Source organism: Bradyrhizobium sp. MI1.3 (assembly GCF_055811695.1).
In genome coordinates, this window is the sequence record NZ_JBVVPQ010000060.1 from 1 (window position 1) to 46,981 (window position 46,981).

Here is a 46,981-nt window from a genome sequence, read left to right on the forward strand (position 1 = left end):
CACCTCCCGCAGAACAAAAGCGGAAAGTGTAACCCATGTGTCCGGTACGAACTGTCACCTATGTCTCGGGTCGCTCAGCCCACTACTGTGGAGGCGCTGTTCTCTTACCGGAGGGCAGCTTAACTCCCGGCCTCGCACCTTGATAGCCCGCCAGAAGCCGCCGTTCTCGCGCGGTCCACGCACGTCCATGCGTCCACGTGAAATTCACGATTCCGACGGAGCCGCAGCCGGTCGCTCTCGTCGAACGACAGGTTGAGTAGGTGGCGACGCGGTCGAACTGGCGCGCTTTTTCGAAATACTGGCCTCTGATAGATTGTCTGCCGAGTCATCGATTGCCTCCTCCGAAATCCGAAGGGACTCGCGATGAAGGCGTTCAATACGAGGCTGCACCGGCGCAAACTGCCGAACATCGTGGCATTTCGGCATTGGTGTCTTCGGAACCGCGACCGAACGGCAAACAATGCCGCACAAACGCGCGAAAATGATCCGATAACGCCCATTGGAAGCTGGAGCATGTCTCAGTCGGTCCACGTTCACGCCTTTCGCGATCTTCTGGACGACAGGGGCGTCGTTGACGATCCAGGGCGGATCGCGGCCTACACAACGGATCAGCGCCAGCTCTTCACGGGCTCGACGTTTGCCGTGCTGAAGCCGGCGACGACAAAGCAGGTCGCCGACATTGTACGGCTGGCGGCGCACCACGGTATCGGAATTGTTCCACAAGGCGGCAACACCAGCTATTGCGGCGGCGCGACGCCGGATGCCTCCGGGCGCCAGATTGTCGTGAGCCTCGAGCGGATGGACCGGATCCGCGAAATCGATCCCGTCTCCATGAGCATCTCTGTCGATGCCGGCGTCATCCTGAAGAACATACAGGACGCCGCGGCGGCTGCCGGACTTCTGTTGCCGCTCAGCCTCGGCGCGGAAGGCAGTTGCAGGATCGGCGGCAACATCGGCACGAACGCGGGCGGGCTGTCGGTCGTCAGGTACGGGATGACGCGCGATCTGCTGCTCGGAATCGAGGCGGTGCTGCCGGACGGGACGGTGGTGTCCGACATGCGCAAGCTGCGGAAGAACAATACCGGCTATGACGTCAAACAGTGCTTCGTCGGAAGCGAGGGGACTCTCGGCATCGTCACCGGCGCAGTGTTGCGTCTCGCGCCCTTGCCGACCCGCCGCGCTACTGCCTGGCTGAAGCTCGCGAGCGGCGCCCCGCTCGCTGAGCTTCTCGCCCTGGTCCGTCGCGAGTCCGCGGATCTGCTGACCACTTTCGAATTCATGGCGGCCCGATCCATCGCGCTCGCAACCGCAGCAATGACCGACCCCCCCTCGCTTGGAGCGGGCCCAGCAGGCGCCGTCCTCGTCGAGTTCGCCTCTTCCTCACGTCATCTCGATCTCGACGAACTGATGGAAGCCGTTCTGGCCGAGGCGATAGAGTCCGGATGGATCGAGGACGCATTGCTGGCGCAGAGCGGATCGCAGCGGACCGCGATGTGGCGGCTCCGCGAGACCATCCCCGAGGGCGAGAAATGCCGGAACGGATCGGTCAAGCACGACATCTCGGTGCCGCTTTCGTCTATTCAACACTTTCTGGATTTGGCCGGTTCGCAGGTGCGATCGTATGACGCCGACCTTGAGCTGTCCGTCTATGGCCATGTCGGCGACGGTAATCTGCACTATAACGTGCTCGTTCCTCCCGATGTCGACCGACTGGAGTTCACCGAGCGGATCGAAGGCAGCCTGTCGCTGCAACTCTACGACACGGCCGCGGCGCTCGGCGGCACGTTCAGCGCGGAGCACGGCGTCGGTCGTTTCAAAAAGCACCTTCTGGAGCGATACGGCGATGTTGGGCGTATCGCGGCGATGCGCCGGATCAAGACCGCCTTTGATCCGGCTGATATCATGAACGCCGGCGCAATCGTTCGTCCGCTGGGCGAGACGTCTGCCTCTTGAATCATCGGCGGCGCGCTGGCGATCTTTCGTCGCGGGTCGAACGGTGCATCGTCGGCTGGGGTACCTCGATTGCCCAAATCGCCTTGTCCTTAAAGAAAGAGCCACTCCGAAGGAGTGGCTCAGGTTGGGGAGGAATTCCTGATGCCGTCGCGTGAGCAGCTTGAGGTTTCTTCGTAGAACCTGACGAACTCGACCAACTCCTACCGTTTTGCGTCCATAAGCCGGCGGACTTGACGGCGCGGAAACATGGAGTCCCGCTCACTCGTCTGCCGGAACCTTGGCTTCGCTCGGTACGCGTCAGCCTGACTTCCGGCTCGATCTTCAGATGGCGGAGATGTTCAGCTTCGAGCCGTCGGTCAGACGCGACAGCCGGAACGGTGCGGGATCGACGCAAGGCGTGTCGTTGACGAGAAGCTGTGCGGCCAGATAGCCGAGCCCCGGGCCCAAACCGAAGCCGTGACCCGAGCAGCCCGCCGCGAGGACGAGGCCTTCCACCCCGTCCACCTTCGACACGACAGGCACTGCATCAGGCGTGCAATCGACGAAGCCGCCCCAGGCGCTATCGATCTTGATTTCGCCGAGTTGGGGGAAGGTTTTCCGGACACTCTTCACCACTTGGTTCACCAGCCATTTCAAGGGCGGAGGATCCAGCACGCGATTCTGCTCGAAGATCCGATCGTTGGTCAGCAACGCCGCCATTGAATCCGGCCCCGAAACGAACGATTGGCCGACACCAATCCTGACGTTCTTCAGGCGACGCAAGAACTGCGGCATGAATTCCCGGCTGTACCTGATCGCCTGGGGCGTGATTTCGAGGTTCGCCTTGCCGCTGATCGCAAGCGTATAGCTGCCGTCCAGTCGGCGCGTGATCGTGCAGTAGGGTGTTGAGACCGCCTCGCCGATGTTGATTGTCGGGGTAGAACGCAGCGCGGTCTGCCGGATGCTCGCTTGGGGGAAACTGATTCCGAGCGGCCGAAGGAAGCGCGAGGACCAGGCGCCGGCGGCGCACAGCACCGCGCTGGTTCTGATATAGCCCTTCTCCGTGTGCACGCCTGCAATCTTGCCATTGGCCAAGTCGAGCGCCCGCGCGGCGCATCCCTGGTGGATCGTGGCGCCCAGAGTTCTGGCCCCCTCGGCGATAGCCGGCGCGGCCAGCGCAGGTTCGGCCTTGCCGTCCCGCTCCGAATAGGTCCCACCGACCCATTTGCCGCGCGCTTCGGGGACGCGCTCGGCCACCTCCGCCCGGCTCAGCACCCGGGTGTCGACGTCGTACTCCCTGGCGAGCTCGCGCCACTTTTCCCAGCCCGCGAGCACAGCCTCGTCGTGGGTCGCATAGACGAGACCGCAGCGCCGAAATCCTAGGTCCCGATTGATATCGCGCGTGAGCTCGTCCCACAGCCGCATGGAGAGCACCGAGAGCGGCAGTTCGCGCCGGTCGCGGTTCTGCTGGCGGCACCAACCCCAGTTTCGGCTCGATTGTTCACAGGCGACGTGGCCCTTCTCGAGCAGCGCCACAGAGAGGCCACGCTTCGCCAGGTAATAGGCGGCCGTAGAGCCGAGGATGCCGCCGCCGACGATGACGACGTCGGCCTCGACCGGGAGACGCTCATCGCTGTGAATGCGCTCGACTTGGGGCGACATGTTCCAACGAACCTCAGCTGCCAAGAATGCGGAAGCAAAGTTCCGATCAGCCCTTCATCGCATCGTGCGCGCGATAGAATGTGCTGAAATCACCTAGAACTTCGCAAGATGTTCGGGTTTTTGAGCGCTTGTGCGATACGAGCTGCTCAAGCGCGATCGTCCCAGTTCGGCGCAATGGCGACGCGACCTGCTTGTCCACGGAGACCGGACCGCTTTTCGATGCCCCAGCAAAATGGACCCAGACCGTCGCGATTGGGTCGGCGACACCGGGACGAGTGATGTCCTGAACCACGAGCGTCGGGCGTTTGTTCCGATCGCAGGCAGACGGTCTAGCCTTCGAGGTCGTGAGCGGTGCCGGCATCCATGGATGTGCCGGGTTCGAGCAGCACGACCTCGCAGATGTCGTCCAGCGCGACAGGGCAATGCTCTACCCCATGCGGGACCACGATGAACTCGCCTTGCTCGATGATCTCGTCCCGATCACGGAACTTCATCAGCAGGCGGCCCTTGTGCACGAGGAAGAGTTCGTCACCGCTCCTGTGAAAGCGCCAGGCGAACTCGCCCGCGAACTTGGCGAGCTTGATCTGCATGTCGTTAATCTGACCCGCGATCTTCGAAGACCAAGTCTCCTTGAGCTGCCCGAACGAGTTGGCCAGGTTCCTCTTGTGGAGTGGGGAGAGATGTCGGTTCAGGGAGGCCACGTCACGAATGATGGCCCCAAGCTGGCGAGCGACGTCCTTGTCGTCGGCCGGATACTTGCCGTCCAACGCGGCCGTGCCGATAGTGAAGCCGGCGGCTCCTGCGTCCTTCAGGATGGCGATCCGCTCAGGCGTATCAATCGAGCCGGCCACATAGACGGGCTTGGGCACCGCCGCGCACACCGCTTTGATGAGGGCCGGGACGTCTTCCTTGGAGCGATAGGCGAGCAGGTCGAGGCCATACACGCCCTCCCGCAGGGCGAGCGCCTTGGCGCTCTCAACGATCTCCTCGATGCTCCCTTCGAGCACGCTCGGGTGACCGGTAATGCGACCCGGGAAGGGGCAGTATTGAATGCCGGTGCCAGCAAGGATCGGCAGCACGTCGTCAAGACGTGTGCCGCCGAGCAAGACGTCGACGCCGATTTCAACCGCCGCTTTCGCCGAAACGATCTCACTTTGCCGGTCGAGTGAGACGACTTCGAGATAGGAGGTGGCGCCGTCTGCCTTGATGACCTGGTTGAGAACTTTGAGTCGATCGATCGGCAGGCCGATGTCCTTGAAACCGATGTGGCGAACGCCAAGGCTGAGGGCGGTCTTGAGTTGTTCAGAGGCGTCCTCGACGGTGCGATCGTTGCGCGTGAGCATGAAGATGAAGCGAAGGCCCATTAGACTACCCCTTCTTTGGTCTTAATTTGCGCGGCGACGAGCCTTCGCGCGTAAGTCAGGGCGGTCTCGAGACTGCCGGTGTCGGCGATGCCTCGGCCTGCAATGTCGAATGCCGTGCCGTGATCAGGGCTTGTACGGACGAACGGCAGGCCGAGCGTGATGTTCACACCCTTTTCGAGGCCGAGATATTTCACCGGGATCAGGCCCTGATCGTGATATTGGGCCACGACCACATCGAAGCGGCCCTTGCGGGCCTGCATGTAGACAGTGTCCCCGGGCCAGGGGCCACTGGCGTCGACGCCCTCGGCGCGGGCTGCTTCGATCGCAGGCCGTATGATCTGGATTTCTTCGTCGCCGAAGAGACCACCTTCGCCGGCATGGGGGTTGAGCCCTGCGACCGCAATGCGCGGCGCCGCGATCCCGAGGGCCTTGCCGCCCTCATTTGCGAGCCGGATCGCTGACATCTGGGCATCGAAATCCGCTTGGTCGATGGCCTTGCGCAGCGACGTGTGGATGGTGACGAGAACCGTGCGGATATCGTCGTTCGCCAGCATCATCGCAACGCGCTTCGCACCACCATAGTCGGCGAGGATTTCGGTGTGCCCGGGATAGCGAATGCCCGCGTTTGCCATCGCTTCCTTGTTGATCGGTGCGGTGACGATGCCGCTGACCTTGCCGGCCTTGGCTGCCGCGACGGCGGCGACGATGGCATCGAAGGAAGCTTGGCCGGACATGGCGCTGACGCTCCCGAGCGGAGGCGGCGCGATGATTTGCGTCGCCTCGACAACCTCAATGGACCGCGGCTCAGAGCGCGCCTCTTCAGGTCCGGCGATACGCCTGACCGTCAGCTCGAGGCCCAGACGGTGGACGATATTCTCCATCACGACGTAGCTGCCGAATACGACCGTGCCTTCGCCGGCTTTGGCCAATGTCTTCGCCACGATCTCCGGGCCGATGCCGGAGGCATCGCCCATTGTGATGGCGAGGGGAGCGGATTGGGTCATGATACAACCAGTTCTGATACCGAGGTGCCGAGGCGGAGCTGCGTGATCGCACGACGCAGCGTATCGTCGTCGCCAAAGCCGCCTGCCTTCATGGCGATCAGTAGCTCTCGTCCATCTCCGAGGGACGTGCGGCCAAGCGGAAAGCCCGGCTCGAGCTCTTGCAGGATCTCGAACTCATAAATGTCCAGGCCATCCAGGATCGCCTCCATGGTGTCCCCGCCTGTGGCGATCACCATGTCGAAACGCTCGTCGGCCAACCGTCGAGCCGCAGTTTGGGCAATGTCGTGCAGGACGGATCCGGGATCATTCATCCGTTCGATCGGAGCCCGCAGCAGAGCGATTCCAGGCTCCATTGCAATGCAGTCGGCCTGACGATGGCTGCGCGGATTGGCGCTGCCGATAGCAACAAGAATGTCGCCACAAACCGTGACGGTCACGTTCGACGCCACCGCAAGCGGCGCAAGACGCTTCGCCAGAGCAAGGGCCATGCCCGGAGAGCCCACCCATAGGATCGACTCCGGATCCGGCAGGGCGGCAACTTGTTTGTCGAGATCGGCCTGTGTCGCAGCATCAAGGATGACGACGCTTCCAATGGAGGCCGGAACGAGCTCAGCCAGCCGAGAATGTCGCGCAGGATGGACGGGGTCGCGACCGTATTCGGTCTCCGCGACAGGAATGCCGCCCACAAGCTGAATGCCGCTGACGGTTGTACGCCCAGCGCCGGGGAACGCCGGTGCAAAGACCAGCATCTTGCGGCCGCTTGCCACGAAGGCCGCTTCCATCTCGGCCGTCACATGCCCGCGAAGAGTCGAGTCCACGGTCTTGTAGAGGACATCCCGTGAAGCGAGCTGCTCGGCAAGTTCCGACACCCGCTGTGCCGCTTGCGAAGCTGGTACCGATCGCGATCCGCTATCGACGGCGATGATCTTTGCATCCTCTAGCGGCCTCCGACGTCGGCCGACAACGGCTCGCAGGCACCGCTCGACAAACGGACCGGCCCCATCGGCGGCGCTGGTCAGGTCATCGGCCAGAATACCGATTGTGTATTCGCCATTGGTTCGCATGGATCAATTATGCCAAGCTAATCCAGCATGAAAAGCGATAGTTTTTGCGCTACATCAGTGATATCAGGTCACCAATGAGGCGATCAGAAATACCTTCGTTGGACGACTTACGTGCGTTCGAGACCACTGCGCGGCTGGGGTCGGTTCGGCTTGCCGCGAACAGCCTTGCCTTGACCCATGGGGCTGTGAGCCGCCGTATCACCAAACTCTCGGAAGACCTTGGCTTCAAACTCTTTGAAAAAAGCGGACGTGGCTTGCGCCTCACGGCTTCTGGAGAAGTGCTCAACCTCACCCTCGGCCGTTTCTTCACCGAGCTGGCGACAACCGTTGAGAGCTTGCGTGCTGCCAACGCACAGCAGAATTCCCTCGTTCTCTCATGCGAGCCTTCAGTCGCTATGCGCTGGCTTATTCCACGGCTTGCAAACTTTCAGGCCGTCCATCCTAACATCGCTCTACATCTCTCAGTCGCCGGCGGCCCCGTCGAGTTTCGCCGCGATCGGATCGATCTTGCTATACGTCGGCTCGACTTTGCGTTCCCAGAGGCGTGGCACGTCCGGCGCCTTTTTCCTGAAAGGGTAGGACCGGTCATGAGCCCTCAGCTCGCGCCGGTGTTTGCCTCAGGAAACTACATCGCCCTAGGTTCGAAGACTCGGGCGGACGCTTGGTCGCGGTGGCTTTCCACCCACCCGTCGGTGCGGCGCCCCACGGAGATACGCTTCTACGATCACCACTTCCTCATCGTTGAAGCAGCATTGGCCGGATTGGGCGTTGCCCTCAGCCCGCGGGTCCTTGCAACGGACGACGTAGATAGAGGGCGGCTCATCGCACCTGCCGGTTTCGATCCTGACGAAAGCCACTATGGCCTTATCTGGGCGGGAGAAACTGAACTGTCTGGGAAAGCGAACTATCTTGCTTCATGGCTGCAGGAACAGTGCAATCTGATCTAATGATTTAACTTCGCGCTCCTCAAGGGCTCGGCGCTACCTTGCATGCAGCATCTTAGTTTTGAACGGCTCGCCCTAGAGGTAGCGTTTCATTGATAAAATCCGAGAACGGCTTTGGTCTCGAGATATTCTTCCATGCCTTCGCAGCCGTATTCCCTGCCGTTCCCGGAACGCTTGTATCCGCCAAAAGGTGCGTTCGGATCCCAGTCGGGATAGTTGAGATGGACCTGACCGGACTGGATCTGCCCAGCCACTTTCCTCGCGGTGTCCATATCAGTGCCCTGCACATGCGCGCCGAGGCCGTAGACCGTGTCGTTGGCGATCTCGATCGCCTCGTCAACCGAATCGTATGGAATGATAGACAACACCGGGCCGAAGATCTCCTCCTGAGCTATCCTCATGTCGCGACGGACGTTCGAGAAGATCGTCGGCCGCGCATAGAGGCCGATCTGAAGGTCGTCGGGCCGCCCCGGCCCGCCAATGACAAGCTTGGCGCGTTCCTCCAGGCCGACGTCGATCATAGTCTGGACGCGCTCGAACTGCGGCCGGTTGGCGATCGGACCATGGGTCGTGCATTCCGAAAGCGGATCGCCGACCACTATTTCGGAAGCAGCCGCCGCAGCGAGAGCCTCAACCTCCGCCATCTGCGAGCGGGACACAAGCATGCGCGTCGGCGCGCTGCAGGATTGGCCGAGATTGCGGAAAGCGGCGCCGACGCCGAGTGGAACGGCCCGGCTCAGCTCGGCATCCGGCAGAATGATATTTGGCGACTTGCCACCGAGTTCCTGGGCGACGCGCTTGACGGTGGGCGCAGCCGCCTGCGCAACGAGAACTCCGGCACGGGTCGAGCCGGTGATCGAGACCATGTCGACCTGCGGATGCGACGCCAGACCGGTGCCCACGACGGGACCGGTCCCATTGACGAGGTTGAATACGCCGGGCGGACAACCGGCATCGTCCATCACCTCGGCGAACAGCAAGGCGCTCAGGGGCGACAATTCGCTTGGCTTCAACACCACCGTGCAGCCCGCCGCGAGCGCCGGACCGACCTTGGCTGTGATCTGGTAGAGAGGCCAATTCCAAGGGGTGATGAGACCACAGACGCCGATCGCCTCGCGCATGAGGGCGGTGCTGCCGCGCGGGCTGATGAAAGAATAGGTCGCGAGATTGTCACGCGCGACGCGGATATGTTCGGCGGCCAGCGGCACCTGGGCGCGGCGCGCATAGGTGATAGCGGCCCCCATCTCGCTCGTGATCGCCTGCGCGAACAGCTCGAGCCGCTCCAGGAGCAAACCATGGATCCGGTCGAGCAGCGCTGCACGCTCCGGAGCCGGCTTGCAAGACCAGCCCGCGAAGGCTCGTCTGGCCGCGGCGACCGCGTATTCCACGTCCTCGTCGTTTCCGAGCGCGACTTCGGCGATTGGCTGCTCGGCCGCCGGGTTGACGACGACCGCCATCGCCGATCCGCTGGGCTTGCGCCATTCTCCGTCGATGTAGAATTTGCCGAGGAAGCCGGCTTCCGTCAGGTGTCGAACGGCCGAGGTCATTGGAAGCGATCCTTGATCCGGTAATAGGCGCCGACCAGCGGAAGCTGGGCATGCGCAAATCGCCGCCCGATTCTGTTTCAGGTTTACCAGCCGCGCATCCGCGGCCACTGAGCTTCGATTGCGTCACTTCCCGCCGAGATGACATTGTACAGTTCGTGCTGTGACGCCATCGCGCAGGCATGATTGGGCAGAATCCTGACCTTCGCGCCGATCGGGATATGCGGGAGGGCTGCAGCCGATCCGGACCTGACGGCGAGGATGCCGTGCTCCTGGCTCGCCTGCGCGACGATCAGGTTCGGATAGAGTTGGCCGGACAGATCGCAGACGAGACCGAAACCTTGGTCAACCCGCTGCGCCGCGGTGCCGCGATCGCGTGACAGTGCCATCCAGCCCGCATCGACCAAGATCCATCCCTTCTCCGGCTTCGTGCCGATGATGGTGGCGAGAACCGAGATCGCGATGTCGTCGGTCGTGCAAACACCGACGCCGTGCATCACCAGATCGAAGAACATGTAGACGCCGGCCCGCATCTCCGTGACACCGGTCAGGTCATCGGCGAAATGGGCGGTCGGCGTCAACCGACACTCACGACCGGGCATTCATGCCCCGCCGCCCGCAATGTCTCCGCGGCCGCCACGGCCACGGCCCTTTCGTTCTCTGCTGCCGCGACGAGAGCATCGGACGTGTAAAGGCTGTAGGATTCGCCGGCATGGGTGAGAATGCCGGCGAGCGTGACGCCGGCCTCGGCCAGGGCCGCCGCGACGGCGATGAGTTTGGGATCGGTGGCGGTCAGCCCCCCGCGATGGCCGTCGCAGTCGATCTCGATGAAGGCGGAGGGCGTCACGCCGGCGGCGTGCGCGGCCGTGCCCAACATCGCCGCCTGTTCAGGGGAATCGAGCAGCACCTTAAGGTCAACGCCGGCTTTGCGGAGACGGATCGCCCTTTCAGCGGTGTGCGGTGCCACGCCGACGGCATATGTCACGTCACGGAAACCGTACTGCGCGAAGTACTCAGCCTCCGCCAAGGTGGAGACGGTGATCGGCCCGGGCCCGGAGGGATAGGCGCGCCGGGCGACCTCAATGGATTTCGCGGTTTTCATATGGGGGCGCAGCACGACGCCAGCCGCGGCCATACGAGAGGACAGACGGGCGAGATTGCGATCCAGCCGGTCTTTGTCGAGCAGGAGGGCCGGCGTCGCCAACGCGCCGACCGTCGCGGCTATTTCGCATGGCGCGGCGTTGTGGACATCGATCCCGCGCATATCCCAGCGTTGCATCTCAAGGTCTCCTAGCCGAACGACTGGTTGGCGACCGCGAACCTGCGCGCTGGCCCGGTCGATGGCGTCTGCGCCCCCAGGACCATGGTGGTGGCGTCGCTGACCTGCTGCAGCCCGATGCTTTCGAGCCAGTCCCCGAGCTGCGAGGAGGCAGAGGTGTCGATCCGGACGAAGACACTCCCGAGGGGCGCGAGCGCGGCCTCGATCAATGCGCGCGCATCAGTCGGGCTCTCGGCAACCACAGGGCCGATGACATGCCCGCGGCCGAAGAGACGGGAAATGGCGTAGCCGCGGGGCGTGCCGTCACGCAAGAGGACGTAGCCGTCGCCGACCTCGATCAGCCGGTTCAGCATCTCGCGCCTCGTCCAGCCGGAGGCCTCGTGATCGAGCTCCACGATCGCCCCGAAGTCCGATGGAACCATCAATCTGACGTTTGCGAGCGGCGGCGTGTCGCGGCGCTGGCGAGGAACGCCATGATGCTGGTGCAGCATGCCGATGCTCGCGAAGCCGCGGCGTGCGTAAAGCGCAAGGCCCTCTGCCGTCGAATTCAGCGTGATGATCCGTGGTCGTGCCGCCGCGAGCAGCGCGTCCATCAGCCGGGCCCCGTAACCCCGTCCCTGAACGGCTTTCGAGACGATGATCATTCCGGCGGAAGCATGGGTGTCGCCGTAAGGCCACCACAGCGCGGTCCCTACCACAGCACCCGCACTCGTCACCACGAAACCGCGGCCAAGCTGCAGCGCAAATTCCCAATCCTTGAGCAGATACGGCCAAGACATCTCCTGCGAGAGCTTCAGCGCACCTTTCAGGTGCGCTCTCGCGAAAGGGATCAGGGCCACGTCTTCGTTCGCGCGATCTCCGGCCTGGGTAGCTGCGGTTGCCATGATGCGTCGACGTCTCTCGCTTGGGTTACCGGACTAATCGTCAGTGCCTGACACGGCGAGGTCCGTCTGACGATGTTCACACGAATTGCAGCGTACCTTGGCTCCGACAGCATTACGCGATCAGACTGACGCAAAGTTCGGCAGGGTATTGCATTGATGATACGGTAGAAGAGACAATCTGCTGTCAGCGGCTCGTGCGCCAAGGTCAGCTTCGCGCCAAGACCCGCCGAACCCGTGAGGGCCGACCGCAACTTTACTCGCGTCCGCTGACACCGGTCGCCATCCTCAGGCGTGCTTGCAACGTCGCGGTCGCTTTTGCGTTGCGAACCTCGTCGCATGACAACTCCGTAGATATGGCCGAGGCTGAAACACTCCTCGATCCGAAACCGACCCTTCGGCACGTCGCACCCTGCACGACGTCGGCGATGTAGTTCTTCACGGCCCGTCCATCCGGGGGAAGGACTTTGACTCGCCTCGGCAGCCCTTCTAGTCCATCGAACCGTTGCGGACGATCTGGCTGCCGGCCTAACGCTTCCTTGATCGTCGAAGCGAATTTGATTGGCTGTGCAGTTTCGAGCACAAGCATCGGCGTCTCGGGGTTCGCATGCATGCGCCCGACCGTCACACCATCCGCAGTGTGAGGATCGATCATTGTGTTGTAGCGGTCCCACGTGTCACGGATCGTCGCCAGTCGATCGGCATGGGTGCTCCTGCCGCTGCGGAATCCAAAACGCGCCGCCGCCGTTACGAAGCTGGGATCACCGCTGAGGTCGAACGAACCGCATTTCCGAAGTTGGTTCTCAAACAGCGATTTCGTCCGACTGGCGTTGCGACCGAGTAAATCGAAGATGAACCGCTCGAGATTTGATGCCTTGGAAATATCCATGGAAGGGCTCGATGTTTCAAGCGTGTCAGCTCGGCTTCTGGCGCGATAAACGCCGGTGCGGAAAAACTCGTCGAGCACGTCGTTTTCGTTGGTCGCAAGGACGAGACGGGATATTGGAAGTCCCATCATGCGCGCAACATGACCAGCGCAGATGTTTCCGAAGTTTCCTGAAGGCACGGAAAAGTCAACGCCTGCTGACCTCCCTTCGGAGACTTGAAAATAGCCGGAGAAGTAATAGACGACCTGCGCGACCAGTCGGGCCCAGTTGATCGAATTCACTGCACCTATCTTATATCGTCGTTTGAATTCCAGATCGCTGGACACACATTTGACGATGTCTTGGCAATCGTCGAACACGCCATCTATGGCGATGTTGTGGATGTTGGCGTCCTGCAGGCTGAACATCTGAGCTTGCTGAAAGGAGCTCATCCGTCCGAGGGGCGACATCATGAAGATCCGCACCCCCTTCTTGCCGCGCATTGCGTATTCCGCAGCGCTCCCGGTGTCGCCACTGGTGGCCCCAAGAATGTTCAATTCGTCGTGCCGGCGTGCCAGTTCGTACTCGAGCAGATTGCCGAGCAACTGCATGGCCATGTCCTTGAACGCCAGCGTAGGACCGTTCGACAATTCCTGGAGGTAAAGCCGCGTCTCCAGCTTTCGAAGCAAAACGATGCTCGAGGCTCCAAATATCTCGGGCGTGTAGGTCTTTTCGCAGATTGCCTTCAGGTCAGCGGGCGGAATATCGCTGACGTAGAGCGACAGGACCTCGAAGGCGAGGCTGGGATAGGACAAGGAACGCCATGCATCCAATGTAGCGGCGTCCACACGCGGGTAGGTCTCAGGTACGTACAGCCCGCCGTCCTCGGCGAGGCCTTCAAGCAATGTCTCGCAGAACTGTCTGCGACCTGAATGTCCGCGCGTGGATACGTAGTGCATCGATGCTCTTCTTTCGAGAGGCGGCAGTGCCGCCAGCTCCATGACCCGGGTTGTACCTTTGAGAATGCCCGATGGAGCTTCCAGCCGTCAGCGGCGGTCGCGCCACAGCGCGAAATGATCCTGCATCCGATATCCCCAGATCATGGCGGGCATGAACCAGGGATCGCCACGATAGAGCGGGATGGAGTCCGGCGGACGGAAGTCAAAGGCGGTGCGCGCCCGTTCGTGGTTTCCCATCAGCTTGTGGGCCGCGTGCATCCCGATCCAAGGCGCCCAGACGACGCCTGAACCGCAGAAGCCAGTGGCATAAACCACACCGTCCTCTTCGAAGATGCGCGGGAGCATGTCGCGATTCATCGCCACATTGCCGAACCAGCTGTGCGAAAGGCGAACATTCTCGAGTTCGGGGAAAAGGTTCACCAGCCCCTTGCGCAGCAGGAGCTTTGGAGCCACCGGGTTACCGACACGAGAGCTGTCGCGCCCCCCTAACAGGATACGTTTGCCGTCGGGCGATGGGCGGTAATAGAACCCGATCTGGCGGTTCTCGGTCATCATCATGCGTTTGGGCATCAGCCGCGCCATGACGTCAGGTGCGAGCTCCTCGGTTGCAATGATCCGGCTGCGAACCGGGACCAGCCTGCGGCGCAGGAAGGGAACGGCGCTATCAGTATAGCCATTCGTGCAAACCAGAACCTGACGCGCCTGCACCGAACCGGCCGAGGTCACGATGCGGAATCCGGAGCCGTCCCTCTCAATTGAGATGACGGGCGTGTCCGCATGAACCGCGACGCCCGAAGCGAGCGCCACGCGAAGCAGTTCAGCGTGAAACTTCGCCGGTTGTAGCCCACCGATATCCATCCGGACTGTTCCACCCCGGTAGACATCGGTGCCGATGTAACTGCGCTGCTCGGCATAGGGTACGGCGTGAGACTCGATCCGCAGCCTCTTCGCTAATACTTCCGCGCTACGCGCCATCGTGTCGTACTGCTCATATCCGAACGCGCCCTTGAACTGCCCGACCAGTCGGAAATCACAGGCGAGCCCTTCAGTCTTGATGAAATCGTAAAGGAATTCGCGGGCGATCTTGCCTTCGGCCTCGATTGCCAACGCCTTGTCTTCGCCGAAGCGTCGGGAGATCGCCGCGTAATCCGGCCGTATGCTTGCGCTGGTTATTCCACCGTTGCGCGTCGAGGCGCCCTCGCCCGGAGTCATCGCGTCAAAGGCCGCAACCGAGCGTCCCTCGCGCGCCAGCACCAGCCCGGCCGAAAGAGAGGCATAGCCAGCGCCCACGATCAGTACGTCAAGTTTCTTGGGAAGAGTCTGTTGAGGCAGCGACCTAAGTGGTGCGGCTTCCCACCAATAGGGCGTGTCCTTCTCTGCGGCTCTGGGCTCGTGCATGTCGCTGACTTCTCGGGTGTTAAAGGTGGCCTTGGATTACTGACAAGACGGATTCTGATCAGCCAACGCGGTGCTTGCGACGTCTACGCTATCAGGAGGTTCTGCCGGATAGCCTTCAACGCTGTCCGCTGCCTGCCACCTGGGCTCAAGCCGTCAAATGTGGTCATCTCTAACGTCAAGCGCATCGCGCAACCCGTCGCCGATGAAGTTGAAGCTGGTCACTGCGATCGTAATCGCCGCGCCTGGAATGATGGCAAGCCAGGGAGCGCTGGCCAGATATTGCTGGGCGCCGTTGAGCAGATTGCCCCAGCTGGGCAGCGGTGGTTGGATGCCGTAACCGAGGAAACTGATATAGGCCTCCAGAAGAATCGCACGGGCGACGGTGAGGCTTGCGGCCACAATGATCGGACCGGTGGCATTGGGCAGAATTTCGCGAAGCATGATATGCCTGCCGCTCAGACCGACCATGCGCGCGGCCTGGACAAACTCGCGCTCGCGCAGCGAACGGACCTCGGCTTCGACGATCCTGGCAACCTCCATCCAGCTCGTGACAGCGATGATGACAGTGATCATCATCGGACTGGGCCGGAGCGTCGCCGCCAACGCCAGCACGAGGAAAATCGAGGGGAAGGAAAGAAAGCCATCCACCGTGCGCATCAGCGCCGCTCCGATCCAGCCGCCGCGATAGCCTGCGGTCACGCCAACGAGCGTTCCGATCAGCGTTGACAACAACATCGCGGAGAATCCCACCAGCAGTGAGACGCGCCCAGCCATCAACAGCCGCACAGCCAAGTCTCGCCCCAACGGGTCAGTGCCGAAATAATGATGACCACTCAACGGAGGAGCGAAACGGGCGCGCATATCAATGTGGAGCGAGTCGTAAGGCAAGGCATAGGGGCCCAAGACGCACGCCAACACGAGCAGGGCGATCATCGCGAATCCGAGCAGCGCCAGGTGGTGGCGCATGAAGCGGCGCACCCCGCGGCTGTGCCACCAGCGAATTGGAGGGAGGTGGGCGGCGATGTCAGTCATAATTGGGACTCCTGTTGACGGCACGAGCCTGCGTCTTCAGCTGAGACGAATGCGCGGATCGACGAGTGCGACAAGGATGTCTGCGACGAGATTGCCAAGCACGACAAGGATGGCTGAGAATATCAACAGCCCCATGACCATCGGATAATCACTGTAGCCGAGGCTGTCGAGAAACAGCCGCCCCATTCCCGGCCAGGTAAAGATGGTCTCAGTGACCAACGCGCCGGTCAGAATGCTCGGCAACTGCACCCCAGCCAGCGTGATCATCGGCAACAGCGCGTTGCCGACGACATGCTTCAGCAGGATGCGGCGCTCACTCAGGCCCTTGGCGCGAGCCGTCTTGACGAAATCCTGGCTCAGCGCATCGAGAGTCGCCGTGCGCATGTAGCGGCTCCAGACCGCGACATGGACCAGAGACAGCACCAAGCTTGGCAAGATCAGGTGATGCAAGTAATCCAGCACCGATCCGTCGCCGATCGTGTACATGTTCCCTGCAGGCACCCAACCGAGCTTCAACGTGAAGATATAGATGCCGACGAGGCCGAACCAGAAGGTCGGGACCGACAGCGCGACCATGGCGCCGATCGTCGCGCAATAATCGAACAGGGAATAGCGGTGGGTGGCACCGCGGATCCCGATCCAGGAACCAATGGCAATGGCCAGTGCCGTGGAGGTGCCCATGAGCAGCAACGTCGCGAAGAGGTGACGCCCAATCACCGCCAGCACCGGCGTGCCGTCGCGGAAAGAGTGTCCCCAGTCGCCTTGAACCAGCCGCCAAGCCCAATCAAAATACTGAATCCACAGCGGCCGGTTCAGCCCGAGCTGCTCTGCCAGTCGCTCAATGTCCTTCTGAGTCATGCCGGGATCCAGCCCGAACTGCGCGAGAGGACCGCCCGGCATGAAGTTGAGCACCGTGAAGCCGATGATCGAGACGATCACCAACAGCACGATGCTCTGCGAAAAACGATTGAGCAGGAACCCGGGCATTCGAGTCTCCATATTAACTTGACAGCGGCTAGTCGGTCGCCGCCCTGCGCCTATCCGGGCCCCGGGCGGCGATACGTCAACTCGCCCAAGACCAAGCCAGCGCGTTCCAGGATTCAGTGCGCGTGTTGACGTTCGGCGCGACCCCGGAAATGCCTTTCTTGTTACCCTGGACCGCATTGATCTGGTACAGCGGAAGGAAGGGCAGGTCGCGACGAACAAGCTCTTGTACCCGACGGTAGATCGTGCGCCGCGCGTCCGGATCGAAGCTGCGAACCCCTTGATCGAGCAAGGCATCGACCTCTAGATTTGAATACTGCGCATTATTCGAACCACGCCCGCCCTTCGTTCTAATCGAACGCGAGTGCAAGCGATTGGTCACGTCCGGGTCAGCACCGATCAGATACGTGCTACCGACGATCACGGAATCGAATTGCGATTGCTGCCAGAACTCGCCCCACATCACGGCGGCGGGCAAGTTCGATATCTTCATCTCGACGCCCAACTGAGAAAATGTCTGCTGCAAGAACTGCTGCACCTGCTCGCGAAGCGGATCGCCTGAAGTGGTCGAGCTGGCAAAGGACAGGCGGACGCCGCTTTTGGCCCGAATGCCATCCCGCCCGGGCATCCAGCCGGCTTGGTCGAGGATCTGGCGCGCGCGGTCCAGATTGTATGCGTGCGCTGGAAGATTGGGGTTATAGTAGATGGCCTGCCTCGGCATGAAGGTCTCCGTCGGAGTCGGCACGCCGTAATAGAGCCCCTGGATAATCGATTCCTTGTCGATGGCTGCATAGAGCGCCTCACGGACTGCAAGCTCCCTGAACTGTGGACGCTCCAGATTCAGGTAAAAGGACTCGAATGAGGCCTTTGGGACCAGTGTCACAACTCGGTTCGCCAGCGCCTTGGCTTCCTCGTAATGGTCAGCTGTGATGTACGGCTGCCCCATCAGGTCCACGTCGCCGCTCTTGAACTGAGTGTAGAGGACGGTGAGGTCGGGAATGTATTTGAAGATCAGCTTCTCGATGTGAGGGCCTTCTCCGAAATATTCGGAGTTAGCCACGAGCTCGAGATGATCGCCTGCGACCCGCTGGCCCCACTTGAACGCGCCGGTGCCAACAGGCGCCTGGTTGAAGGCAGCGTTGTTTGGATTGGCCTCCTTCTCGAGGATGTGCTTGGGCACGATGAAGGTTTCGGTGAGGAACGACAGATAAGGCGCAAAAACCTGTTCCATTCGCCACGAGATCTCCGTGGGCGAGATCACCGTGATGTCGCGCACGAGGGCATGGCCGGCGGTGCGCCAACTCCGGAAGTCCGGGTTGGTGATCAGTTCGAGGGTGAACTTCACATCCTCGGCCGTGAAGGGTTTGCCGTCGTGCCAGCGGACATCATCACGCAAACGAAGGTGCCATTTGAGACCGTCCTCCGAAATGCCGCCGTTCTTCTGGTTCGGTACTTCGACGGCAAGGTTGGGCTGAATCTCGCCTTTTGGGTCGATCCGGAACAGCGCGTCAAAAACCGAGAAATGGACACCATCATCGACTTCAATGTGTACCATCAGCGGATTGAAGACTGTCGGCTCTTGTCCAAGTCCGACGACGATGCGACCGCTCGGTTTGGCGGGAGCCTTCTGAGCGAAGGCGGGCGTACCCAACAGGCCTGGTGCAGCGAGGCCGGCAGCCCCGGCCACCATCAATCGAAGTGCATTGCGCCGTGAATAGCTCGAGTCAAAATAAGCTTCCGTCATGACCTCTCCTCGTTCTTGGCTGTGTCCCGCCGGTGTTCATTGACTCCCGCGAGCGCGCGAGCGCCCCTTGGCTGCTCGCCGGGGATGGCAGCGACGAGCTCGCGCGTGTAGGCGGATTTCGGGTCCAGGAAGATCTGCGACGGCGGTCCGCGTTCGATGATCTGTCCTCGATGCATAACCGCAATTTCATCGCAGATCTGGCTGGCGACGCGCAGATCATGCGTGATGAAGATCATCGAGACGCCAGTCTCCCGCTGAATCTGGTCCAGCAGCTTCAGGATCTGGGCCTGGATTGACACGTCAAGCGCGGAGACGGCTTCGTCGGCGATCAGCAATTTTGGTTTGAACATCAGCGCCCGGGCGATGCCGACGCGCTGGCGCTGCCCGCCGGAGAATTCGTGCGGATAGCGTTCAAAGGCGCCTGAATCCAGGCCCACATGGGACAGAAGCTCACGCGCCCGCTCACCAGCCTCTCTGTGCGGCACGCCGTGCGCGACCGGCCCTACTGTGAGAATTTGCCCGACCGTCGAGCGCGGGTTGAGCGACGCAAAAGGATCCTGGAAGATCATCTGGATTTTTGGCCGCAGCGGCCGAAACTCGGCCTCGGTAAGCCCGGCGACGTCGCGGCCTTCGAACAGAATCGAGCCACCGTCGCTCTCCATGAGCTTGATCAGCAGCCGGCCGAGCGACGATTTGCCCGAACCGCTTTCTCCGACAACGCCTAGCGTGCGGCCCTGCGTGAGATCGAACGAGACACCATTGACCGCAGTCACGATGCGCTGCGTGCGGAAAAGCGCACTGCCGCTGCGATAGGTCTTGACCAGACACTCGACCTTCAGGATTGACGCCCTGTCGGCGGCTTCCAACGGATTGCGGTCCTTGCCGGTCAGGTGCGGCACGGCCGCGATCAGGCGGCGCGTATAGAGGTGACTGGGCGACTTGAGCACTTGCTCGGCACTGCCTTGCTCGACGCAATGGCCCTTCTCCATCACCACAACGGAATCGGCAATCTCCGCCACGACTCCAAAGTCATGGGTGATGAACATCACGCTCATTCCCTTGCGGCGCTGAATGTCGCGGATCAGTTTGAGGATCTGCGCCTGCGTCGTCACGTCGAGTGCGGTCGTCGGCTCGTCCGCAATCAGGATCGCGGGCTCAAGAGCCAGGGCCATGGCGATCATCACCCGCTGCCGTTGCCCGCCCGAAAGCCGGAATGGATACTGGTGATACATGAGTTGCGGATCGGGAAGACCGACTTCAACCAACAAGTCTATGGCGCGGCTGCGACGGGATTTCGCGGTCCCAACGTCGTGCGCTGCCATCACTTCCTCGATCTGCGCGCCCACGGTCATCAGCGGATTGAGCGCTGAGAGCGGATCTTGAAAGATCATCGAGACGACGCGGCCGCGAAGGTTGCGGAGCTTATCGGGCGAAATGGCTACGATGTTGGTCCCATTCAGGTCGATCGAACCCGAGGTAACACGTATCGCCTTGGGCAGAAGCCCCATGATCGCATTGGCTGTGACCGACTTGCCCGATCCGGACTCTCCAATGATGCACAGTATCTGACCACGCTTCAGATCAAAGGAGACGTTCTCGACGGCGTGAGCCCGCTCCATCCCGGCCGGCAAGCTCACGGTCAGGTCACGCACCGAGAGTGCCACATCTTCCGAAGCTACAGCCTGAGAGGCAGAGGCCATTTGAACAGTCTCCCCTTTCAACGGCGTTGGGTCGTTCTGCTGCGGATTGGCTCTTCGGCCATTGTTGCCGCCGCGACGATCGGACAGGTCGAAAATTCGCCGCTCATTTTGCCATTCCCTGTTCGGAGAGTGCGACATGATTCAAAGCTTGGTGCTCAACAGCAAAAAAAGCTGTCGCTCAAGCCAAAACATCGGACGAGCGGCCAACTCGATCACTGAATCGAAGTTCTTGGAGCTAACAGTCCCATCCAGCTTGATTGCTCTTGTGGAGGTCTGTTCCTGGACAAGGCTCATCCAGCTTCCCTTTAGAACTTCTGCCATTGATCGACATTGACGCGGCATTCGCGAGTTTGACTGCTTCAATCACCCCAGAGTCGCCGAAACGCGCCGTATGGGCAGCAGGAAGTTCTGAAAACGAAGTGCCATCTGGCATTTCAGTCTGCGCCGCCAAACGTCGGAGATCAATTACCGAACCGGACTAGATTGAGATTGCCGCCGCGACGAGAGAACTCTCAGGCGGCCTGTCTTTTACGCACAAGCGCACTATCGTTGTGCACGGCACGGCCGCACGCGCTCAAAGCTTGATGCCCTGGTGCTTTGGCGAATGAGGTGGGCGCCAGCGACGTGTTCTCACAATAATAGCTTGAACAGAAGTCGGCAAACCGCAGAATATTCCGTCTAATCACAAATTCCCGCAGAGCACCTGCCGCGAATGCTCAGCTACGATAGGTCAAACGCCGGGAGTCCTCGCTTCATGAGTGCGCCGCTCATCCATATTGAATCAAGCCCGTCTCTGCCTCAAGAGGCTGACGTCGTCGTCATTGGCGGCGGCGTGGTGGGCGTGTTCACGGCGTACTATCTCGCCCGCCGCGGCGTTAAGGTCGCCTTGCTCGAAAAGGGGCGTGTCGCCGCCGAGCAGTCCAGTCGCAATTGGGGATGGTGTCGTCAACAGAATCGCGACGCGCGCGAGCTACCGATTGCCACCAAGAGTCTCGATCTTTGGGAGACAGTAGCACAGGAGACCGGGGAAGACACGGGGTTCCGCCGCTGCGGGCTTCTCTATCTGTCGAATGACGAAAATGAGCTGACCGGCTGGGCGAAGTGGCGCGATTTTGCAAAGACGGTCGGCGTTACGACACAGATGTTGAGCACGAACGAAGCGAGCGAGAGAGGCAAAGCGACGGGCCGCAAATGGAAAGGCGGCGTATTCTCTCCAACCGACGGAACGGCAGACCCTTCGAAGGCTGTGCCCGTGGTCGCGCGTGCGATCATGACGGCTGGCGGCACGGTGCACCAGCACTGCGCCGCTCGCGGCATAGAGCTCCGTGCCGGCCGGGTGAGCGGCGTAGTGACCGAAACAGGCACAATCCGGACCAACACGGTGGTCATGGCAGGAGGGGCCTGGGCCTCTTCGTTCTGCAACCAGCTCGGCATTCGCTTCCCGCAGGCGTCCGTGCGCCAGTCCATTCTCGCCGTGGCTCCTGGCGCAGCCGGCCTGCCTGATGCCCTGCACACCGCACTCGTGTCGCTTACGCGACGTAGCAACGGCGGATACACTGCGGCGATCGGCGGGCGTGCGCGCGTCGATCCAACGCCGCAGCAATTCAGGTTCGCTCGCGAATTCGTGCCTATGTTCGCGCGACGCTGGCGCAGTCTCGCCCCTGGAGCATTCGAGGGCATGCGCCAAGGTCATGAATCCTTGGCGAAGTGGGCGCTCGATGAGACGACCCCGATGGAGCTGAACCGGACACTTAGTCCCCGTCCCGACATGCGGCAGATTCGGCTGACACATCAACGAGCTTGCGAATTGCTGCCTGAACTCCGTCGCGTCGCAATCTCCAATGTCTGGGCCGGTTATATTGACAGCACACCGGATGGCGTTCCCGCAATCGGTGAGGTGGGGGCGATTCCAGGCTTTATCCTTGCGGCAGGGTTCAGCGGCCACGGTTTCGGGATTGGCCCCGGCGCGGGGCACCTAATCGCCGACATCATTACGGGTACTGCGCCGATCGTCGACCCGCGTCCATACAGGCCGGAGCGGCTGAAAACGGGTGCCTGGGGCAAGGTCGCCGAGTTCTGAAAAGCAATCTCGCCGCCCGGTGGGAAAGGAAGCTGGTTGGTGCTATGACAGTGCGTATGACGCTGAAGCCTCAAAGCCTTGACGCCGCTATGGCTCCCATCTCATGGCATTGCTTATGAAGCTCGATAAGATCGACATCAGGATTTTATGCGAACTGCAGAAGAACGGGCGGACTTCCAACGTCGAGCTCGCAGAGCTTATAAACCTTTCCCCGAGCCCCTGCCTGATGCGCGTCAAGAGACTCCAGACGGAGGGCTTCATCACCGGCTATTCCGCCCAGATCGACGTCTCCAAGCTCGGACAAACTCTGACTGTGTTCGCCGAGATCACGCTCAAAAATCATCGCCAGATCGATTTCGCGCGCTTTCTCACGACTATCGAAAAGATAGATTCAGTCGTCGAATGCCATCTGGTTTCGGGCGGATATGACTACCTCGTGAAGTTTATCACAGCGGGAATCAGCGAATATCAGGCGCTGATGGAACGTCTCGTCGAGATGGATATCGGAATCGACAAATACTTCAGTTTTGTCGTGCTGAAGTCCCCGATCGTGAAATCCCATCTGCCTCTCGAAAGCATATTCAATAGCTGAAGAACAATCCTCCACCTCGGGGGGCATGGACAGATCGTCGCGTCGCGCTACGGCTCAGGCTTTTGCTGGCCTCGGAATGACAGGCGCAGTGATCATCATTTCATCGCCGCGCGGACGTCGCTGTCTTCGAGGGTTTGGTCGAGCGTCATGCGAGTTCGTTCGATGATGCCGTCGATGTCCCCATCCGTGCAGCAGAGCGGGGGCGCAAAACCCAGCACGCCCTGGGCAAAGGCGCGGATGACGAGACCGTTGTCCCATGCGCGGTCGAAGATGCGGCGCGCCGCGTCGGCTTCCGCCGGCAGGGGCGTCTTGCGCTCCTTGTCCGTGACGAGCTCGATTGCGGCCAGCATGCCGCGACCACGGACATCGCCGACAAGTGGATGATCTGCAAGCGCGCGAAGGCCCTCCATCAGGCGGTGCCCGGCCTTCCGGCCGTTTGCCAACAAGCCGCTTTCGTAAAGATCCAGGCACGCGAGTCCGACCGCTGCACTGACGGGATGTGCGGAATAGGTGTAGCCGTGGCCGACCGCCGTCCTGCCGGCTCCGTCCGCAATCGTATTGTAGACGCGGTCGGACATGAAAACGGCTCCCATCGGCACATAGCCCGACGTCAGACCCTTTGCGGTGGTCATGAAATCCGGCACGACGTCGTCTTCTTCGCATGCGAAAAATGGGCCGACACGACCAAAGCCAGTGATGACCTCATCGGCAACGAACAAAATATCGTTCTCCCGGCAAACAGCGTGCATGGCTTTCAGCCAAGACGGCGGTGGCACGAGGACACCCCCTGATCCCTGAATTGGCTCGACGTAAAAAGCCGCAACGCGGTCTGCGCCCAGTTCGGCGATCTTGGCTCGCAGGGCCGCAACCGACGCAGCAATGATAGCCTGAGGATGGGAACCGACAGGATTACGATAGGCATAGTGCGACGGAATTTTGTGCTGCCAGCTATAAGGTACCCCAAAGCCCGCATGAAAGGAGGGGATCGCGGTCAAGCCGGACCCTGCCGTCGACGATCCATGGTAGCCATGCTCGACGGAAATGAACTGATCCTTCTGCGGCGTACCCTTGGCATGATAATAGTACCGAATAAATCGGATCGTGCTGTCGACGGCATCGGAGCCACCCAGCGTGAAGTAAACATGGTTCAAATCGCCAGGCGCTAATTCGGCCAACCTGGCGGCCAGCCGGATGGCTGGATCGGAGCCCAACCCGAAATAGCCCGTCGCATAGGGCAGTTCGCGCAGTTGTCTCGTGGCTGCATCAACGATGCTGTCTTGTCCGTACCCGGCATTGACACACCACAGGCCGGCGAAGCCGTCGAGCAATTGATGGCCCGAGACGTCGGTCAGCGTCGCGCCCTTCGCCGATCTTAACACCCGCACACCCAAGGCCTCGTGAGTGCGATAGGATGAGACCGGGTGAACCAGATGCGCACGATCCAGCTCGATCAGCGAATTGCTCAACATGTCGTCCTCCATATCAACCCGAAGGCAGATTAGGATATCCAGGACGGCAGTTCCTCCCAAGCCGCGCCCGGATCGCAGGAGTTTTGACTTTCGTTGGTGATCGATGCCGCAGCTTATGCCGGAGCAGGCCCGGCGCATGACGGTGCTGCTCAACGCGAGCGGTTGCTTGGCGCAACTCTCTGCCAAAGCTTCGATCCGGTACGACACAATCTGCTTCCGGCTTCAGCGAAAGCGGCGCTTTATCTTACGAGATGCTCCTTATGATGCTTGTCGTACCGGCGCGCGGTGCCGAGAAGATTGGAGGATTCCACGTCATGACCAAGTTCCGACCGAAATATATCACTTTCGATTGCTATGGCACGCTGACGAATTTCGACATGGCCGGTGCGGCAAGGCGAGTCTACGGCTCCCGGCTTTCTGCCACGACGATGGCAAGTTTCATCAAGGATTTCGCTGCCTATCGCCTGGACGAGGTTCTTGGCGCGTGGAAGTCATACTTCGAGGTCGTGCATAATTCGGTAGAGCGCGCGTGCAAGCGCAACGGTGTCGTATTTCGGCCGGAGGATGCCCAGCGCATCAATGAAGAGATCCACACATGGGGTCCACATCCCGACGTCCCGGCCGGTCTGGCCAAAGTCGCCACGGAGTTACCGCTGGTGATCCTGTCGAACTCCATGAAGAACCTCATCATGTCGAACGTCGAAAAGCTCGGCGCGCCCTTCCACATGATCATCACGGCCGAGGAGACCGGCGCCTACAAGCCGCACATGAAGGGCTTCGAGTACATGCTCGACAAGCTGGGCTGCGGCCCGGAAGATATTACCCACGTCTCCTCGTCCTTCCGGTACGACCTGATGACGGCCTACGACCTGGGCATCAAGAGCAAGGTGTGGGTGAACCGCGGTCACGAGCCCGCGAACCCCTTCTATGAATACACTGAGGTCGCGGACATCGGCGGGCTCGCCGCCGCAGTCGGCTTGGAGCCCCTTCGAAGAAGCGCGTGAAGGCGTATCCTTTTCGGGCTCTTTCGCGGCACGTAGACCTTCGAAAATTTCAGTAGAGACTGTTGCGTGATGAATAAAGGGGGCGGTTCAACCGCCCCCTTTTTCTGTGTTTGAACTACTCATCCGACAGAATTGTGTTACTTCGCTGTTGAGGCATCATGCTGTTTATCGCGCGGACGCGGTCCGCCGCAAAATCGAAGAACCCTTCGATTCCTCTCCTGAAACCAGGAATCGTCCCCTTATTCCAATCCGCCGACATGAAGCGTTTTGATCTCGAGATATTCATCTATCCCGAGCTGGGATCCTTCGCGCCCCAGCCCCGATTGTTTTACGCCGCCGAAAGGCGCGACCTCGGTCGAGATCAGGCCGGTGTTCAGGCCTACCATGCCGAATTCCAGCGCCTCGGCAACGCGCCATGAGCGCTTGAGGCTTTCCGTATAGAAATAGGCGGCAAGACCGAAGGGCGTGCCGTTCGCGATCGCGATCGCTTCGTCCTCCGTCTTGAAGCGGAAAAGCGGCGCGACTGGTCCGAACGTCTCTTCTGAGGCCAAGAGCATGTCAGCCGTTGCCTCACCGAGCACGACGGGGCGGGCATATTGCCTACCTTCCGGCATATATTCGCTCTGCGAGATGATCCTCGCGCCCTTGTCCAGAGCGTCTGTGATGTGCCGCTTGATCTTTTCTATCGCCGCGCCATTGATCATTGGTCCGATTTCGACGCCTTCTTCGGTGCCGGCCCCGACCTTCATTTTCGCAACCCGTCTGGCCAGCTTTTCTGCAAGGGCATCGTAAATGCCCGATTGTACCAAAATGCGATTGCAGCAAACGCAGGTCTGTCCACCATTACGAAACTTCGACGCAATCGCGCCCTCAACGGCCCGGTCGAGATCGGCATCATCAAAGACGATGAACGGCGCGTTGCCGCCGAGCTCGAGGCTGAGCTTCTTGATGTTGTCGGCGGCGCCTTTCATCAGCAATGCGCCGACGCGAGTCGACCCGGTAAACGAGATCTTGCGAACAGTTTCATTGGCCATCAATTCCTGGCCGATTTCCGCGGGCATGCCAGTCACTATATTAATGACGCCCGCCGGGATCCCTGCCTGCTCCGCAAGTACGCCGATCGCGAGTGCCGAAAACGGCGTAAATTCAGATGGCTTGATGACCACGGTGCAGCCCGCAGCAAGCGCAGGTGCCACCTTGCGCGTGATCATGGCGCTGGGAAAGTTCCAGGGCGTGATAATCCCGCAGACGCCGACCGGCTCTTTCAGCACCAGAATGCGGCGATCGGCAGTAGGTGACGGGATGGTCGATCCGTTGATCCGGCGAGCCTCTTCCGCAAACCATTTTACGAAGGATGCCCCATAGCGGATTTCTCCGAGCGATTCAGCAAGCGGTTTGCCCTGTTCCAAAGTCAGCAAGAGCGCCAGATCCTGCTCATGCTGCCGCATGAGCTCATACCAACGCTCCAAAAGTGCCGCGCGTTCTGCGTGAGTAGTCTTCTTCCAACGTTTGAACGCATCAGCCGCAGCGTTGATTGCAGCCGCAGTCTCGTCACGCCCCATGTCGGGGATAGTGCCAAGGACGTTCTGGCTGGCAGGATCGATGACATCAACGGTCGATTTCGCGTTCGCATCCCGCCAGTTGCCGCCGATCAACGCCTGCTGGCGAAACAGATCCTTGTCCTTCAATGCGATCATCTTCTTTTCCCTTCGGGGCCAACCCCGCCATCACAGCGATGCGTAATCGGCTCATGTTCCTTGTCCACGAGCGAGTCTGCTCGACGTGAGTTCGACAAGCACGCTGTTGGATTTGCCATCGGTGAGATCGAATCTTCTCATCCGAGCAATACAGGATCGAACGCCGCATTTTTCATCGAGAATTAAGCGCCTGGCGGCGTTGAATCGCATAAGACGCGACTCGAAAAGCCGATTATTCTGGCAGCGCGCCTATATTAGGAGCGCACTTCGAGCTTTGTGCTCAGTCATAAGCGCAGACGTAGATCTTTCGCACGGTCTCGATCGTGCGCCAGATGCCGACAAAGCCCGGCTTCATCACAAAGCTGTCGCCGGCGCGGTAAGTCTTCGTCTCACCACCCTTTTCCTCAATTTCGATGAGACCCGAGATGATGTGGCAGAACTCGTAAGTGGTGCCCTTAATGGAATGGGTCTCGCCGGGCGTTGCTTCCCAGACGCCGGTCAGCACCTTCTCGGCTTTGGAGGCGTCCTGCGCCCAGGTCTTGAAGGATGGATTGCCCGAAATGAGCCGTTCCGGAACAGGCAAGGCGTTCTTTGGTGCGAAGTCCGGATCGGGATCGATAGAAATCAGAAGGGACATGACATCATCCTTGGTTAATAGCCGAGTGTTCGATCGACAAGCCCGATCGGATTTTTTCCAGCGCGGTGGCGCCGGATGTTTTCTACGACGGATTGTGCCGCCGAATGCGGTTGCGTCACGGATGCGATGTGCGGAGTTATCATCACCTTCGGGTGCGACCAGAGCGCATGGCCTTCCGGCAGCGGCTCGGGGTCGGTGACATCGAGCATAGCTGCTGCAAGGCGGCCGCCGTCGAGCGCCTCGATGAGTGCGGCCTGGTCGAGCTGCGGGCCGCGGCCGACATGCAGCAGTCGCGCTCCCATCGGCAAAAACGAGAAGAGTTTTGAGTTCAGGAGGCCGCGGGTTTGCTCCGTCAGGGGCAGAAGACAGACGAGAATATCCGTTCCTCTCAGGAAACTGCCCAGCTGATCGTCGCCATGAAAGCAGGTGACGCCCTCGACCACATTTTTGCTGCGGCTCCATGCGGCAAGGGGAAATCCAAAGGGCTTGAGGCGATCGATTGCCGCTTGCGCCAGCATCCCAACGCCCAGGAAACCCACGCGGCGTTCGGTCGCCTGTGGGGTGACAAGATCTTGCCACCTGCCCCTTCTCTGCTGCTCCCGATATGCGAGCATCTCGCGATGGAGCGCCAGCACGCCGAGCACGACGTATTCCTGCATCATGCGTATGATGCCATCCTCGACCATACGCACCAGCATCACATGGTCGGGTATGATCTCGGGCACGAACTGGTCGACTCCGGCACCGATGGAAAAGAGCACCTCCAAATTGCGATAACGCGAGACGTCGTCCGGCACTTTCCAGGTCAGCAGATACCGCACCTTTTCCGGGTCGATGCTTTTCCTCCCCTGGTAGAATTCCAGATCGGGGAGCTCGCGCGCAAATATCTGGCGGAATATTGCGCCCCGAGCGGCATCGGAATTGAAAAGAAACCCCATCGAGGGACCCTTCGTGTCACGCGGCGAGATGCTCAATGACTTGTTGGCGCGCAGCGAGCTCGCCGGACATCTACAGCCTAGCGGCAAGCAGAAGCTTTCTCTGCCGAATCTCGGTGCGCTATATGCCGAACATTTCGAACACTTGTACCAAAACAGGTGAAACCTGCTGGCCTTCCGTGCAATGCTGCGGCAAACACGTTTGCTGTCGCAACTGGGCAGCAGGTTCATAAAGCACGCCAAGCCATAGACTTTGGCATTCCGCGAAGGAATGAACTGAGATGGGACGATCCGTACGCCTGAAGTCCTTCGAATTGGTCGCGCGCGACATTCGAGACGTTGATGTGAAGCTGCTCCACGCGCTCTCGATTGCGGTCGGCTGGCCGCATCGGCCAAAGGACTGGGATTTCCTGCGCCGCGCCGGTCAAGGCATCGTCGCTGTTGACGGCATCGGGCGCGTTTTCGGAAGCGCAATGTGGTTCCCGCACGGACGCGAATTCGCCACCATCGGCCTGGTACTCACATCGCCGCGCACCCAAGCACAAGGTACCGGCCGATGGCTTATGGAACAGGTATTCGAACGGTGTGGGGATCGGAATCTTACCCTGAACTCGACCGATGCTGCCTATCATCTTTATCTGTCGCTGGGCTTCACCAAGGAAGCGGTCGTGTATCAGTGGCAGGGAGAGGTCGTATCACCCCTTCCACCGATATCAGTTCTGGATGGCGAATTGAGATCGGCGTCAGCCGAAACACTCAATGAGATTGCAGCGCTGGATGAGCGTGCGTTCGGCACGAGCCGCCGGGAGCTGCTTGCTCTGCTTTCGGAAGGTGCGTCAATCTGTGTACTGCGCCGCGACGGCAAGACAGTCGGCTACTCCATGAAGCGCGAGTTCGGGCGTGGTCACGTGATCGGTCCCATTGTCGCCAGCAATGATTATGACGCGATCCATCTCACGGCCGTGCATCTTAAGGATCTCACCGGCCGTTTCGCCCGCGTCGATACTCGGGAGCAGACGGGCCTATTTGCTGATTATCTTCAGCAGAGCCGCCTCGCTATAAGCGAGACGGTCACAACCATGTCCAAGGGACGGCGATTCCTGAACCGAAAGGAAAACGAGCCGTGGGTCTACGGATTGGCCGCTCACGCGTTGAGCTGAGCTGAGAAGCAAATCGTTGATCGGCGCTGGTTTCCGACGCCGGTGCTCGCCCTTATTCTACAGGCAACGGCTTGGCGCCGATTCACGGAAATGGTTGAGGTCACTAATGTGCTCTCGCCAATTTGGCCATATAGGCTCAACAAAATAGCCGTCGTTTTTGCCGATGTCGCCTCGACCTGAAGAAGCTGACGAGGGTCTCCGCCGGAAAGAGACTCGCCGGCAACGTCCTTAAGCGCGCGAACGTACAAAATTGTAGGTTTGCCCTCATTAATGGATATGGCATTCTCGAGGTTCGTAAGTAGAGCAAAACCCACTGTTTGACCTGTGGCAGGAAAAATGGGCCGAAGCCTCGGCGGACCACCGGACCGGGGAGCGTCGCGAAGCGCCCCCGATAGATTCACATCGGGGAGGCGCAACAGCCGATACCGACCTTCGCTTCAGGTGCAAACCGAAGCTCCGCGCCTTCTACTGGACATTCATACCGAAGCGCGCAGACCATCGTGAAGCACTGCCGCGCCCGCAATGCGGCTCGCGCCGATTTCGGTATCGATAGGCTTGAATTGCAGGTGCTGAAGGACGGTATGAAGAGCTGAACGCAGACCGGTAGATTTCGTGTTACAGGTGGAGGGGCTTCGGTCCTAATTATCCGACTCGTCGCACGGCGTGCGACCATCAAAAGCGTCGCACGAGACCCGGCTTGTTCTGCGGAGGAATTTAAAAAAGCCCTTGCGGGCCAATCTCTTAAGGGTGGTGGGCGCACCAGGGCTCGAACCTGGGACCCGCTGATTAAGAGTCAGCTGCTCTACCAACTGAGCTATGCGCCCGAAAGGCGGTTAAAGCCTTGCGAGGCCGGTCGTTTAGCAAAGCGATCCGGGTCTGGCAAGCGATGGCACGTAAGTTTTCCAAGGCTATGACAAGGGTATGCCAAGGGCGTGCCCACATCCCCCAAAAAAGCGAAAAGCCGCTGGATTCCAGCGGCTTCGCCAGGGTTGAGCGGGGCCACCCTTGCAGGCTCAGAGCCGGCCCTCGCGGTCCCCGTCCGAGCCGCCGTCGCGGTCGAAACGGTCACGGTGGAAGTGGTCCATACCGCGCTCCATCATGCGGTCCATGCCACGCTCCATGAAGTGGCCGCGCGGGCCGTCTTCGCCACCGCCGAACGGGCCGCGGTGGCGGGTCAGCACGGCGAGGCGCCGCTTCTGGCCCTCGTCCAGAGTCTTGTAGAGCGGATCGGCGGCATCGGCGATCTTCTTCAGGGCCGCCGACGTCGCCCCCATGTCCTCGGCGCGCTGGCGCAGGCGGGCGACCGGATCTTCCGGCCTGTCGGCATCCTTGTTGGCGTCCTTATTGGCGTCCTTGCCGGCATCGCCGGGACCGGCATTCATCCGCGCATTGGCGCGGTCCATGCGCAGCTTGGCGAAGTCGCGCACGGCGGCCTCGACCGGCGGCCACAGCTTCTCCTGATCGGCGTTGAGCTTCAGCCCGGCATGGACGGCGGCGATCCGCGCGTCGACCATGGCGGCGCGGTCTTCCGGGTTCATGCGGATGTGGCGCATGTGCTCGTGCATCCACGGGCGATGATAGTGGGCATAGACCGCGCCCGAGCCGGCGATGCTGAGCACGGCGATGGCGGCGATGGTGAACTTCCTCATGCGAACTCTCCTCTGGAAGGATGTCGTGAGGATGGGCGCAGCGCGGCTTACGCGCAACTTACAACTTGGACAGGGAGCGCGTTCTTTCGAAGATGTAACGCTCCTGAATTTTCGTTCAGTCGCAATCGGAAATCATTTGCAACAAAAGGGGCTTCCGCGTCCGACCCGGAAGCCCCATTCATCATCCGTTCAAATCAGTTCGTCGTGCTCTTCGCTTCCTTCTGGAATTCGTCGATCAACGGTTGGCCGATGCGGCCTGCGGCGTCCTTGTAGACCGGCTCCATGGCCTTACGCATCGCCTCATCCTGCTCCGGCGTGAGCTTGATGATCTCGCTCTTGCCGCTCTTCCTGATCTCGGCGAGCGCGTCCTCGTTCTCCTTCTGCGACTGCGTATTGTTGAAGTCGGTCGCTTCCTTCATCGCCTTCGTCAGCTGGTCGCGGATGTCGGCCGGCAAATCGTCCCAGAACTTCTTGTTCACGATCACGACGTAGCCGATGTAGCCGTGATTGCTCTCGGTGATGTACTTCTGCACCTCATGCATCTTCTGGGTATAGATGTTCGACCAGGTGTTCTCCTGCCCGTCGACGACGCCGGTCTGGAGCGCCTGGTAGACTTCGCCGAACGCCATCACCTGCGGCAGCGAGCCGAGCGCCTTGAACTGGGCCTGGAGCACGCGCGAGGACTGGATGCGGAACTTGACGCCCTGATAGTCGGCCGGCGTCACCAGCTTCTTGTTGGCGCTCATCTCCTTGAAGCCGTTGTCCCAATAGGCAAGGCCGGTGATACCCTTCGGTTCGAGCAGCTTGAGCAACCTGGCACCGAGCGGACCTTCCGTCACCTTCCGCAGCGTCTTCAGATCGGGGAGGATGTAGGGCAGATCGAACACCTCGAACTCGCGGATGCCGAGCGGGCCGAACTTGGAGTTGGACGGCGCCAGCATCTGGACGCTGCCGAGCTGGAGCGCCTCGAGCTCTTCCTTGTCCTTGTAGAGCGTCGAGTTCGGGTAGATCTCGACCTTGACCTTGCCGCCGGTGTACTTCTCGGCGAGCTCCTTGAATTTCTCCGACGCCTTGCCCTTCGGCGTGTCGGTGGCCACCACGTGGCTGAACTTGATGATGATGGGCGCTTGGGCCGATGCCGGCCCGGTCAAGCCAAGAGCCAGGACCGCGATGGACGCAGCGATCGCGAAGGTGCGCATAATCTCTCCCTGTTGTTATTTGGGCCGCCCGGCGCACGGGTGGCCAATGCCGTTAGCATCAATACAGGTCGACATCACCAACTGCTATTGGCCGTTAGCAGGGCAGCCATTCATGGTGAACGCCGCAAGCACCGCCTCTCCCGCTTCCGGAAGAGGCGGTGGTCGCCACCTCAGCTCGCGGCGGCGGTCGTCACGGTGTCGCGCTGGCGCTTCATGACGATTTTGTTGAGTGCGCCGAGATAGGCCTTTGCCGAGGCCACCAGCGTATCCGGATCCGCCGCGCGCGCGGTCATCGCACGTCCCTCATGCGACAGCCGCACCGAGACTTCGGCCTGCGCGTCGGTGCCCTGAGTCACTGCGTGGACCTGGTACAGCTCGAGCTTGGCTTCGTGCGGCACCAAGCGCTTGATGCAGTTGAACACCGCGTCAACCGGACCGTTGCCCTCGGCCTCCTCGATCTTGATCTGGCCGTCGACGTCGAGCTTCATGGTCGCGCGCTGCGGGCCATGGGTGCCGGCGATCACGGTCAGCGAGGTCAGCTTGATGCGATCGTGCGAAGCCGCCATCTCCTCGTCGACCAGCGCCTCGATGTCCTCGTCGTAGATGTCCTTCTTGCGGTCGGCCAATGCCTTCATCCGTGTGAACGCGTCTTCCAGCTGGTTGGGACCGAGCTTGTAGCCCATCTCCTCCAGTTTGTGCACGAAGGCATGGCGGCCGGAATGCTTGCCCAGCACCAGCGAGGACTGCTTGAGGCCGACCATCTCGGGCCGCATGATCTCGTAGGTGGAAGCGTCCTTCAGCACGCCGTCCTGGTGGATGCCGCTCTCATGCGCGAACGCGTTGCGGCCGACGATGGCCTTGTTGTACTGCACCGGGAACGACGTCGCCGCCGACACCACTTTCGAGGCGCGGGTCAGCTGCGTGGTGTCGATCTTGTTCCAGAACGGAAATTTGTCGTTGCGGACGTTGATCGCCATCACGATCTCTTCCAGCGCGGCGTTGCCGGCACGCTCGCCGATGCCGTTGATGGTGCACTCGACTTGGCGCGCGCCGCCGACGACGCCGGCCAGCGAGTTCGCCACCGCCATGCCGAGGTCGTTATGGCAGTGCACGGAGAACACCGCCTTGTCCGAGTTCGGCACGCGCTCGATCAGCGTCTTCATGAAGTGGGTGTATTCGTCGGGCGTGGTGTAGCCGACGGTATCGGGAATGTTCACCGTGGTGGCGCCAGCCTTGATGACGGCTTCGACGATGCGGCACAGATAGTCCATCTCGCTGCGAGTGCCGTCTTCGGCCGACCATTCGACGTCGTCGATCTGGTTGCGGGCGCGCGCGACCATGGCAACCGAGGTCTCGAGCACCTGTTCCGGGGTCTTGTTCAGCTTCACCCGCATATGCAGCGGCGACGTCGCGATCACGGTGTGGACGCGGCCACGCTTGGCGAATTTCACCGCCTCTGCGCAGCGGTCGATGTCGGCCGGATGGGCACGCGACAGACCGGCGATAACGGCGTTCTTGGAGCGGCGAGCGATCTCGCTGACCGCCTGGAAGTCGCCTTCTGAGGTAATTGGGAAGCCGGCTTCGATGACGTCGACGCCCATATCGTCCAGCATCTCGGCGACTTCGAGCTTCTCCTCGAAGGTCATGGTGGCGCCGGGGCACTGCTCGCCGTCGCGCAGGGTGGTGTCGAAAATGATGACGCGGTCCTTCTCGGACTTGTTCACGATGGCCATTTCGAAAATTCCTTTTGAGCTTTTGCGCCGTCAGTCTTCTGGGCGCTTGAGGTGTCCGGTGATCTCGACCAACCCCTGAGCGCCCAGGCGCATGGCGCCCAGCCGGCCCTCAGGGGCAAGTAAGAAGGAGCCCGCCAATCAGGAGAGTGGGCAGCAGCGCGGCCGGGATCGTGGCGGCGGCCAGAGCCACCTCCCCCGAAATCCCATCGATTTGGCCGCGAATCAGCATTGCCAGACCCTTTTGAGCCCTCAAATCCTGGGTCAAAACCGTTGACGGTTGGTTGCCGGGAGGCTCGATGCGCCGTTTCTAGACGAGAAATGGCCGCAACTGCAACGCCAAAAGATGGACAGAAGGGCTGACATGATCGCACCGCCGGATGCGTGGAAGGACCCGGTGCCGGTGTGTCTGCCCGATTGGACCAGGCGATACCGTCGAGCTACGCCGTACGGCGGGCGCGAGCCCTGCTCTCCCAGCGGTTCAGCATCTGACCGAGCTCGCCGGTGGCAACCGGCGCAGCCCTGCCGGCGATCGCGATCTCGTTGGTGTTGGCGGGCTCGTTGGCACTGAGCCAATCCGGCTCGCTGTACTCACGCCAGCGACGCGCCTCGGCTCGCCTTTTGCGGGAGACGTAGTCGCGGGTGAAATAGCCGGCCGCAAATGCAATCCCGAGCAGCAAAACCAGTACGACGACAGCGACCACAGTGAACTCCGACTTACGCCCCCGAATAACGTTCTGCCAGCATCGCGCAGGAGGTCAAGGCTTGACATTTCCCCCGCTTGGCAATGTCCCGCAGGCAATTCCGGTAAACCCCGTCACGCCGGATGAATTTGTCGTTTCCATGTTCGACGTTGCAGCGCTTTTGCCGCCCCGCTCTCGCTGAGGATGCGTACCTCCCCCTCGCAACCGTCATCGGACCGGACTAACCTTGCCCTGCTCGGCCGGATCAACCGGCTAGCCGAACATGACCGGGAGGATGCGATGACACGCCAAAAGCAGCGTGACCAGGATGCTGCGCTTTCACGACGAACGCTCGTTCAGGGACTTGCGCTCGGCGCCGCCACTCTTGCCGGCGCCGGCTCCGCGCTGGCCCAGACCGGACCTGCCGCGCCGCCGACGACGATCACCACCCCGCCACGCGATTTCGGTCCCCACGGCGCGCCGACCACCTATTTCTGGGACCCCGACGTGATCGCGGTCGATCCGTCCTTCAACGATCTCGCGCAGCCTAACACGGCGATCAAGCGTCTCTATACGGGCCTGCTGTGGGCTGAAGGCCCGGCGTGGAGTGCACAGGGCCGCTATCTGCTCTGGAGCGACATTCCCAACAACAGGCAGATGCGCTGGAGCGAAGACGACGGTCGCGTCAGCGTGTTCCGCTCGCCGTCCAATAATTCCAACGGCAACTCGTTCGACTTCCAGGGCCGTCAACTCTCCTGCGAACATTTGACCCGGCGGGTGACGCGTTATGAACATGACGGTACCGCGACCGTGCTTTGCGACAATTACAACGGCAAGAAGCTGAACTCGCCGAACGATGTCGTCGCCCATCCTGACGGCAGCTACTGGTTCACCGATCCGCCCTATGGCGGCCAGCTCTACGAAGGTGAGCCCGACGCCCCGAGCGGTCCGAGCAATTCCGGCGGCAAGCTCAATCCGCGGATTGGCCAGCCCGCCGGCTTTGCACCAGGCAAGCGCGAGCTGCCGACCAATTGCTATCGCATCGACCCTAGCGGCCGTGTCGACCTCGTCGTCACCGAGGAGCAGGTGCCCGACCCGAACGGGCTGTGCTTCTCGCCGGACTTCAAGAAGCTCTACGTCGTATCAACCGGCAAGGGACCCGGCGACACCGGTCCCGGCGGCAAGGATGAGATTTTCGTCTTCGACGTCGGCGGCGACAACAAGCTGTCGAACCAGAAGCGATTCAGCGAGTGCGTGATCGACGGCGTGAAGTGCGGGCCGGACGGCGTGCGCTGCGACGTCAACGGCAACGTCTGGGCCTCCAGCAATGCCGGCCGGGCCGTCGGCTACAGCGGCGTGACGACGTGGTCGCCGGAGGGCAAGCTGCTCGGCCGCATCCGGCTGCCCGAAGTGTGCGGCAACATCTGCTTCGGCGGCCCCAAGCGCAATCGCCTGTTCATGGCCGCGAGCCAATCGCTCTACGCGGTGTATACCGCCACGCAAGGCGCAGGCCCGGGCTGAGCCCGCGCGCGCGATCGCAAGCACGGGCGTCGGCGTGGACCGCCGGCGCCCGCGGTTCCCTGATCGCAATCAAGCTACGCCCCGAGCAAATCTCCGCCATCAATCCAACGAAGATTGAATCGCGCGGCAAAGCCGCAGCGCGGTGCGAAGGCATGATGCTCTTCGTTCTCGCGTCCGACTTGAACCGGGAGTTGCGCGATGCGCCGTATGCCAAACGACACCATCATCGTCAGCGTTGGGGACCAGCAATTTGTCACTGAGTTCGGGGACCCGGGCCTGCCGAACGACGGCCGCGGCGGCAGCGACAAGATGATCGCGACCGTCGATGGGAGCAACGCGGTCCTGATATTCGTTGGGGACGACCAGACCCTGCAAGGACATTCTCACGGCGGAAACGACCAGCTCGCTGCGACCGTCACAGGCTTCGGGGACTACGTGTTCCTGGACGGCGATGCGCAGGCGATGTCCGGCGACGCCCATGGCGGCAACGATGTACTTCATGTCGATGCATCGACATCGATCTACGCGACCCTCGGTGTTTTTGGCGACGCCGAAACCGCCATGTCGGCCGACACGAGGGGCGGCAATGATGTCGTCGTTGCATCGATGGGAAACAGAGCGTCCGGCACGTTCTGCGGAGACTCCGGTAGTTCCATGAGCGATCATGCGCGCGGCGGCAATGATATCCTCAGCGTGACCCAGGTCGGCAGTTACGGCGGCGCTTCGATATCGGGCGACGCCCTCGTCTCCATGAGCGGCGATGCGCACGGCGGCAACGACATCCTCATCTACACCGTCGGTGCCGCCGCCCAATCCGGAGGCGCGTCTCTGGTCGGAGACGCCGGCTACATGAGCGACGATACCCGTGGCGGCAACGATATCCTGATCGCTACCGTCGACGGCAACCCGGACTCCACGTCCATCGTGCTCGTCGGGGATGCCTCGAACATGTCAGGCAATGCGCGCGGCGGAGATGATATCCTCCTCGGCAGCAGCCGCGACGATCTGCTGTATGGCGATGCACAGACCTACGCTCCGTTCACGGCCGGCTCGATCACGGGCGGCAAGGACATGCTGAATGGCGGTCGCGGAAATGACCAGCTCTGGGGCGGACCGAACGACGACAGATTCGTCTTCAACAAAGGTTCAGGCCTGGACGTGATCAACGATTTCGACCAGGGCAACAAGGCTGTCGGCAGCACGGCGCGCGAGCACGATGTGATCAATTTGCACGATTACGGCTTCGCAGACTGGGCGGCGCTAAAAAGCCTGATCAGCGATGACAGCACAGGAAATGCGGTGATCCACCTGACGGCGACCGATACGATTACGCTGGAGGGGGTCCATACCGCGGATCTCCATGCGAAGGATTTCATTGTGTAAGAGAGCATTCATGCGCGTTGTGATCTGCGGCGGCGGCGTGATCGGCGCCTGCACCGCCTGGTTTCTCCGCCGCCGCGGCATCGACGTCGTCGTCGTGGAGCGGGCGGACGTCGCGGCCGCGGCGTCAGGCAAGGCGGGCGGCTTCCTCGCACGCGACTGGTGCGAGGGCTCGCCGCTCGATGCGCTGGCGCGACGGAGCTTCGCGATCCATGCGCAACTGCCGGACGAGATCGCAGGCGATTGGGGCTATCGCCCGATGAGCGCTTATAGCGGCTTCGTTGCCGCCGATGGCCATCCGCGCCGGGATGCACCGTCCGCGCTCGGCTGGCTCAGCAACGGCGTCATCATCGCGCAGCGCATCGGCACGATGGAGTCCACTGCGATCGTTCACCCCAAGAAATTCACCTCAGCCGTGATGAACGCGGCGCTCGCGGAAGGCGCCGAGTTTCGTCCCGGCCAGGTGACCGGCATCATGCGTGATGCAGATGGCACGACCGCGACAGGCGTCGAGGTCGACGGCCGCATCGTCGAGGCGGACGCCATCGTGATCGCGATGGGACCATGGTCGCTGCTCGCCGCGCAATGGATGAGCCTGCCCGCCGTCTACGGCCAGCGCAGCCCGAGCATCGTGTACGACACCGGCACGGATGCGCCGACCGATGCGCTGTTCCTGGAGTCTGAAGAGAATGGCAGTGCCGCATCGATCGAGGTCTTTCCTCGCGCCGACGGCAGCACGCATATCACCGCTCTCTCCGACATCGCGCCGCTGCCGCTCGATCCGGCTGCCGTGACGCCGGACCACGACGCGATCGCGCGCCTGCAAACCATGTCCGAGCGGCTGTCGCCGCGGTTCCGATCCGAGAGGATCATTGCGCGGCAAGCCTGCTTCCGGCCGGTGACACAGGATGGCCTGCCGCTGATCGGCAAGGTGCCGCAAAGTGAAGGTCTGTACGTTGCGACCGGGCACAATGTGTGGGGCATCCTGAATGCGCCCGCCACGGGCGAGGCCATGGCGCAACTGATCGCGGAGGGTGCGACACGCAACGTCGACATCTCAGCATTCGATCCGGCCCGCCTCGCGCCGCTCGATCCGTCGCTGCTGCAAGCGCGCTGAGCCGACGCGACGGCATCGCCATTCAGCGATCGGGTTGCTGTGCGCCTGCGATAGCTGCGCATGCCTACCGACGAAATCTGCATGCCTGCGCGTGAAACGGGTCCGACAGCTTTCCTGCCCGCTATTTGCGCAGCGCTAGACTTTAGTCCGTGCCTCACAATCCTGGACGCGGTTTCACTTGCCGAGAATGTCTCCGCCGGTATAGTCGCGCGCATAATGGCTCATAAGAGGCCTGTTAAGGGAGAGAACAAGATGAAGAAACCGCTCTCTGTTGCGTTGCGGATAACACTCGGTACCGCCGCGGCCGCTGTGTTGATGACGTCAGGCGCGGCACTTGCGGCCGACCCGATCAAGATCGGTGTGATCGCGGAAGCGCAGGCGATTGCCGGCGCCTCCATCCCCCAGGCGGCACAGCTCGCCGCCGACGAGATCAACGCCAATGGCGGCGTCGACGGCCGCAAGATCGAGATCGTCTCTTACGACAATCACTCGTCCTCGGCAGATTCGGTGCGCGCATTCCAGCGCGCGGTAAACGAGGACAAAGTCAACGCGGTCATCGCCAGCTACATCAGCGAAGTCGTGCTGGCACTGGAGCCCTGGGCCTCGCGGCTGAAGACGCCGTTCGTCACGCCCGGTGCAGCCTCCAACGAAATCAGCAAGAGCGTGCATGCCGACTACGAGAAGAACAAGTACACCTTCCACGGCTATTTGACCTCCGCCGCGCTGGCGCTTTCCGTCTGCGACGGCGCCAAGGACCTGCTGGTCGACAAGATGCACATGAAGACCGCCGTCATCATGAGCGAGGACGCCGCCTGGACCAAGCCGCTCGACATCGGCTACGAGGAATGCCTGCCCAAGATCGGGCTGAAGGTGCTCGACCACATCCGCTTCTCGCCCGATACCACCGACTTCACGCCGATCTTCAATAAGATCGAAGGCTCCAAGCCCGACGTGATCATCACCGGCATCTCCCACGTCGGCGTGCAGCCGACGGTGCAGTGGAAGAACCAGCAGGTGCCGATCCCGATGTTCGGCATCGCCTCGCAGGCCACCAACGAGACTTTTGGCAAGGACACCAATCAGGCGGCCGAAGGCGTGCTCTACCAGGGCGTCTCCGGCCCGGGCGTCGCGGTGACGCCCAAATCGGTGCCGTTCGCCGAAGCCTTCAAGAAGAAGTTCGGCAATTATCCCTCGTATGCCGGCTACACCGCCTATGACGAGGTCTACTACATCGCCGACGCGGTGAAGCGCGCGGGCTCGACCGACGCCGACAAGCTGGTCGCCGCGCTTGAGACGACCGACTGGGAAGGTACGATCGGCCGCGTCCAGTTCTACGGCAAGGACGATCCGTTCACGCACTCGATCAAATACGGCAAGGGCCTGATCACCGGGCTGATGCTGCAATGGCAGGGCGGCAAGCAGAGCGCGGTCTGGCCCAAGGAAGTCGCCAAGGTCGACATCAAGTTCCCGAGCTTCATCAAGCTCTCGAACTAGCAGGACACGCTCCCGGGACCAGCTCCCGGGAGCTTCCACATGCGGCCCCCGCACGTTGCCCCAGCAACATCGTCTCTCATAAATCAGATTGCCAACCTTAGATGCGTGCTTTCCAGATTCTGATCGATGGCTTTGCCATCAGCGCTCTCTATGCTCTCGGAGCCACCGGCTTCACGCTGATCTTCGGCGTGTCCGGCGTCCTCAACCTCTCTCATGGGGCCATCATGGTGGCCGCAGCGGTAGCCGCCTGGGCCGCCGCCAGCATCCTGAATGTCGGCACCTATGCCGGCGCGCTGATCGGGGTCGGTGTCGCCCTCCTCACATCCTTTGCGACCTATTTCGCGGTGGTGAAGCCGATCCAGGACTCCCGTCGCATCCCGAATGAAGAGAAGGAGATCTTCGTCCTCACCGGCACGCTGCTGTGGGGGATCATGATCCAGGAGGTGATCGCTTATTTCTTCACCAACAACGCCAAGACCGTATTGCCGATCGTCGAGGGCGTCGTCGAGATCCTCGGCGTACGCACGCCCAGCAACGAGATCTTTACCGCGATCGTGTGCTGCTTCGTCATCGCGCTGTTGTGGCTCCTGGTGAACCGCACCCGCACCGGCAAGGCGGTGCTCGCGGCCTCGATGAACCCACGCGGCGTCACCCTGCTCGGCCTCGAGCTCACCAACATCTACGTCGTGGTGTGGGCGATCTACGGCATTCTCGCCGGCATCGCCGGCGTGCTGCTCGGAATGTTCCTCGGCGTCAGCTCCTACAGCGTCGGACCGCTGACCGCGAGCGCGTTCTCGATCGTCGTGCTCGGCGGCCTCGGCAGCGTCTCCGGCTCGCTGATCGCGGCCTTTGTGGTCGGTTATCTCGAAACGCTCACGGCCTATCTGGTCTCGCCGGCCTACCGCACCATTCCGGCGCTGCTGCTGCTCGTGTTCGTGATGTACATACGGCCCCAGGGCCTTCTGGGGAGGCGCTGAGATGGCCAGCTTCTTTACGACCCGCCTGTTCTTCATCTCGCTCGCGCTGGTGGTGATCGCAGCCACGCTGCCGCTTTATGTCTCGGGCTATGTGCTCGGCTTGCTCACCGTCGCCTTTTACTTCGGCGTGTTCGCGATGGCGTGGGACCTGCTGTTCGGCTTCGCCGGCGAGGTCAATTTCGGCCCGACCTTCCTGATCGGCGTCGGCGCCTACACCGCCGGCATCCTGAATGCCCAGTTCGGCTGGTCGGTTTACGCTTGCATCGTGCTCGGTGCGCTCGCCTCCGTCATCGCCGGCCTCGTGCTGGCGCTGCCGGCGCTGCGGGTGCGCGGACCGTATTTCGGCCTGACCACGCTGGTCGCGGTGCTGATGCTGCAGAATTTCATCGTGGTGTTTGCCGACCTGACCGGCGGCGAGATCGGCCTGACCATTCCCGACGTCATCTCCATTAACGCCGGTGTCAATTACTGGATTGCGCTCGGCTTCATGACGATCTCGGCGGCGATCCTCTATGGCCTCTCGCAATCGCCTGTTGGCCTGGTGCTGCAAGCCAGCGGCCAGGACCCGGTGCAGGCCGGTGCGCTCGGCTTCAACATCGTCAAGCACAAGCTCGCCGCCTTCATCGTCAGCGCGTTCTTCTCGGGGTTATCAGGCGCGCTGCTGGTGTTCTATTTCGGCACCGCCTCGGTCGGCACCGTGGTCGACGTCGCGGTCGGCGTCAACGTGATCGTCTCGGCCGTGCTCGGCGGCCGCCGCACCGTGCTCGGTGCGGCGCTGGGCGCGATCTTCCTGATCGTCGCCGGCGAATTCCTGCGCCCCACCGGCGAGCTCGCAACCTTCATCGTCTCGGCGGTCGCGCTCCTCGTCGTGCTGTTCTTCCCCGGCGGCTTCCTCGGAGCGGCCCTCTCGCGTGAGGCGCGCTCGTGATGGATATGCGAACTTCAAACAGGGCCGTGCTCGAAGTCCGCGGCCTGACCAAGCGCTTCGGCGGGTTGACGGCGGTGAAGAACCTCGGCTTCGAGGTCAATAGCGGCGAGATTTTTGGCCTGATCGGGCCGAACGGCTCGGGCAAGTCGACCGCGATGAAGAGCGTGATGGGCATCGAGCGCCCGACATCAGGCGAGGTGATCTTCGAGGGCGAGGACGTTGCCGGCCTTCCCGCGCACAAGATCGCGCGCAAAGGCTTTGGCATGGTGTTCCAGCATTCGCGGCCGCTGAACCGGCAGACCGTGCTGGAGAACATCATGGTCGCGCTGCTGCCGGACAGCCTGTTCATGCTGTTTCCGGACAAGGCGCTGGTCGAGCGTGCCAAATGGATCGCGGACCGCGTCGGACTCGGCAACGTGATGAACCGCCGCCCGCCGACGCTGCCCTTCGCCGACCTGCGCCGGCTCGAGCTGGCCAAGGCGATCGCGCGCGATCCGAAGGTGGTGCTGGTGGACGAGCCCTTTGCGGGGCTGACGCGGGCCGAGGTTGAAATCTTCTCCGACCTGATCCGCAGTTTTCGCGACGAGGGCCGCGCGGTGATGCTGGTCGACCACAACGTCAAGGGCGTCGCGGCGCTGGTCGACCGCGTGCTCGCGATGTATCTCGGCGAGGAGATCGTCACCGGCAAGGCCGATGACGTCATGAAGAACGAGACGGTGCGGCGGGTCTATCTCGGCGGCGCCATCGAGACCCATGCGCGGCCCGAGACCAGCTTCAAGGACAAGGTGCCGCTGCTCCAGGTCGAGAATGTCAGCGTGTTCTACGGCAAGGCGCAGGCGCTGGAGAACGTCTCGATCCACGTCCACGAGGGCGAGTTCGTCTCGATCGTCGGCCTCAACGGCGCCGGCAAGACCACATTGTTCAACACCATCTCTGGCTTCCTGCCCTATACCGGTGAGATCGTACGCAACGGCGAGAAGCTGCGCGGCACGAGCCCAGCGAAAATCGCCCGCAGCGGCCTCGTGCAGTGCCCGGAATCGCGCGAGCTGTTCGGCGAGATGAGCGTGCGGGAAAACCTCGATCTCGGGGGGCAACATCTGGCCGACGACAAGCGCGCGGCACAGCTGGCCTGGCTGTTCGAGCTGTTCCCGATCCTGAAAGAGCGTCAGGGCCAGATGGCGCAAACGCTGTCCGGCGGCGAGCAGCAGATGCTTGCGATCGGCCGCGCGCTGATGATGCAGCCGCAGATCCTGATCCTGGACGAGCCGACGCTGGGCCTCGCCCCCGTCGTCCTCGAACTCTTGTCCAAGGCCCTCACGAGGCTGCGGCAGACGACGTCGATCACGGTGCTGCTCGGCGAGCAGAACGTGACCTTCGCGCTTCCACATGCCGACCGCGTCTATGTGCTCGAGCATGCAAGGATCGTCTGGGAGGGCGATCCCGGCCGCTTCGCCGCGGAGGCTGGCGCCGATTTTCTCTGATTCGCCCATACCAACAACAAAACAAGCAAAGGGAAAAACGACCATGCGACCATCCCCGAATTTGAGCAGCAGCTTCCTCCTCGCTTCCGCGCTGGCGCTGTGCCTCGCCGCTCCCGCCTACGCGCAGTCGAACGACCCGATCAAGATCGGCGTCATCGCCGAAGTGCAGTCGATCGCGGGGGCCGCGACGCCCGGCGGCGCGCAGATCGCTGCCGACGAGATCAACGCCAAGGGTGGCATTCTCGGCCGCAAGATCGAGATCGTGACCTACGACAACAAGAGCTCCTCGGCGGACTCGGTGCGTGCGTTCCAGCGCGCGGTGAGCGAGGACAAGGTCTCTGCCGTGATCGCAAGCTATATCAGCGAAGTCGTTCTCGCGCTCGAACCCTGGGCGGCGCGGCTGAAGATGCCGCTGATCACGCCCGGCGCGGCCTCGAACGAGATCACCAAGGCGATCCACAACGACTACGAGAAGAACAAGTACACCTTCCACGGCTATCTGACCTCGGCCGCGCAAGCCCAGCTCGTCTGCGACGCCGCCAAGGATCTCCTGGTCGACAAGCTCAAGTTCAAGACGGTCGCGATCATGAGCGAGGACGCCGCCTGGACCAAGCCGCTCGACGTCGGCTACGAGGCTTGTCTCCCGAAAGCGGGCCTCAAGGTCGTCGAGCACGTGCGGTTCTCGCCTGATACCACCGACTTCACGCCGATCTTCAACAATATCGAGGCCAAGAAGCCGGACGTGATCGTCACCGGCATCTCGCATGTCGGCGTGCAGCCGACGGTGCAGTGGAAGAACCAGCAGGTGCCGATCCCGATGTTCGGTATCAGCGCGCAGGCGCTGAGCCCGACCTTCTGGAAGGACACCAATGGCGCCGCCGACGGCGTCCCGTCGCTGGCGGTCGCAACGCCCGATGTCGCCGTGACCTCCAAGACGAAGCCGTTCGCGGCCGCCTTCAAGGCCAAGTTCGGCTCGCCGCCGGCCTATACCGGCTACACCGCCTATGACGAGGTCTACTTCATCACGGAGGCGATCAAGCGCGCGGGCTCGACCGATCCCGACAAGATGGTCACTGAACTCGAAAAGACCGACTACGAGGGCACGATCGGCCGCATCCAGTTCTACGGCAAGGACGACGAGTTTACCCACGGCATCAAGTCCGGTCCGACGACCGTTTCGGGTCTGGTCTTCCAGTGGCAGGACTCCAAGCAGGTCGTGGTCTGGCCCGAGAAGATCGCGGACGGCAAGCTGAAGTTTCCGAGCTTCGTGAAGCTGTCGCAGTAACCGGCCCGCTCTGACGTCGAACCCATCGCTCCGCGGGAGCGGTGGGCTTTTCTTTGTCTTTCGCAGATGCGTTGTGCGGCGCACCGCCTATCGACCTTGGGTGATGTTGACTTTCCGCCGCCCCGCTCCCCATAATTCGAAAAAGAATAACAAGACCAAATCATAAAACGGTTTTGAGGGAGGATAGGATGCCGACTTCACGCAGGCAGCTGCTGAAGAGCTCGGCGGCTGCCGCCGCCGCACTCAGCCTCGATTGGACACGCGCCCAGGCGCAAGCCGAGAATTTGCGCATCGGCCTGATCTACGACCTCACCGGTCCGTTCGCCGCCGGCGGCTCGGTCGCCTCGTCGGTCGGCGCACAGATCGCCATCGACCTCGTCAACGAAAAGGGCGGCATCGGCGGCAAGACCAAGATCGTGCCGGTCGCGGCGGACTCGCAGAGCAAGGCCGACGTCGCGATCAACGAGGCCGAGCGGCTGATCAGCCAGGAGAAGATCGACATCATCAACGGCGTCTATTCCAGCGCGCATGCGGTGCCGATGGCCGCGAAGGTCGAGCAGCAGAAGAAGATCCTCTGGATCACGACCGCGGTCTCGACCGCCGTGTTCAAGGACAAGAACCTGCAATATGTGTTTCGCGCGCAGATCCATTCCGATCAGTACGGCCAGGCCTTCGCAGGCTTCGTCGCCGAGCACGCGCAAGGCAAGCTCGGCATGGACCCGAAGGACGTCAAGGTTGCGCTGATTCACGAGGACGGCCCTTATGGCGTCGGCGTCGCGGCGGCGGACGAGGCCTATGCCAAGCAGGCGGGCATCCAGGTCGTGATGCGCGAGGGCTATTCGGCTTCCGCCCCTGATCTGTCGGTGCTTGTGACCAAGCTCAAGCGCGCCAAGGTCGATGTGATCTCGCATGCCGGCTACAACCCCGACATCACCCTGTTCCTGCGTCAGGCCCGCGAGAGCGGCCTTCGGTTCAAGATGCTGTTCGGCGCGGGCGCCGGCTACAGCCAGCTCGACAAGCTGCGCGCGACCTTCGGCCCCGACATCGATAATTTCTGCAACATCGATCCGGTGCCCGCGCAACTGCTCGATCCAGCCAAGCTTGCGCCTGGAATCGGCGATCTGACCAAGACCATGGTCACGCGCTACCAGGCCAAGACCGGCGCCACCGACGTGCCGCCGCATTGCTCGATGGGTTTCAACCAGACCTGGATCCTGCTCAACAACGTGCTGCCGGTCGCCAAGGAGAAGTACGGCAGCTTCGAGCCCGAGGCCATTCGCAAGGCCGCGCTCGACGTCGACATTCCCGCCGGCGGCACCATCCAGGGCTATGGCGTGAAATTCTTCCCGCCGGGCACGCCGCTCTCCGGCCAGAACGAGCGCTCGACCCCGGTCGTGATGCAAAATGCCGGCGAGCACATCTCGGTGGTGTGGCCGACGAACATCAGGACGCGGGACCCGGTGTTTCCGCTGCCGAAGGGATCGACCTACGGGACGTAGGTTCAAGCCGCGCAGACGGTGCGTCCCTCTCCCTTGCGGGAGAAGGTGGCGCGAAGCGCCGGATGAGGGGTTCTATCCGCAAACGCAGCTGCAAGAGGATAGCTCGC

General features: G+C 61.6%; 35 protein-coding genes, 1 tRNA gene and 1 pseudogene. 15 read left to right on the forward strand and 22 right to left on the reverse strand.

The window, feature by feature from the left end; all coding sequences use genetic code 11:
* Nucleotides 1-513: 513 nt before the first annotated feature.
* The gene (locus AC0L3A_RS31070) at nucleotides 514-1,953 is read left to right on the forward strand and encodes an FAD-binding oxidoreductase (protein WP_354128137.1); all 1,440 of its coding nucleotides are present in this window, start codon (nucleotides 514-516) and stop codon (nucleotides 1,951-1,953) included.
* A gap of 321 nt (nucleotides 1,954-2,274) precedes the next feature.
* Here AC0L3A_RS31070 and AC0L3A_RS31075 read toward each other — a convergent pair whose 3' ends face one another.
* The 4 genes from AC0L3A_RS31075 to AC0L3A_RS31090 all read right to left on the reverse strand — a co-directional run bounded on the left by AC0L3A_RS31075 (nucleotide 2,275) and on the right by AC0L3A_RS31090 (nucleotide 7,026).
* The gene (locus tag AC0L3A_RS31075) at nucleotides 2,275-3,594 is read right to left on the reverse strand and encodes an NAD(P)/FAD-dependent oxidoreductase (RefSeq protein ID WP_219684600.1); all 1,320 of its coding nucleotides are present in this window, start codon (nucleotides 3,592-3,594) and stop codon (nucleotides 2,275-2,277) included.
* Between the two features lie 329 nt (nucleotides 3,595-3,923).
* The gene (locus AC0L3A_RS31080) at nucleotides 3,924-4,958 is read right to left on the reverse strand and encodes a cupin domain-containing protein (RefSeq protein ID WP_354128136.1); all 1,035 of its coding nucleotides are present in this window, start codon (nucleotides 4,956-4,958) and stop codon (nucleotides 3,924-3,926) included.
* Nucleotides 4,958-5,962, reverse strand: coding sequence for a 4-hydroxythreonine-4-phosphate dehydrogenase PdxA (pdxA, locus tag AC0L3A_RS31085; RefSeq protein ID WP_007601137.1), 1,005 nt, complete (start codon nucleotides 5,960-5,962; stop codon nucleotides 4,958-4,960). Before pdxA ends, AC0L3A_RS31080 begins: the two co-directional genes overlap by 1 nt.
* Nucleotides 5,959-7,026, reverse strand: coding sequence for a four-carbon acid sugar kinase family protein (locus AC0L3A_RS31090; protein WP_007601136.1), 1,068 nt, complete (start codon nucleotides 7,024-7,026; stop codon nucleotides 5,959-5,961). Before AC0L3A_RS31090 ends, pdxA begins: the two co-directional genes overlap by 4 nt.
* Nucleotides 7,027-7,070: 44 nt before the next feature.
* Between AC0L3A_RS31090 and AC0L3A_RS31095 the strand changes: the two genes are divergently transcribed.
* A complete protein-coding gene (locus AC0L3A_RS31095; protein WP_246649385.1) occupies nucleotides 7,071-7,973 on the forward strand; it encodes a LysR family transcriptional regulator in 903 nt (300 codons plus the stop codon).
* An 86-nt stretch (nucleotides 7,974-8,059) separates the two neighbouring features.
* On the opposite strand, the gene AC0L3A_RS31100 is transcribed toward AC0L3A_RS31095, so the two are convergent.
* The 9 genes and pseudogenes from AC0L3A_RS31100 to AC0L3A_RS31140 all read right to left on the reverse strand — a co-directional run bounded on the left by AC0L3A_RS31100 (nucleotide 8,060) and on the right by AC0L3A_RS31140 (nucleotide 20,357).
* Nucleotides 8,060-9,517, reverse strand: coding sequence for an aldehyde dehydrogenase family protein (locus AC0L3A_RS31100; protein ID WP_007601134.1), 1,458 nt, complete (start codon nucleotides 9,515-9,517; stop codon nucleotides 8,060-8,062).
* A gap of 83 nt (nucleotides 9,518-9,600) precedes the next feature.
* Nucleotides 9,601-10,793, reverse strand: a pseudogene (locus AC0L3A_RS31105) (alanine racemase).
* An 11-nt stretch (nucleotides 10,794-10,804) separates the two neighbouring features.
* Complete coding sequence (locus AC0L3A_RS31110) at nucleotides 10,805-11,677, reverse strand: GNAT family N-acetyltransferase (protein ID WP_007601132.1); 873 nt, start codon at nucleotides 11,675-11,677, stop codon at nucleotides 10,805-10,807.
* A gap of 253 nt (nucleotides 11,678-11,930) precedes the next feature.
* Nucleotides 11,931-13,499: a threonine synthase gene (gene thrC / locus AC0L3A_RS31115; protein ID WP_354128133.1), complete on the reverse strand. Its 1,569-nt coding sequence runs from the start codon at nucleotides 13,497-13,499 to the stop codon at nucleotides 11,931-11,933.
* A gap of 87 nt (nucleotides 13,500-13,586) precedes the next feature.
* Nucleotides 13,587-14,897: an NAD(P)/FAD-dependent oxidoreductase gene (locus AC0L3A_RS31120; protein WP_007601130.1), complete on the reverse strand. Its 1,311-nt coding sequence runs from the start codon at nucleotides 14,895-14,897 to the stop codon at nucleotides 13,587-13,589.
* A 153-nt stretch (nucleotides 14,898-15,050) separates the two neighbouring features.
* Entirely contained in the window at nucleotides 15,051-15,929 is an 879-nt protein-coding gene (locus AC0L3A_RS31125; protein ID WP_007601129.1) for an ABC transporter permease, read from the reverse strand.
* Nucleotides 15,930-15,965: 36 nt separating this feature from the next.
* Nucleotides 15,966-16,916, reverse strand: a complete 951-nt coding sequence (locus AC0L3A_RS31130; protein ID WP_007601128.1) for an ABC transporter permease — start codon at nucleotides 16,914-16,916, stop codon at nucleotides 15,966-15,968.
* A 76-nt stretch (nucleotides 16,917-16,992) separates the two neighbouring features.
* The gene (locus tag AC0L3A_RS31135; RefSeq protein ID WP_007601127.1) at nucleotides 16,993-18,657 is read right to left on the reverse strand and encodes a peptide ABC transporter substrate-binding protein; all 1,665 of its coding nucleotides are present in this window, start codon (nucleotides 18,655-18,657) and stop codon (nucleotides 16,993-16,995) included.
* Nucleotides 18,654-20,357, reverse strand: a complete 1,704-nt coding sequence (locus tag AC0L3A_RS31140; protein WP_007601126.1) for an ABC transporter ATP-binding protein — start codon at nucleotides 20,355-20,357, stop codon at nucleotides 18,654-18,656. The genes AC0L3A_RS31135 and AC0L3A_RS31140 overlap by 4 nt, the downstream gene beginning before the upstream one ends.
* Nucleotides 20,358-21,111: 754 nt before the next feature.
* Here AC0L3A_RS31140 and AC0L3A_RS31145 point away from each other — a divergent pair.
* Both AC0L3A_RS31145 and AC0L3A_RS31150 read left to right on the forward strand, forming a co-directional pair.
* A complete protein-coding gene (locus AC0L3A_RS31145; RefSeq protein ID WP_007601123.1) occupies nucleotides 21,112-22,437 on the forward strand; it encodes an NAD(P)/FAD-dependent oxidoreductase in 1,326 nt (441 codons plus the stop codon).
* Nucleotides 22,438-22,552: 115 nt separating this feature from the next.
* Entirely contained in the window at nucleotides 22,553-23,029 is a 477-nt protein-coding gene (locus AC0L3A_RS31150) for an Lrp/AsnC family transcriptional regulator (RefSeq protein WP_018453188.1), read from the forward strand.
* Nucleotides 23,030-23,124: 95 nt separating this feature from the next.
* On the opposite strand, the gene AC0L3A_RS31155 is transcribed toward AC0L3A_RS31150, so the two are convergent.
* Nucleotides 23,125-24,498 carry an aspartate aminotransferase family protein gene (locus AC0L3A_RS31155; protein WP_007601121.1) on the reverse strand — a complete coding sequence of 458 codons (1,374 nt, stop codon included), beginning with the start codon at nucleotides 24,496-24,498 and terminating at the stop codon, nucleotides 23,125-23,127.
* A 314-nt stretch (nucleotides 24,499-24,812) separates the two neighbouring features.
* Between AC0L3A_RS31155 and AC0L3A_RS31160 the strand changes: the two genes are divergently transcribed.
* Entirely contained in the window at nucleotides 24,813-25,502 is a 690-nt protein-coding gene (locus AC0L3A_RS31160; protein WP_007601119.1) for a haloacid dehalogenase type II, read from the forward strand.
* A 239-nt stretch (nucleotides 25,503-25,741) separates the two neighbouring features.
* On the opposite strand, the gene AC0L3A_RS31165 is transcribed toward AC0L3A_RS31160, so the two are convergent.
* From AC0L3A_RS31165 to AC0L3A_RS31175, 3 genes are all read right to left on the reverse strand, one after another.
* Nucleotides 25,742-27,199 (reverse strand): NAD-dependent succinate-semialdehyde dehydrogenase, encoded by a 1,458-nt coding sequence (locus AC0L3A_RS31165; RefSeq protein ID WP_473255811.1) that lies wholly within the window; start codon nucleotides 27,197-27,199, stop codon nucleotides 25,742-25,744.
* A 280-nt stretch (nucleotides 27,200-27,479) separates the two neighbouring features.
* Nucleotides 27,480-27,836 (reverse strand): cupin domain-containing protein, encoded by a 357-nt coding sequence (locus AC0L3A_RS31170; RefSeq protein WP_007601117.1) that lies wholly within the window; start codon nucleotides 27,834-27,836, stop codon nucleotides 27,480-27,482.
* A gap of 14 nt (nucleotides 27,837-27,850) precedes the next feature.
* Complete coding sequence (locus AC0L3A_RS31175) at nucleotides 27,851-28,774, reverse strand: 2-hydroxyacid dehydrogenase (protein WP_007601116.1); 924 nt, start codon at nucleotides 28,772-28,774, stop codon at nucleotides 27,851-27,853.
* A 278-nt stretch (nucleotides 28,775-29,052) separates the two neighbouring features.
* Here AC0L3A_RS31175 and AC0L3A_RS31180 point away from each other — a divergent pair, with 278 nt between their 5' ends.
* Complete coding sequence (locus AC0L3A_RS31180; protein ID WP_007601115.1) at nucleotides 29,053-29,931, forward strand: GNAT family N-acetyltransferase; 879 nt, start codon at nucleotides 29,053-29,055, stop codon at nucleotides 29,929-29,931.
* A 748-nt stretch (nucleotides 29,932-30,679) separates the two neighbouring features.
* Here the strand turns inward: AC0L3A_RS31180 and AC0L3A_RS31185 are convergent.
* The 5 genes from AC0L3A_RS31185 to AC0L3A_RS31205 form a co-directional block, all read right to left on the reverse strand.
* Nucleotides 30,680-30,755: transfer RNA gene (locus AC0L3A_RS31185), tRNA-Lys, on the reverse strand.
* 189 nt (nucleotides 30,756-30,944) lie between these two features.
* Nucleotides 30,945-31,580 carry a Spy/CpxP family protein refolding chaperone gene (locus tag AC0L3A_RS31190; protein ID WP_007601114.1) on the reverse strand — a complete coding sequence of 212 codons (636 nt, stop codon included), beginning with the start codon at nucleotides 31,578-31,580 and terminating at the stop codon, nucleotides 30,945-30,947.
* Between the two features lie 194 nt (nucleotides 31,581-31,774).
* Nucleotides 31,775-32,779 carry a TRAP transporter substrate-binding protein gene (locus AC0L3A_RS31195; protein ID WP_007601113.1) on the reverse strand — a complete coding sequence of 335 codons (1,005 nt, stop codon included), beginning with the start codon at nucleotides 32,777-32,779 and terminating at the stop codon, nucleotides 31,775-31,777.
* Between the two features lie 170 nt (nucleotides 32,780-32,949).
* Nucleotides 32,950-34,512 carry a 2-isopropylmalate synthase gene (locus AC0L3A_RS31200; RefSeq protein WP_007601112.1) on the reverse strand — a complete coding sequence of 521 codons (1,563 nt, stop codon included), beginning with the start codon at nucleotides 34,510-34,512 and terminating at the stop codon, nucleotides 32,950-32,952.
* Nucleotides 34,513-34,949: 437 nt separating this feature from the next.
* The gene (locus AC0L3A_RS31205; RefSeq protein WP_007601111.1) at nucleotides 34,950-35,213 is read right to left on the reverse strand and encodes a hypothetical protein; all 264 of its coding nucleotides are present in this window, start codon (nucleotides 35,211-35,213) and stop codon (nucleotides 34,950-34,952) included.
* Between the two features lie 279 nt (nucleotides 35,214-35,492).
* Here AC0L3A_RS31205 and AC0L3A_RS31210 point away from each other — a divergent pair, with 279 nt between their 5' ends.
* The 9 genes from AC0L3A_RS31210 (at nucleotide 35,493) to AC0L3A_RS31250 (ending at nucleotide 46,874) form a co-directional block, all read left to right on the forward strand.
* Nucleotides 35,493-36,713 (forward strand): SMP-30/gluconolactonase/LRE family protein, encoded by a 1,221-nt coding sequence (locus tag AC0L3A_RS31210; RefSeq protein ID WP_007601110.1) that lies wholly within the window; start codon nucleotides 35,493-35,495, stop codon nucleotides 36,711-36,713.
* 198 nt (nucleotides 36,714-36,911) lie between these two features.
* Nucleotides 36,912-38,096, forward strand: coding sequence for a calcium-binding protein (locus tag AC0L3A_RS31215; protein WP_007601108.1), 1,185 nt, complete (start codon nucleotides 36,912-36,914; stop codon nucleotides 38,094-38,096).
* 10 nt (nucleotides 38,097-38,106) lie between these two features.
* Nucleotides 38,107-39,210 (forward strand): NAD(P)/FAD-dependent oxidoreductase, encoded by a 1,104-nt coding sequence (locus tag AC0L3A_RS31220; protein WP_473255812.1) that lies wholly within the window; start codon nucleotides 38,107-38,109, stop codon nucleotides 39,208-39,210.
* A 252-nt stretch (nucleotides 39,211-39,462) separates the two neighbouring features.
* Complete coding sequence (locus AC0L3A_RS31225; RefSeq protein WP_007601105.1) at nucleotides 39,463-40,704, forward strand: ABC transporter substrate-binding protein; 1,242 nt, start codon at nucleotides 39,463-39,465, stop codon at nucleotides 40,702-40,704.
* 101 nt (nucleotides 40,705-40,805) lie between these two features.
* Nucleotides 40,806-41,681 carry a branched-chain amino acid ABC transporter permease gene (locus tag AC0L3A_RS31230; RefSeq protein ID WP_007601104.1) on the forward strand — a complete coding sequence of 292 codons (876 nt, stop codon included), beginning with the start codon at nucleotides 40,806-40,808 and terminating at the stop codon, nucleotides 41,679-41,681.
* Nucleotide 41,682: 1 nt separating this feature from the next.
* Complete coding sequence (locus AC0L3A_RS31235; protein ID WP_219683503.1) at nucleotides 41,683-42,609, forward strand: branched-chain amino acid ABC transporter permease; 927 nt, start codon at nucleotides 41,683-41,685, stop codon at nucleotides 42,607-42,609.
* Nucleotides 42,609-44,090: an ATP-binding cassette domain-containing protein gene (locus AC0L3A_RS31240; protein WP_473255813.1), complete on the forward strand. Its 1,482-nt coding sequence runs from the start codon at nucleotides 42,609-42,611 to the stop codon at nucleotides 44,088-44,090. The genes AC0L3A_RS31235 and AC0L3A_RS31240 overlap by 1 nt, the downstream gene beginning before the upstream one ends.
* A gap of 43 nt (nucleotides 44,091-44,133) precedes the next feature.
* Nucleotides 44,134-45,375: an ABC transporter substrate-binding protein gene (locus AC0L3A_RS31245; protein WP_007601098.1), complete on the forward strand. Its 1,242-nt coding sequence runs from the start codon at nucleotides 44,134-44,136 to the stop codon at nucleotides 45,373-45,375.
* A gap of 188 nt (nucleotides 45,376-45,563) precedes the next feature.
* Nucleotides 45,564-46,874 (forward strand): ABC transporter substrate-binding protein, encoded by a 1,311-nt coding sequence (locus AC0L3A_RS31250; protein ID WP_007601097.1) that lies wholly within the window; start codon nucleotides 45,564-45,566, stop codon nucleotides 46,872-46,874.
* Nucleotides 46,875-46,981 lie beyond the last annotated feature (107 nt).

Bases quoted from the DNA above. Each gene is read 5' to 3' on its own strand.
- AC0L3A_RS31200 (WP_007601112.1), bottom strand. From the start codon at position 34,512: ATGGCCATCGTGAACAAGTCCGAGAAGGACCGCGTCATCATTTTCGAC.
- AC0L3A_RS31145 (WP_007601123.1), top strand. From the start codon at position 21,112: ATGAGTGCGCCGCTCATCCATATTGAATCAAGCCCGTCTCTGCCTCAA.
- AC0L3A_RS31245 (WP_007601098.1), top strand. From the start codon at position 44,134: ATGCGACCATCCCCGAATTTGAGCAGCAGCTTCCTCCTCGCTTCCGCG.
- pdxA (WP_007601137.1), bottom strand. From the start codon at position 5,962: ATGACCCAATCCGCTCCCCTCGCCATCACAATGGGCGATGCCTCCGGC.
- AC0L3A_RS31080 (WP_354128136.1), bottom strand. From the start codon at position 4,958: ATGGGCCTTCGCTTCATCTTCATGCTCACGCGCAACGATCGCACCGTC.
- AC0L3A_RS31175 (WP_007601116.1), bottom strand. From the start codon at position 28,774: ATGGGGTTTCTTTTCAATTCCGATGCCGCTCGGGGCGCAATATTCCGC.
- AC0L3A_RS31135 (WP_007601127.1), bottom strand. From the start codon at position 18,657: ATGACGGAAGCTTATTTTGACTCGAGCTATTCACGGCGCAATGCACTT.
- AC0L3A_RS31240 (WP_473255813.1), top strand. From the start codon at position 42,609: ATGGATATGCGAACTTCAAACAGGGCCGTGCTCGAAGTCCGCGGCCTG.
- AC0L3A_RS31230 (WP_007601104.1), top strand. From the start codon at position 40,806: ATGCGTGCTTTCCAGATTCTGATCGATGGCTTTGCCATCAGCGCTCTC.
- AC0L3A_RS31190 (WP_007601114.1), bottom strand. From the start codon at position 31,580: ATGAGGAAGTTCACCATCGCCGCCATCGCCGTGCTCAGCATCGCCGGC.
- AC0L3A_RS31250 (WP_007601097.1), top strand. From the start codon at position 45,564: ATGCCGACTTCACGCAGGCAGCTGCTGAAGAGCTCGGCGGCTGCCGCC.
- AC0L3A_RS31130 (WP_007601128.1), bottom strand. From the start codon at position 16,916: ATGCCCGGGTTCCTGCTCAATCGTTTTTCGCAGAGCATCGTGCTGTTG.
- AC0L3A_RS31125 (WP_007601129.1), bottom strand. From the start codon at position 15,929: ATGACTGACATCGCCGCCCACCTCCCTCCAATTCGCTGGTGGCACAGC.
- AC0L3A_RS31220 (WP_473255812.1), top strand. From the start codon at position 38,107: ATGCGCGTTGTGATCTGCGGCGGCGGCGTGATCGGCGCCTGCACCGCC.
- AC0L3A_RS31100 (WP_007601134.1), bottom strand. From the start codon at position 9,517: ATGACCTCGGCCGTTCGACACCTGACGGAAGCCGGCTTCCTCGGCAAA.
- AC0L3A_RS31225 (WP_007601105.1), top strand. From the start codon at position 39,463: ATGAAGAAACCGCTCTCTGTTGCGTTGCGGATAACACTCGGTACCGCC.
- AC0L3A_RS31195 (WP_007601113.1), bottom strand. From the start codon at position 32,779: ATGCGCACCTTCGCGATCGCTGCGTCCATCGCGGTCCTGGCTCTTGGC.
- AC0L3A_RS31075 (WP_219684600.1), bottom strand. From the start codon at position 3,594: ATGTCGCCCCAAGTCGAGCGCATTCACAGCGATGAGCGTCTCCCGGTC.
- AC0L3A_RS31180 (WP_007601115.1), top strand. From the start codon at position 29,053: ATGGGACGATCCGTACGCCTGAAGTCCTTCGAATTGGTCGCGCGCGAC.
- AC0L3A_RS31120 (WP_007601130.1), bottom strand. From the start codon at position 14,897: ATGCACGAGCCCAGAGCCGCAGAGAAGGACACGCCCTATTGGTGGGAA.
- AC0L3A_RS31160 (WP_007601119.1), top strand. From the start codon at position 24,813: ATGACCAAGTTCCGACCGAAATATATCACTTTCGATTGCTATGGCACG.
- AC0L3A_RS31165 (WP_473255811.1), bottom strand. From the start codon at position 27,199: ATGATCGCATTGAAGGACAAGGATCTGTTTCGCCAGCAGGCGTTGATC.
- AC0L3A_RS31235 (WP_219683503.1), top strand. From the start codon at position 41,683: ATGGCCAGCTTCTTTACGACCCGCCTGTTCTTCATCTCGCTCGCGCTG.
- AC0L3A_RS31215 (WP_007601108.1), top strand. From the start codon at position 36,912: ATGCGCCGTATGCCAAACGACACCATCATCGTCAGCGTTGGGGACCAG.
- AC0L3A_RS31110 (WP_007601132.1), bottom strand. From the start codon at position 11,677: ATGGCAACCGCAGCTACCCAGGCCGGAGATCGCGCGAACGAAGACGTG.
- thrC (WP_354128133.1), bottom strand. From the start codon at position 13,499: ATGCACTACGTATCCACGCGCGGACATTCAGGTCGCAGACAGTTCTGC.
- AC0L3A_RS31170 (WP_007601117.1), bottom strand. From the start codon at position 27,836: ATGTCCCTTCTGATTTCTATCGATCCCGATCCGGACTTCGCACCAAAG.
- AC0L3A_RS31210 (WP_007601110.1), top strand. From the start codon at position 35,493: ATGACACGCCAAAAGCAGCGTGACCAGGATGCTGCGCTTTCACGACGA.
- AC0L3A_RS31140 (WP_007601126.1), bottom strand. From the start codon at position 20,357: ATGGCCTCTGCCTCTCAGGCTGTAGCTTCGGAAGATGTGGCACTCTCG.
- AC0L3A_RS31070 (WP_354128137.1), top strand. From the start codon at position 514: ATGTCTCAGTCGGTCCACGTTCACGCCTTTCGCGATCTTCTGGACGAC.
- AC0L3A_RS31150 (WP_018453188.1), top strand. From the start codon at position 22,553: ATGAAGCTCGATAAGATCGACATCAGGATTTTATGCGAACTGCAGAAG.
- AC0L3A_RS31155 (WP_007601121.1), bottom strand. From the start codon at position 24,498: ATGTTGAGCAATTCGCTGATCGAGCTGGATCGTGCGCATCTGGTTCAC.
- AC0L3A_RS31090 (WP_007601136.1), bottom strand. From the start codon at position 7,026: ATGCGAACCAATGGCGAATACACAATCGGTATTCTGGCCGATGACCTG.